The sequence below is a fragment of the Rhodococcus sp. RDE2 genome, from assembly GCF_020885655.1.
GTDB lineage: Bacteria > Actinomycetota > Actinomycetes > Mycobacteriales > Mycobacteriaceae > Rhodococcus > Rhodococcus pyridinivorans.
In genome coordinates this window covers 3266671-3323088 of record NZ_AP025186.1, presented here as the reverse complement: position 1 = coordinate 3323088, position 56418 = coordinate 3266671, and the positions used below count along the sequence as shown (strand labels likewise).

54 protein-coding genes, 3 tRNA genes and 1 other RNA gene (2 of these 58 cut by a window edge) are annotated in these 56418 nt (G+C 68.5%); 25 read left to right on the top strand and 33 right to left on the bottom strand.

The window, feature by feature from the left end; all coding sequences use genetic code 11:
- On the top strand, nucleotides 1–1495 hold the 3' portion of the coding sequence (dnaG, locus tag LPH33_RS15495; protein WP_229565081.1) for a DNA primase. The gene continues 401 nt to the left of window position 1, outside the view; only the last 1495 of its 1896 coding nucleotides appear in the window; its start codon lies beyond the left edge, outside the window; its stop codon occupies nucleotides 1493–1495.
- A 4-nt stretch (nucleotides 1496–1499) separates the two neighbouring features.
- Here the strand turns inward: dnaG and LPH33_RS15490 are convergent, their stop codons facing one another.
- Nucleotides 1500–1745, bottom strand: a complete 246-nt coding sequence (locus tag LPH33_RS15490; RefSeq protein WP_024101344.1) for a hypothetical protein — start codon at nucleotides 1743–1745, stop codon at nucleotides 1500–1502.
- A 148-nt stretch (nucleotides 1746–1893) separates the two neighbouring features.
- Here LPH33_RS15490 and LPH33_RS15485 point away from each other — a divergent pair.
- The 3 genes from LPH33_RS15485 (at nucleotide 1894) to LPH33_RS15475 (ending at nucleotide 2733) form a co-directional block, all read left to right on the top strand.
- Nucleotides 1894–1966, top strand: a tRNA-Asn gene (locus LPH33_RS15485).
- Between the two features lie 190 nt (nucleotides 1967–2156).
- Nucleotides 2157–2230 (top strand) — tRNA-Ile (locus LPH33_RS15480).
- A gap of 59 nt (nucleotides 2231–2289) precedes the next feature.
- Nucleotides 2290–2733, top strand: a complete 444-nt coding sequence (locus LPH33_RS15475; protein WP_202399853.1) for a hypothetical protein — start codon at nucleotides 2290–2292, stop codon at nucleotides 2731–2733.
- Here LPH33_RS15475 and LPH33_RS15470 read toward each other — a convergent pair.
- Nucleotides 2730–3176 (bottom strand): hypothetical protein, encoded by a 447-nt coding sequence (locus LPH33_RS15470; RefSeq protein WP_229565079.1) that lies wholly within the window; start codon nucleotides 3174–3176, stop codon nucleotides 2730–2732. The two genes, LPH33_RS15475 and LPH33_RS15470, sit on opposite strands and share 4 nt — an antisense overlap.
- Nucleotides 3177–3613: 437 nt before the next feature.
- Here LPH33_RS15470 and nhaA point away from each other — a divergent pair, with 437 nt between their 5' ends.
- The gene (gene nhaA / locus LPH33_RS15465; protein ID WP_229565078.1) at nucleotides 3614–5467 is read left to right on the top strand and encodes a Na+/H+ antiporter NhaA; all 1854 of its coding nucleotides are present in this window, start codon (nucleotides 3614–3616) and stop codon (nucleotides 5465–5467) included.
- Nucleotides 5468–5788: 321 nt separating this feature from the next.
- Here nhaA and LPH33_RS15460 read toward each other — a convergent pair whose 3' ends face one another.
- Entirely contained in the window at nucleotides 5789–6535 is a 747-nt protein-coding gene (locus LPH33_RS15460) for a TetR/AcrR family transcriptional regulator (protein WP_229565076.1), read from the bottom strand.
- A 73-nt stretch (nucleotides 6536–6608) separates the two neighbouring features.
- Here LPH33_RS15460 and LPH33_RS15455 point away from each other — a divergent pair, with 73 nt between their 5' ends.
- Nucleotides 6609–6998 (top strand): VOC family protein, encoded by a 390-nt coding sequence (locus tag LPH33_RS15455; RefSeq protein ID WP_229565074.1) that lies wholly within the window; start codon nucleotides 6609–6611, stop codon nucleotides 6996–6998.
- Between the two features lie 12 nt (nucleotides 6999–7010).
- Here LPH33_RS15455 and LPH33_RS15450 read toward each other — a convergent pair whose 3' ends face one another.
- Together LPH33_RS15450 and LPH33_RS15445 are read right to left on the bottom strand one after the other, a co-directional pair.
- On the bottom strand, nucleotides 7011–7448 hold the full coding sequence (locus LPH33_RS15450) for a VOC family protein (protein ID WP_229565073.1): 438 nt from the start codon (nucleotides 7446–7448) through the stop codon (nucleotides 7011–7013).
- A gap of 1 nt (nucleotide 7449) precedes the next feature.
- Nucleotides 7450–8022, bottom strand: a complete 573-nt coding sequence (locus tag LPH33_RS15445; RefSeq protein ID WP_088897235.1) for a DinB family protein — start codon at nucleotides 8020–8022, stop codon at nucleotides 7450–7452.
- 61 nt (nucleotides 8023–8083) lie between these two features.
- Here LPH33_RS15445 and LPH33_RS15440 point away from each other — a divergent pair, with 61 nt between their 5' ends.
- Both LPH33_RS15440 and LPH33_RS15435 read left to right on the top strand, forming a co-directional pair.
- Entirely contained in the window at nucleotides 8084–9049 is a 966-nt protein-coding gene (locus LPH33_RS15440) for a helix-turn-helix transcriptional regulator (RefSeq protein WP_229565072.1), read from the top strand.
- 39 nt (nucleotides 9050–9088) lie between these two features.
- Nucleotides 9089–10054, top strand: coding sequence for an endonuclease/exonuclease/phosphatase family protein (locus LPH33_RS15435; protein ID WP_088897237.1), 966 nt, complete (start codon nucleotides 9089–9091; stop codon nucleotides 10052–10054).
- Nucleotides 10055–10064: 10 nt separating this feature from the next.
- Here LPH33_RS15435 and LPH33_RS15430 read toward each other — a convergent pair whose 3' ends face one another.
- From LPH33_RS15430 to LPH33_RS15415, 4 genes are all read right to left on the bottom strand, one after another.
- Nucleotides 10065–11102, bottom strand: a complete 1038-nt coding sequence (locus tag LPH33_RS15430; RefSeq protein ID WP_229565071.1) for an alpha/beta hydrolase — start codon at nucleotides 11100–11102, stop codon at nucleotides 10065–10067.
- Nucleotides 11103–11302: 200 nt separating this feature from the next.
- Nucleotides 11303–12454, bottom strand: coding sequence for a thiolase family protein (locus tag LPH33_RS15425; RefSeq protein ID WP_229568352.1), 1152 nt, complete (start codon nucleotides 12452–12454; stop codon nucleotides 11303–11305).
- A 31-nt stretch (nucleotides 12455–12485) separates the two neighbouring features.
- Entirely contained in the window at nucleotides 12486–12905 is a 420-nt protein-coding gene (locus tag LPH33_RS15420; protein WP_088897239.1) for a Zn-ribbon domain-containing OB-fold protein, read from the bottom strand.
- A 144-nt stretch (nucleotides 12906–13049) separates the two neighbouring features.
- The gene (locus tag LPH33_RS15415; RefSeq protein WP_229565070.1) at nucleotides 13050–14702 is read right to left on the bottom strand and encodes an MBL fold metallo-hydrolase; all 1653 of its coding nucleotides are present in this window, start codon (nucleotides 14700–14702) and stop codon (nucleotides 13050–13052) included.
- Between the two features lie 168 nt (nucleotides 14703–14870).
- Here LPH33_RS15415 and LPH33_RS15410 point away from each other — a divergent pair, with 168 nt between their 5' ends.
- The 3 genes from LPH33_RS15410 (at nucleotide 14871) to LPH33_RS15400 (ending at nucleotide 17493) form a co-directional block, all read left to right on the top strand.
- The gene (locus LPH33_RS15410) at nucleotides 14871–15998 is read left to right on the top strand and encodes an NDMA-dependent alcohol dehydrogenase (protein WP_229565069.1); all 1128 of its coding nucleotides are present in this window, start codon (nucleotides 14871–14873) and stop codon (nucleotides 15996–15998) included.
- 52 nt (nucleotides 15999–16050) lie between these two features.
- Nucleotides 16051–16863, top strand: coding sequence for a serine hydrolase domain-containing protein (locus LPH33_RS15405; protein WP_229565068.1), 813 nt, complete (start codon nucleotides 16051–16053; stop codon nucleotides 16861–16863).
- Nucleotides 16864–16986: 123 nt separating this feature from the next.
- Entirely contained in the window at nucleotides 16987–17493 is a 507-nt protein-coding gene (locus LPH33_RS15400) for a DUF3145 domain-containing protein (protein WP_088897242.1), read from the top strand.
- Between the two features lie 112 nt (nucleotides 17494–17605).
- Here the strand turns inward: LPH33_RS15400 and LPH33_RS15395 are convergent, their stop codons facing one another.
- The 6 genes from LPH33_RS15395 to aceE all read right to left on the bottom strand — a co-directional run bounded on the left by LPH33_RS15395 (nucleotide 17606) and on the right by aceE (nucleotide 26064).
- Nucleotides 17606–19039 (bottom strand): acyl-CoA carboxylase subunit beta, encoded by a 1434-nt coding sequence (locus tag LPH33_RS15395; RefSeq protein WP_016691371.1) that lies wholly within the window; start codon nucleotides 19037–19039, stop codon nucleotides 17606–17608.
- Between the two features lie 91 nt (nucleotides 19040–19130).
- Nucleotides 19131–20372 carry a KasA/KasB family beta-ketoacyl-ACP synthase gene (locus tag LPH33_RS15390; RefSeq protein WP_229565067.1) on the bottom strand — a complete coding sequence of 414 codons (1242 nt, stop codon included), beginning with the start codon at nucleotides 20370–20372 and terminating at the stop codon, nucleotides 19131–19133.
- Between the two features lie 8 nt (nucleotides 20373–20380).
- On the bottom strand, nucleotides 20381–20659 hold the full coding sequence (gene acpM, locus LPH33_RS15385; RefSeq protein ID WP_229565066.1) for a meromycolate extension acyl carrier protein AcpM: 279 nt from the start codon (nucleotides 20657–20659) through the stop codon (nucleotides 20381–20383).
- Nucleotides 20660–20779: 120 nt separating this feature from the next.
- Nucleotides 20780–21697, bottom strand: coding sequence for an ACP S-malonyltransferase (locus LPH33_RS15380; protein ID WP_088897295.1), 918 nt, complete (start codon nucleotides 21695–21697; stop codon nucleotides 20780–20782).
- 128 nt (nucleotides 21698–21825) lie between these two features.
- Complete coding sequence (locus LPH33_RS15375) at nucleotides 21826–23148, bottom strand: PucR family transcriptional regulator (protein WP_229565065.1); 1323 nt, start codon at nucleotides 23146–23148, stop codon at nucleotides 21826–21828.
- Nucleotides 23149–23214: 66 nt separating this feature from the next.
- Nucleotides 23215–26064, bottom strand: coding sequence for a pyruvate dehydrogenase (acetyl-transferring), homodimeric type (gene aceE / locus LPH33_RS15370; protein WP_088897245.1), 2850 nt, complete (start codon nucleotides 26062–26064; stop codon nucleotides 23215–23217).
- Between the two features lie 325 nt (nucleotides 26065–26389).
- Here aceE and LPH33_RS15365 point away from each other — a divergent pair, with 325 nt between their 5' ends.
- The 3 genes from LPH33_RS15365 (at nucleotide 26390) to LPH33_RS15355 (ending at nucleotide 27412) form a co-directional block, all read left to right on the top strand.
- The gene (locus LPH33_RS15365; RefSeq protein WP_016933310.1) at nucleotides 26390–26812 is read left to right on the top strand and encodes a DUF3052 domain-containing protein; all 423 of its coding nucleotides are present in this window, start codon (nucleotides 26390–26392) and stop codon (nucleotides 26810–26812) included.
- Between the two features lie 31 nt (nucleotides 26813–26843).
- A complete protein-coding gene (locus LPH33_RS15360; protein ID WP_016693279.1) occupies nucleotides 26844–27308 on the top strand; it encodes a peroxiredoxin in 465 nt (154 codons plus the stop codon).
- 32 nt (nucleotides 27309–27340) lie between these two features.
- Nucleotides 27341–27412 (top strand) — tRNA-Val (locus LPH33_RS15355).
- A gap of 61 nt (nucleotides 27413–27473) precedes the next feature.
- Here LPH33_RS15355 and LPH33_RS15350 read toward each other — a convergent pair.
- From LPH33_RS15350 to LPH33_RS15330, 5 genes are read right to left on the bottom strand one after another with little or no spacing between them, the layout of a single operon-like run.
- Entirely contained in the window at nucleotides 27474–28202 is a 729-nt protein-coding gene (locus LPH33_RS15350) for a CBS domain-containing protein (protein WP_229565064.1), read from the bottom strand.
- A 35-nt stretch (nucleotides 28203–28237) separates the two neighbouring features.
- The gene (locus tag LPH33_RS15345; protein WP_016690843.1) at nucleotides 28238–28639 is read right to left on the bottom strand and encodes a DUF5655 domain-containing protein; all 402 of its coding nucleotides are present in this window, start codon (nucleotides 28637–28639) and stop codon (nucleotides 28238–28240) included.
- Nucleotides 28636–29472 carry an SURF1 family protein gene (locus tag LPH33_RS15340; protein ID WP_172414876.1) on the bottom strand — a complete coding sequence of 279 codons (837 nt, stop codon included), beginning with the start codon at nucleotides 29470–29472 and terminating at the stop codon, nucleotides 28636–28638. The genes LPH33_RS15345 and LPH33_RS15340 overlap by 4 nt, the downstream gene beginning before the upstream one ends.
- Before the next feature lie 28 nt (nucleotides 29473–29500).
- Complete coding sequence (locus LPH33_RS15335; RefSeq protein ID WP_016690841.1) at nucleotides 29501–29971, bottom strand: low molecular weight protein-tyrosine-phosphatase; 471 nt, start codon at nucleotides 29969–29971, stop codon at nucleotides 29501–29503.
- On the bottom strand, nucleotides 29961–30659 hold the full coding sequence (locus LPH33_RS15330) for an HAD hydrolase-like protein (protein WP_088897248.1): 699 nt from the start codon (nucleotides 30657–30659) through the stop codon (nucleotides 29961–29963). The genes LPH33_RS15335 and LPH33_RS15330 overlap by 11 nt, the downstream gene beginning before the upstream one ends.
- A gap of 75 nt (nucleotides 30660–30734) precedes the next feature.
- Between LPH33_RS15330 and LPH33_RS15325 the strand changes: the two genes are divergently transcribed.
- The 3 genes from LPH33_RS15325 (at nucleotide 30735) to LPH33_RS15315 (ending at nucleotide 33849) form a co-directional block, all read left to right on the top strand.
- A complete protein-coding gene (locus tag LPH33_RS15325; protein ID WP_088897249.1) occupies nucleotides 30735–31883 on the top strand; it encodes a Nif3-like dinuclear metal center hexameric protein in 1149 nt (382 codons plus the stop codon).
- 74 nt (nucleotides 31884–31957) lie between these two features.
- Nucleotides 31958–32695 (top strand): zinc ribbon domain-containing protein, encoded by a 738-nt coding sequence (locus LPH33_RS15320; protein ID WP_229565063.1) that lies wholly within the window; start codon nucleotides 31958–31960, stop codon nucleotides 32693–32695.
- Nucleotides 32692–33849 carry a bifunctional RNase H/acid phosphatase gene (locus LPH33_RS15315; RefSeq protein ID WP_160875584.1) on the top strand — a complete coding sequence of 386 codons (1158 nt, stop codon included), beginning with the start codon at nucleotides 32692–32694 and terminating at the stop codon, nucleotides 33847–33849. The genes LPH33_RS15320 and LPH33_RS15315 overlap by 4 nt, the downstream gene beginning before the upstream one ends.
- A gap of 136 nt (nucleotides 33850–33985) precedes the next feature.
- Here LPH33_RS15315 and LPH33_RS15310 read toward each other — a convergent pair whose 3' ends face one another.
- Complete coding sequence (locus LPH33_RS15310) at nucleotides 33986–35230, bottom strand: lipase family protein (RefSeq protein WP_229565062.1); 1245 nt, start codon at nucleotides 35228–35230, stop codon at nucleotides 33986–33988.
- Between the two features lie 107 nt (nucleotides 35231–35337).
- Entirely contained in the window at nucleotides 35338–35859 is a 522-nt protein-coding gene (locus LPH33_RS15305) for a DUF1697 domain-containing protein (protein ID WP_088897252.1), read from the bottom strand.
- Nucleotides 35860–35914: 55 nt separating this feature from the next.
- Here LPH33_RS15305 and rnpB point away from each other — a divergent pair.
- The 4 genes from rnpB (at nucleotide 35915) to LPH33_RS15285 (ending at nucleotide 38795) form a co-directional block, all read left to right on the top strand.
- Nucleotides 35915–36322, top strand: an RNA gene (gene rnpB, locus LPH33_RS15300) — RNase P RNA component class A.
- A gap of 245 nt (nucleotides 36323–36567) precedes the next feature.
- Complete coding sequence (locus LPH33_RS15295; protein WP_006554424.1) at nucleotides 36568–36750, top strand: hypothetical protein; 183 nt, start codon at nucleotides 36568–36570, stop codon at nucleotides 36748–36750.
- Nucleotides 36751–36793: 43 nt separating this feature from the next.
- Nucleotides 36794–38203, top strand: coding sequence for an RNB domain-containing ribonuclease (locus tag LPH33_RS15290; protein WP_160875580.1), 1410 nt, complete (start codon nucleotides 36794–36796; stop codon nucleotides 38201–38203).
- The gene (locus LPH33_RS15285) at nucleotides 38193–38795 is read left to right on the top strand and encodes a CHAP domain-containing protein (RefSeq protein ID WP_160875578.1); all 603 of its coding nucleotides are present in this window, start codon (nucleotides 38193–38195) and stop codon (nucleotides 38793–38795) included. The genes LPH33_RS15290 and LPH33_RS15285 overlap by 11 nt, the downstream gene beginning before the upstream one ends.
- Nucleotides 38796–38851: 56 nt before the next feature.
- On the opposite strand, the gene pip is transcribed toward LPH33_RS15285, so the two are convergent.
- From pip to panB, 3 genes are all read right to left on the bottom strand, one after another.
- Entirely contained in the window at nucleotides 38852–39763 is a 912-nt protein-coding gene (pip, locus tag LPH33_RS15280; RefSeq protein WP_420714497.1) for a prolyl aminopeptidase, read from the bottom strand.
- Between the two features lie 51 nt (nucleotides 39764–39814).
- Entirely contained in the window at nucleotides 39815–40282 is a 468-nt protein-coding gene (locus tag LPH33_RS15275; protein WP_088897256.1) for a hypothetical protein, read from the bottom strand.
- A gap of 119 nt (nucleotides 40283–40401) precedes the next feature.
- Entirely contained in the window at nucleotides 40402–41262 is an 861-nt protein-coding gene (gene panB, locus LPH33_RS15270; RefSeq protein WP_016690829.1) for a 3-methyl-2-oxobutanoate hydroxymethyltransferase, read from the bottom strand.
- A gap of 185 nt (nucleotides 41263–41447) precedes the next feature.
- On the opposite strand from panB, the gene LPH33_RS15265 reads away from it, so the two are divergent.
- From LPH33_RS15265 to LPH33_RS15255, 3 genes are all read left to right on the top strand, one after another.
- Nucleotides 41448–42998, top strand: coding sequence for an alpha/beta hydrolase (locus tag LPH33_RS15265; RefSeq protein ID WP_088897258.1), 1551 nt, complete (start codon nucleotides 41448–41450; stop codon nucleotides 42996–42998).
- A gap of 85 nt (nucleotides 42999–43083) precedes the next feature.
- Nucleotides 43084–44421, top strand: coding sequence for a glutamine synthetase family protein (locus tag LPH33_RS15260; RefSeq protein ID WP_016690827.1), 1338 nt, complete (start codon nucleotides 43084–43086; stop codon nucleotides 44419–44421).
- A 14-nt stretch (nucleotides 44422–44435) separates the two neighbouring features.
- Nucleotides 44436–47447: a bifunctional [glutamine synthetase] adenylyltransferase/[glutamine synthetase]-adenylyl-L-tyrosine phosphorylase gene (locus LPH33_RS15255; RefSeq protein ID WP_229565060.1), complete on the top strand. Its 3012-nt coding sequence runs from the start codon at nucleotides 44436–44438 to the stop codon at nucleotides 47445–47447.
- A gap of 7 nt (nucleotides 47448–47454) precedes the next feature.
- Here the strand turns inward: LPH33_RS15255 and LPH33_RS15250 are convergent, their stop codons facing one another.
- The 4 genes from LPH33_RS15250 to glnA form a co-directional block, all read right to left on the bottom strand.
- Nucleotides 47455–47790 (bottom strand): hypothetical protein, encoded by a 336-nt coding sequence (locus tag LPH33_RS15250; RefSeq protein WP_229565059.1) that lies wholly within the window; start codon nucleotides 47788–47790, stop codon nucleotides 47455–47457.
- Between the two features lie 245 nt (nucleotides 47791–48035).
- Complete coding sequence (gene katG, locus LPH33_RS15245) at nucleotides 48036–50219, bottom strand: catalase/peroxidase HPI (protein ID WP_229565058.1); 2184 nt, start codon at nucleotides 50217–50219, stop codon at nucleotides 48036–48038.
- Nucleotides 50220–50256: 37 nt separating this feature from the next.
- Nucleotides 50257–50697 carry a Fur family transcriptional regulator gene (locus LPH33_RS15240; RefSeq protein ID WP_229565057.1) on the bottom strand — a complete coding sequence of 147 codons (441 nt, stop codon included), beginning with the start codon at nucleotides 50695–50697 and terminating at the stop codon, nucleotides 50257–50259.
- A 225-nt stretch (nucleotides 50698–50922) separates the two neighbouring features.
- Nucleotides 50923–52359 carry a type I glutamate--ammonia ligase gene (gene glnA / locus LPH33_RS15235; protein WP_060652766.1) on the bottom strand — a complete coding sequence of 479 codons (1437 nt, stop codon included), beginning with the start codon at nucleotides 52357–52359 and terminating at the stop codon, nucleotides 50923–50925.
- A 210-nt stretch (nucleotides 52360–52569) separates the two neighbouring features.
- Between glnA and LPH33_RS15230 the strand changes: the two genes are divergently transcribed.
- Entirely contained in the window at nucleotides 52570–53046 is a 477-nt protein-coding gene (locus LPH33_RS15230) for an RDD family protein (RefSeq protein WP_229565056.1), read from the top strand.
- Between the two features lie 78 nt (nucleotides 53047–53124).
- Here LPH33_RS15230 and LPH33_RS15225 read toward each other — a convergent pair whose 3' ends face one another.
- The 4 genes from LPH33_RS15225 to sucB form a co-directional block, all read right to left on the bottom strand.
- Nucleotides 53125–53865, bottom strand: a complete 741-nt coding sequence (locus LPH33_RS15225; protein WP_229565055.1) for a DUF4191 domain-containing protein — start codon at nucleotides 53863–53865, stop codon at nucleotides 53125–53127.
- A gap of 83 nt (nucleotides 53866–53948) precedes the next feature.
- Nucleotides 53949–54959: a lipoyl synthase gene (lipA, locus tag LPH33_RS15220; protein ID WP_026061742.1), complete on the bottom strand. Its 1011-nt coding sequence runs from the start codon at nucleotides 54957–54959 to the stop codon at nucleotides 53949–53951.
- 54 nt (nucleotides 54960–55013) lie between these two features.
- Complete coding sequence (gene lipB, locus LPH33_RS15215; RefSeq protein WP_016694975.1) at nucleotides 55014–55793, bottom strand: lipoyl(octanoyl) transferase LipB; 780 nt, start codon at nucleotides 55791–55793, stop codon at nucleotides 55014–55016.
- 127 nt (nucleotides 55794–55920) lie between these two features.
- Nucleotides 55921–56418 carry the final stretch of a 2-oxoglutarate dehydrogenase, E2 component, dihydrolipoamide succinyltransferase gene (gene sucB / locus LPH33_RS15210; RefSeq protein WP_088897260.1) on the bottom strand. 1617 nt of this gene lie beyond the right edge of the window, so 498 of the gene's 2115 nt are visible here — the last part of the coding sequence; its start codon lies off the right edge, out of view; the stop codon is at nucleotides 55921–55923.

The following is a 56418-nucleotide window of genomic DNA, read 5'->3' as shown; positions in this document are numbered from 1 at the left end:
GCCCGACGCCCAGGCCGCCCGCGACTACCTGACCGAACGCAACTTCGACCAGGCGGCCGCCGAGACGTTCGGTTGCGGCTACGCACCCGCCGGCTGGGACGCGCTTACCAAGCACCTCCTCGGCCGGGGATTCGACTTCTCCGAACTCGAGGCCGCCGGACTGTCCCGGCAGGGACGCCGCGGCCCGATCGACCGCTTCCACCGTCGGCTGCTGTGGCCCATCCGCAATCTCGCGGGCGACGTCATCGGCTTCGGTGCCCGCCGTCTGTACGACGACGACCAGATCACCGCCAAGTACATGAACACACCGGAAACGGTGCTGTACAAGAAGTCTCAGGTGTTGTTCGGTCTCGACCTCGCCAAGCGCGAGATCGCCAAGTCGCATCAGGCCGTGATCGTCGAGGGCTACACCGACGTCATGGCCATGCACCTGGCCGGCGTGAAGACCGCGGTGGCTGCGTGCGGCACCGCCTTCGGTGACGAACATCTCGCGCTCCTGCGTCGCCTGCTCATGGACGACAGTTTCTTCCGCGGTGAGGTCATCTACACCTTCGACGGCGACGACGCCGGTCGCGCGGCGGCGATGAAGGCGTTCGAGGGAGATCAGAAGACCGCTGCGAAGACCTACGTCGCGATCGCACCCAAGGGCATGGACCCGTGCGAGTTACGGCAACAGTCGGGCGACGGCGCGGTGCGCGATCTTGTGGCCCGCCGCACCCCGATGTTCGAGTTCGTCGTGAAATCGATTCTCGCCGAACACGACCTCGACACCGTCGAAGGTCGCGTCGAGGCTCTGCGCCGGTGCGTTCCTGTCGTGGGCCGGATCAAGGACCGCACGATCCGCGACAACTACGCGGTGCAACTCGCGCACTGGACGGGATGGGACGACATCCCCACCGTGCGCCGGCGTGTGCAGGAGGAAGCGCGGCGAGGAGTCCGTGCACCGGAAGCGAAGACACGGCCCGCGACGGCCACGGCGGAGCCCGTGTCGGCCCTGCGACGTCCCCGGCCGAACGATCCGACGCTGTGGCCGCAGCGCGACGCGCTCAAGTCGGCGCTGCAGTATCCGGGCATCGCCGGCACCGTCTTCGACTCCCTGCCGCCGGAGACATTCAGCGACCCCGCCTATGCGGCCGTGCGGCAGGCCGTCGCCGACGCCGGCGGAACCGCAGCGGGCCTCGGGGGAGCCGAATGGGTCGACGCCGTCGGCAGGGCCGCGACCGACCCCGTCGCGCATTCGCTCGTGATGGAACTCGCCGTCGAACCCGTCCCCACCGAAGAGGACCGGCTGCCGCGCTACATCGGCGGCGTACTGGCGCGGCTGCAGGAGGTCTGGGTCGGCGAGCAGGTGGCCGAACTGAAGTCCAAACTGCAGCGGATCTCCCCGGCCACGGAGTCCGAGGAGTTCCACGCCCTGCTCGGTGACCTCATGGCGCTCGAACAGTACCGGCGGAGCCTGCTCGACCAGGCCATCGGTGACGGCCTGGCCGGCTGACCGCCTACTTCTTCAACTGGTCCCGCGGGATCATGATCGTGGTCGTCTCGTCGATGGGCTTCATCGGCTCGAGCTTGGGCTGAGGGCTGAGCGAGTCGGCGAGTTTCTGCCGGCCCACCTCGATCGCCTTCTTCGTGACGGGGCTCGCGGCCACCGCCTTGGCCGTCTTGCTGATCTGTTCGTATCTCGCGCGACCCGCTCGGGTGCCGAGCACGTATCCCGCAGCGACCCCGACCAACAAACCCATCAATGTGTTGTCCTTCCACCCGTGACTGCGTCGTCCCCATCCTGCCCGATGACCCCGCAGCATGCCCACAAGCAGGCGATTTGGTGCTGCGGTGGGTGGGACGCTATGGTTTTTCACGCACCGGGGGAAACCGCGGAGCACCGCAGGACAATCCCCTGTAGCTCAATTGGCAGAGCATTCGACTGTTAATCGAACGGTTGCTGGTTCGAGTCCAGCCGGGGGAGCGCCCAAGAATCCTCCCACCCGTCACGGGTGGGAGGATTCTGTGCATCCAGGGGTATGTCGATGCGACAGAGCCTCCCCGATGTGATCTCTGTTACTTCGCACCCGGCAGCGTGTTGCCCGCTGTGTCCGGGTAGCATTCGATCGCGCCGTGCGAGCAGTGCGGCACTGTGCGACGCGTGTCGTCGCGACGGGGCGGTAGCTCAGTCGGTTAGAGCCGCGGACTCATAATCCGCTGGTCGCGGGTTCGAGCCCCGCCCGCCCCACATCCTCCGCTCGTGGCCGCGAGATGTTCCTGCTTCTCGGAACGGTAGCGTTCGACCCCATGAGCACCCTTCGAGAAGTCGGCGAACGCGAGGCGTGGCGTTGCTGGTTGTGCGACGAGCCCGTGGACCCCGACATGTCGGTCAACGACCCGCGCGGTCCCAGCATCGACAGCATCAACACCGCCAAGAAGGGTGGCAAGGGGAAGGGCGGAGTCGAGCGGCTCGCGCACCGCGCCTGCAACACCAAGAAGGGTGCCGTCAAACCCGTCGTGCCGTGGCCCGACCGGCTGTTCGTCGTCGACCCGGCGCCCATCATCGGCGTCGTCGAGCAGCTCACGCGCAAGGGCGGTCGCGTCGCCGTCGCCCGGTGTCCCGAGAAGTCGGACGCGGAGGAGGCCTCCGAGTGGCTCCTCGACCGCTTGTCGCGCCTCGAGCCGAGCGTGCGATTCGACACCAGGATCGAGTCGGCCGGCGGCGGCTACCTCCTCGTGCTGACGGCCTAACCGGGAGCCAGCACCAGTCCGGAGTGATCCGGTGACTCGGCGGACACCTCGACCTCGGTGAGCACCGTACCGTCGTCTCTCAGCAGCGTGTAGCGACCCGGCATGAGACCGGGGAACAGGAACCGACCGTCGTTCGTGGTGACGATGCTGCGGTCGATGTACTGCTCGCACACCTCCAGGCCGATCAGTCGAATCGTGGTGGACGGATGGAAGACGCCTCCGATCCGTCCGTTCGCCACCGCTCCGATCGCAGCCGGTGGATCCGGGTGGTCGCCGAGCTCGTCCGGACGCCAGGCGGGCGCGCCGTCCGGCGGCGCACATGCCGGCACCGAGGAGTGTGACGCGCGGGCATGCGCGACCGTCGGGTCGGTCCCGTCCACAGAGACGGGCTGATGTGTCGTCGCTGCGACGAGCACCCCTGCTCCCACTGCGGTGATCAACATCCATCGGGCTCTTCGGATCGTTCCCCTGTGCAGCAACGGATCCACCTCCTCTCCGTAAGAGAACTTAGGAAAGTTGTTCTCGCCGAGGGTTATTCGGAACCGACGCTTCGGTGGATCGTGACGATACCCGGCGCGGACGCGCAGGGCTATCGTCCGTGGAGGTGACATGTAGTGGCGGAATGTAACGGTCGGGCTGTCGAACCGCCGAAATCGGTTGTTGGCACAACGATTCGGTCTAGTTTCGGATGAGGTCGATAGTCGGAGGGGTGCATTCCGCCTCCCGGATGACGGATCCGGTTGCACTGTTGTGTTCGGACAATGTGGTTCCGAACGGTCGGTACCGGAAATAATCGCCCCGGGGCCGGGCGTTGTGCGGTTTCGTCGGCGTACTCACCGGCACCGAGTTGCTCGAAGCGGACTGCGGAACGAGGGAGCACATGACGGTCGACGAGAAACCGACGACGCTCCGCCGGGCGTCCGATCTCCTGGCAGGGGTCCGCGACGGCACGGACGACGACACGCTCGCGGCTGGCGTCGTACTCGCGGCAACCCTGATCGCTCTGGTCTGGGCCAACCTCGGCGACTCGTACGAGGCGTTCTGGCACACGCCGCTCAGCATCAGCATCGGTGACTACGGCATCGATCTCGACCTCAAACACTGGGTCAACGACGCCGTCATGACGTTGTTCTTCTTCGTCGTCGGCCTCGAGGTCAAACGCGAGCTCACCATGGGAGAGCTCACCGACCGGACGCGCGCCGCGGTCCCGCTCGTGGCCGCGATCGCGGGTCTGGCGCTGCCCGCAGCGCTGTTCCTGCTGCTCAATCCCAGCGGGGAGGCCGCAGGAGCGTGGGGTGTGGTCGTGTCCACCGACACCGCCTTCGTGCTCGGTGCGCTCGCGCTGGTCGGACCCCGCTGCCCGGCCCGCCTGCGCGTGTTCATCCTCACGCTGGCCGTGGCCGACGACATCGGCGCCCTCGCCATCATCGCCTTCGTCTACACCGACGATCTGCAGCCGGTCTACCTGATACCTGCCGCGATCGGACTGTTGCTGATCCTGCAGTTCCGCCGGCTCGAGGTGTGGCGGGGCGTCGTCTACTTCGTCGTCGCGGCAGGGACGTGGGTGGCGTTCTACGAATCCGGTGTGCACCCGACCCTCGCCGGTGTGCTGATCGCGTTGATCCTTCCCGTCTATCCGCCGCGCCGCAGCGAAGTGGAGCGCGCCGGCGAACTCACGCGGGCCTTCCGTCAATCGCCCAATTCCGACTACGCGCGCGCCGCGCAACTCGGGGTGCTCCGCGCGGTGTCCGTCAACGAGCGGCTGTTACGGCTCTACCAGCCGTACACGGCGTTCCTCGTCGTGCCGATCTTCGCCCTCGCCAATGCGGGTGTGGTGATCTCCGCTGAGACCGTCGGCATTGCGATCCGGTCGCCGATCACGTGGGGCGTCGTCCTCGGTCTGGTCGTCGGCAAACTCGTGGGCATCACCGCGGCCACCGCCGTCTTCTCGAGTCTGCGGCCGGGCAGCCTGCCGCCGGGACTCACTCTCTCGCGCATCAGCGGGGGTGCCGCGCTCGCCGGCATCGGGTTCACGATCTCCCTGTTCATCGTGGATCTGGCAATCGAATCTCCCGAAGCGGCCAACGACGCCCGGATCGGCGTACTCCTCGCGGCGGTTCTGGCCACCGCACTGGGCTGGGCGTTGTTCCGGCTGTCCGACCGTCTGCATCCGCCACAGGGACCGGCCGGGTTGGTACTGCTGCGTCCGGTGGACCCGGATCGCGACCACGTGCGGGGACCAGTCGACGCTCCGCTCACACTCGTCGAGTACGGAGACTTCGAGTGCCCGTTCTGCAGCAAGGCCACCGGCAGCATCCGCGACGTACACAAGCACTTCGGCGACGAACTGCGGTACGTCTTCCGGCACCTGCCCCTCGACGAGCACCACCCGCACGCGCGGTTCGCTGCCGAAGCGGCCGAGGCTGCCGCCGCGCAGGGACGGTTCTGGGACATGCACGACCATCTGTTCGCCCACAGCGACGCTCTGTCCCACGACGAGATCTACGAACACGCCCAGCAACTGGGGCTCGACATGGACCTGTTGGACGAGGACCTGCGCCTCGGGCGTCACCGGCACCGCGTCGAGGACGACGATCTCGACGCCGAGACCAGCGACGTCTTCGGAACACCGACTTTCTATCTCGGCGTTACCGGCTCGGACCTCACCCGGCACACCGGCCCGTTCGACGCGGCAACGCTGATCCGCAGGCTCGAAGAGGTGCGGCAGGGGTGATGCGATTCGGGTGGATCCGACCCCGGAAAGCGGGGGCGGATCCACCCAAGTCGTGACGGCTCTTACCGGATGGCGGGTCCGGCCTCCGCGGATCCGGTCGGTAACAGGCCGGCCAAGCTGGCGAGGAGCGTTTCCCAGCGGCATTCCGCGGAGATCGACGCGAAACGGCACCCGGAGTAGTCCTCCGTGGGGAGCGTAGGTGTGCCGGGATCTGCGTACGCCGTGGCCGGCACTGCGAGGGCGATTGCGGCACAACCGAGCACGCCCGCGGCGAATCGCTTCATGAAACCTCGAATCTGTCGTACGGAACCTTCGGGGAAATCATTCCCCGGTGGGCCGCACCCCGCCATTCGAGACGAGCGGTTCGAGCCCGTCGAGGACGCGTTGCAGCCCGAACTCCCATGCGTGGTGCGGGCTGTAGGCGGCGTTCATCTCCGCCCCGGCCGCCGCCCCGACCCGTTGCGCGAGGGGATGGGCGTCGCCGAGATAGTGCGCGAGTCGCTCGTTCCATCGCGACCAGGCCTCGCCCATGTCGGCGGCGTGCGGATCGGGGCGTCGGGCTCGGGCCGCACCCCGCACGAAGTCCGCGACGAACGTGAGCGCGGCGTCGCGATCGATGTCGCCGAGGGGCGTGCCGTCGAAGGCGTGGAGTTCGTGGTCGTACTTCGCGATCGTGCCGGGGCCGAGGGCCGTGCGCTGATCGTCGACGTCTAGCAGCCACCAGTGCGCGGCGTAGTGCTCGAGTTCGGCTTCGGCGACTTGCCGTACCCGATCCCGCCACGACGGGGACTCGTAGGGCAGCCGGGGTTGCCGGGCGTGGACCCGGTCGACCATGAGGACGAGGAGCTCGTCACGCGACCCGACATGGGTGTACAGGGCCATGGCGGAGACACCCAGATCGGTCGCGAGGCGACGGATCGTCACTGCGTCGAGGTCCTCCGCGTCGGCGACGGTGACGGCCGCGTCCACCGCGGATGTGGTGGTGACCTTGGCTTTCGGCCCACGGGAACCGCCAGTCGGCGCATCGGGATGCTCGCGCCACAGAAGGTCGATCAGGTCGCGCGCCACAAATGCCTCCCGAAAACTCGTTCTGGAGGGTACTCTATACGCCGTACAAGGTTTCTGTCCCGGGGGAGGTCCTATGAAAATCAATTCGACAGCGTTGTCGCTCAACGTCGCCGACACGGCCGCATCGGCCGATTTCGCGATCCGGCACTTCGGTTTCACCGAGGAGATGTCCGCGGACGGATTCGTCTCGTTGTCCCACCCGGACGCAGGCTTCAATATCGTGTTCCTGCGTACCGGGCTGTCGACCTTCAAGCCGGAATCCATCGCCGGTCCGGCCGGTCAGGGCATGCTCATCGCCTTCGTCGTCGACGACGTCGACACCGAGTTCGCGCGCGTCGCGGAAGCCGGTGCGACGGTGGTGACCAAGCCGGAGACCGAGCCGTGGGGCGAGCGGTACTGCCAGTTCGCCGATCCCAACGGGATCATCTGGCAACTCGTCCACTGGGTCTCGGAACCGGCCTGACCACGCGAAGTCTCAGTCGAGGCAGAATTCGTTGCCCTCGGGGTCGGCCATCACGATGTGGCCGGCCCCGAACGGCGGCGCCGGGTCGTGACGCTCCAGGCGCGTGGCGCCGCGCGCGACGAGCCGTTCGGCCTCGGCTTCCAGGGCGGCCATGCGCTCGGCGCCGTCGAGTCCGGGCGCGGCACGCACGTCCAGATGCATCCGGTTCTTGGCCTGCTTGCCCTCGGGCACCTTCTGGAAGAACAGCCGGGGCCCTGCCCCGTCCGGGTCGACGATGCCCGACGCGTCGTTGCGTCGTTCGAGTGGCACCCCCATCGCGTCGAGCGCGTCGTCCCACGAGACGAAATTGCCGGGCGGCTTCTGGAGTTCGTAGCCGAGTGCGTCCGCCCAGAAATCCGCGAGAGCCGCGGGATCGGCGCAGTCGAACGTGATCTGGATGTCGCGGGCCATGTCAGCTCGCCTCCTGTCGGGCGCGGGTACGGGTGTGCAGGTAGAGGTCCCTCAGAAGGCAGACCTCGGACAGATGATGGATGAGTTCGCGGTGGATGTGCAGGACCAACATGCCCATCGGGTACTCGGCGTACGGTCCTTCGGCTTCACCGCACGGCCGGGCGAGTCCGTCTTCCCCGAGGGACTCGACGCCCGCGATCCACGTGGCGAGTTCGGCATCGAGCTGGGCGAGGGCCTCGTCCGCGGTCGCTGCGTACTCGAACGACATGTAGTCGGTGGCGGTGCGTCCGAAATGGCTCGCGTTGCGCATCGCCAGTACACCGACGATCACATGACCGAGCCGCCACGCAATGGTCGTGAAGGGCGGCGGATCGGGTTCGGGGAACGCGAAATCGATGGTCATCGCCCCGGCGCCTCCCAGTAGGGGAGCGGTGCCCGTCCCGCGCGGCCGAACACTCCAGCAGTCGAGTGCGGGTTCGAAGAAGTATTCGTCGTCGGTGAGGCCGTCGAGGCGGCGGCGAACCGGATAGTCGAGTTGCTGTCGCAGTAGGTGGTTCCAGTCGAGTTCTGTCATGGCTCCAGGTTGACGCATATTCCGGACAGATTCGGTCCGTGATCCGTGCGACGATCGTCGTGTGACCGTCGAGTCGACCACCGAACGGGTTCTGAGGGTGCTTGCGCTGTTGCAGAGTCGCCCGTCGTGGACCGCTGACGAACTGGCTGCGGAACTCGGCGTGACCGATCGCTCGGTGCGCCGCGACGTCGATCGTCTGCGCGCCCTCGGCTATCCCGTCCGCGCGACCCCCGGTGTCGGCGGTGGGTATCAGCTCGGTGCCGGCACGAGACTGCCGCCGCTGCTCCTGCACGACGACGAAGCGATCGCGACGGCGGTGTCGCTGCGACTGGCGTCGGGCAGCCCCATCGCCGGTGCCGCCGAGGCGGCCCTGCGCGCACTGGCCAAGCTCGACCAGGTGATGCCGCCGCGCCTGCGCGCGGAGGTGCGGGCGATCTACGGCGCCACCGAAACCGTCGTCGGCACGAGCACCGAGATCGATGCCGACACGCTGCTGGGCTTGGCTCGCGCATGCCGCGACGCGATCCGCGTGCGGTTCCGGTACACCACCCGGCAGGAGGTGGACGACGAGCGCACCGTCGAACCGGTGCGGATGGTCGCTGCAGGGCAGCGCTGGTACCTCATGGCATGGGACGTCGATCGCGACGACTGGCGCACCTTCCGGCTCGACCGGATGCGCGACGTGACGCCCACGACGTGGCGGTTCCGGCCGCGGCAGCACCCCGATCCGGTGTCGTACGTCCAGCGGTCCGTGACGGAGTCGCCCTACCGGTACATCGCGCGGATCCGCCTGCGGGCGGACGCCGACCAGGTGCGTGACATGGTGCCACCGCAGGTCGGGCGGGTCGAGGACGACGAGGACGGGTGGTGCGTACTCGTCGTCGGCGCGGACGACCCGGACTGGGTCGTGATGCACGTCGCGCGAATGGGCTTCGAGGCGGTCGTCATCGAGCCACCGGAACTTCGGGAGGCCGCGGACCGGCTCGCGAAGCGCCTCGCCGCGATCGCCTCCCGCTCCGATCGGTGACGGGTCCTCGCGCACGGACCTGCGGCATGGTTGTGTGGCGTGGTGACTGCGAAGTGGCTCCGGCTCGGATCGGACGTTCTCGGGTGGACGTCAACCGCGACAGGCGCGGTCGGGCTCGCGCTCCACTTCGGTACGTGGTCGGCTCAGCCCTTGGTGCTCGCAGGGTCCGGCGCGTCGTATCTGATGGCCGGTGCGGTGATCGGGCTGATCGTCTTCGCCGTCCGTCGACGCCCACTCGGGGCCCTCGTTGCGATTGCGGTTGCTGCGGCGGCGGTCTGGACCCAGGCGCCTCTCCACGTCGCGACGGCCGCGTCCGGTGACGGTCCCGACCTCACGGTGATGCACGCGAACATCCTGTTCGACGGGGGTGCCGATCCCGAGGTCGTCGTGTCCCGGGTCCGGGACCGCGACGTCGACCTGCTCACGGTGAACGAACTCACCTCTGCGGGGGTCGACGGACTCACCCGTGCCGGTCTCGACGAGCTGTTGCCCCATCGGTATCTCGTCCCCGGAGAGTTGGCGTCGGGAACGGGGATCTGGAGCCGGTTTCCGTTGTCGGACACCGTCGAACACGACGGATTCGTCTTCCGCCAGCTCTCGGCCGTCGCGGACGTACCGGGAGCGGGACCGGTCGCGGTCCACGCGTTCCATCCGGTCCCACCGGTGTTCGACGCGCAGGACTGGGCTGCCGAACTGTCACGGTTGCAGGACATCCTCGATCGATCTCCGGCCGACGTCCCCGCAGTCGTGGGCGGCGATTTCAACGCGACCTACGACCATGCGCAGTTCCGCGCGTTGCTCTCGGGGCGTTTCGCCGATGCCGCGGAGCAGGCGGGAGCGGGGACGGTGCGTACCTATCCCACCGACAAACCCGGCCCACCGCTGGTGGCGATCGATCGCATCCTCGTCGGCAACGGGACGGCCGTCGCGTTCGAGTCCGACGACCTTCCCGGGGCGGATCACCGTTCGGTGGTCGCCCGGATCCGGTTGGACCCCGGCGAGTGACGCCTCGCGATCAGGCCTCAGCGCCCATCGACTCGGCGAGGATCGGCCACGCCTTGCGCAGGTCGTCCTCCCAGTAGCCCCACGAATGCGTTCCGTCGGCATCGAGTTCGGCCGTGACCGGGATGTCGAGCGCTTGGAGCCGGTCCACCAGCTGGTGCGTGCAGGCATTCGTGGCGGCCTCGATCGCTCCGCCTGCGACGATCTGCGTGGCGAACGATTCGCCCGCCGCGCGTTCCTGACCGGGGACGTCGTACGGGCCGGGCAGGCCGTTGCGGCTCGACAGGTACAAGGCCTTGCCGCGCAAGCCTTCCGCGTTGAGGTAGACGTCGTGCTCGGCCCAGCGCGGACCGTCGGCCGGACCCCACATGTTCTCGACGTCGCCCTTGCCGCGGCGCTCGACGACGAGCCTCACGTACAGCTGACCGACCGGATCGCTCGTGCGGACGCATCCGCTCAGGGATGCGACGCCGGAGTACAGGTCGCCGCTCTGGATCGCGAGGTCCAGCGCGGAGCCGGCGCTCATGGACATGCCGATGATCGACTGCTTGCCGTCGGTGTCGAGCAGCTCGTCGACGACGGGCGGCAGTTCCTCGAGGAGGAAGGTCTGCCACTGGTTGCGACCGAGAACCGGATCGTCGAGATCCCAGTCGGTGAAGTAGCTGAAGTTGCCGGTGGCGGGGATGACCACGTTGACGTTCTTGTCCGAGAAGAACTCGGCGATGTCGCTGCTCTCCATCCACCCGGTGCCGTCGATCACGCCGACACCCGCGCCGCCGAGGGCGTAGACGACCGGCCGGGGCTCGCTCGGATCGGCCGGACGCAGGACGTCCAGGGGGATCACGGTGTCCATGGCTGGAGAGTAGACGCGGACCGTCCAGTGCTGGTCGGTCACCTCGTCGACGCCCTCGACGTAGGCGGTGGCGGGCTCGGCGTCGGGTTGCTCGGGATCGGCGTGCGCGGTGGCGGTGCCGAACACGAGCGCCGAGAGGCCTGCGAGACCGACCGCAAGGCTGCGAAAGCCACGACGGGACACGACGGATCGACGCACGGATGAACTCCTCGACTCGAATTGATGCTGATGAGTCGTTCCCCCACACTCGACCCGCTGAGCTGGACAGTATCTTCCTCCGGTTGCGAAAAGCGCCCCGGGGTGCTGTGATTCCGGACTCGCGATGGCGCCGAGACGAGTTCGGCCACCGCACTCGGGATCTCGTGCGGTGGCCGGACTTTCGAACGATTACGTGGCACTCAGAGTGACAGGATCGACGCGGCGGCGGTGCCGGGTGCGCCGTAGACCTGGGCGAGGCCCACCTTCGGTTCGCCCGGAACCTGCCGCTCGCCGGCCTGACCGCGCAGCTGCAGCACCAGTTCGTGGACCTGGCGGATACCGGAGGCGCCGATGGGTTCACCGTTGGCGATGAGACCACCGTCGGTGTTCACCGGGAGGGACCCGCCGATCTCGGTGGCTCCCTCGGCGATCAGCTTCTCCTGGTCGCCGTCGGCGCACAGGCCGGTCTCGGCCATGTGGATCACTTCCGCGCCGGCGTCGGTGTCCTGGAGCTGGGCGACATCGACGTCCTCGGGGCCGATGCCGGCGGCCTCGTAGGCGGCCTTGGCGGCGTAGGCGGTGGGGGAGACGTCCTCCTCGACCGACGCCCACGTCGCATGGACCTCGTACGCGCCGTAGGTGCGCGTGCGAATCGCAGTGGATCGCAGGTAGACCGGCTTGTTGGTGGTGTACTTCGACACCAGATCGCCGCGGCATATGATCACCGCTGCGGCACCCTCGTCCGGCGCGCAGAACATCTTCGCCGTGAGTGGGTAGTTGAGCATCGGCGACGACAGGATCTCGTCGATGCCGAACTCCGTGCGGCGGAAGGCCTTCGGGTTGAGGCCGCCGTTGCGGTAGTTCTTCGCTGCGACCCGTGCGAGCGTCTCGTGCGAGATGTTGTGATCGATGGCGTAGCGGTTCGCCTTCATGCCGAAGAACTTGGTGGTGACGAACTGTCCGTTCTCGGCGTACCAGGCGGGCAGACCGAGCATGGCGGGATCGGCGGTGAAGGCGCCGCGGGGGTGCTTGTCGGTGCCGACCGCGATGCCGATGTCGTACTTGCCGGAACGGATCCCGTCGGCGGTCTGCTCGATCGCGCTGGCGGACGTCGCGCACGCGTTGAACACGTTGGTGAAGGGAATGCCGGTCAGGCCGACGAGGCGGGTGACGGCGTCGGTGTTGTCGACCTCGTAGCTGCCGCCGATGCCGAACTGGATGTCCTTCCAGGCGACACCCGAGTCCTCGAGCGCGAGCTGGATTGCGTCTGCGGCCATTTCGATGGCCGACTTGGCGCCGAATCTACCGAACGGGTGAAGGCCCACCCCGATGATGGCAACGTCGTTCATGATGTCGGGAACTCCTCGATGGGATGTGTGCGGATCAGATCGGCGCGAAGGCCCACGTGACGATGTCGGTGCCCTCTTCGTCGGTGTAGAAGGGGACGAAGGTGAGCTCGAGTTCCATGCCCGGGCGCAGTTTCTCGGGGTCGGTCTCCGTGAGGCGGGCCTCGACGCGGACCACGTCACCGAGCTGGACGAGGCCGAACGCGAAGGGAGTGAAGGTCGCCGCCGTCTCGTTGCCCGCGTAGGGCTGCTTCGGCACGAATCCCTGCGTGGTCCATGCCACGAGCGTGCCGCGACGCGGCAGCAGCAGTTCCGAGATGTTCGCCCCGCTGCACCGGGGGCAGCGCGGCTGGGTGGGCCACGTGGTCGCGGAGCAGTCGTCGCAGCGGCTGCCGATGAGCTGCGGGTTCTCTGCCGGCCACGTGGATACGTCGGGCGCGAGCGCCTTCGTCGTCATGGTTCGTCCTCCGTTGTCCGATGCCAATGCGGCGGCCCTCGCCGCGGTCGAACATGAGGATCACGTTAGACGGAAATGCCATTCTCTACAATGAGAGGATGCATATCGCGCGAGACGATTCTCGCGGAAGGTGGAGGGATCGGCTCAGAAACGGCGCCTCCGACGAGGTGGTGGCTTGCGTCGGCCCGGCCTCGAGTGGCGTCGGTGCTCCTCGGGGGGCGGGGCACCCGTGCGGTATTCGTCGAGCACCTTCCGCATCGCGGCGATCGCGCGCTCCCGGGTTCGCGGGTCGTCGATCTCGAGCAGCTGGTCGCGCAGACCGGTCGCGAACTCGGCGTACTCGTTCTGCCAGTCGCGGCCGACGTGCACCGGTGCCGGCGGTGCGACGGTCTCGACGTACTCGGCCGGGCCACCTGCCACGAGCCGGTACCGCGTGCCGATCTCCGGAACGACCACGTTCAGGTCCGCATCGAGTCCGTGCAGCGACGCCGTGAAGGCAGCGAGCGCATCGGGCTCGCCGTGGTCGAGGAAGACCGTGCCGGAGATCGGCGCGCGGTGCCCGACCCAGCGCACCAGTTCGCCGCGGTCGGCGTGCGCGGAGTAGCTGTCGATCCGCCGGATCTGCGCACGGACGTCGATGTCCTCACCCGAGATCCGGACCTTCGGCGCACCCTCGAGAATCACCCTGCCGAGCGTGCCCTGCGCCTGGTAGCCGACGAAGAGCACCGTCGAGTCGGGGCGGGCGAGGTTGTTCCGCAGGTGGTGCCGAACCCGTCCGGCCTCACACATCCCGGAGGCCGCGATGATGATCGCGCGTCGGTAGGTGTCGACCCGCATCGACTCCTCGGCCTCGGCGGTGTACCGGATGCCCGGATGGCGGAAGACGTTCCGGCCGTCGAGGTCCTCGAGTTCTCCGGCATGCGCTGCGAAGACATCGGTGGCGCGGATCGCGAGCGGGGAGTCGACGAAGACCGGCACCCCCGGAATCCGCTCGTCGTCGAGCAGGTGTCCGATGTCGAGCAACAACTCCTGGGTGCGTTCGAGAGCGAACGAGGGCACGATCAGATTGCCGCCTCGCTCCAGTGCCTCGTTCACCTCCCGGGCGAGGAGGTCGCGGCGCTCGGCGATCGTGAGCCGAGGGCGCGAGCGGTCCCCGTAGGTGGATTCGCAGACGACGTGGTCGAGTCCGGTCGGGCCTTCCGGATCGGCATGGAAGGCCTTCTGTTCCGGGCCGAGATCACCCGAGAACAACATGCGCACACCACCGGCCTCGATCTCCGCCGACGCCGATCCCAGGATGTGTCCGGCATTCCACAGGCGGACCCGGAAACCGGGTGCCGGCTCGAACCACTCCTCGAGTGGAACCGGCCGGGCGCGCGAGGCGGCGAGCCGGGCGTCCTCCTCGGTGTAGATCGGGTGGAACTTCGCCCGGTGCGTGCGGTCGCGCCGCCGATTGCGGCGCTGGGCCTCGAACTCCTGGATCCGCGCCGAGTCGGCGAGCATGAACGAGAGCAGCTCGGCCGTCGGGGCAGTGCAGAATATGCGGCCCTCGAAGCCACGTGCGACGAGCTTGGGGAGCAGCCCGCAGTGGTCGATGTGGGCGTGGGTGAGGATCACCGCGTCGATCGACTCCGGGGCGAACGCGAACTCCGCGACGTTGAGCTTCTCGAGGCTGCGCGAACCCTGGAACATCCCGCAGTCGACCAGGATGCGAGCCTCGCCGAGTTCGATCATCGAGCACGAGCCGGTGACGGTTCTCGCCGCGCCGTGGAAGGTGAGTTCCGGATTGTCGGGCACGGCATCTCCTCGGACGGTCGGGCGGTGGGGACCCGCGGTGCTCGGCTCCCACGGTATCCGCGGTCGCAGGTCGACCGGACCGGGACGAGGGCTAGAACCTGTTTCAATTTTGTGCGATTGTGTCTATCGTCACGTGCACAACCGGCAATGCGATGGAGGGCGAGCCAGATGAAGACCAAGGGTGCAGTGCTGTGGGGCATCGACGAACCGTGGTCGGTCGAGGAAATCGAACTCGGTGATCCCGTCGCGGGCGAAGTGCAAATCCGCATGGAAGCCGCCGGCATGTGCCATTCCGACCACCACATCGTCACGGGCGCAACCCCGATGCCGTCCTTCCCCGCCATGGGCGGTCACGAGGGCTCGGGCGTGATCACCAAGGTCGGTGAGGGAGTGGTGGGCCTCGAGGTGGGCGACCACGTCGTGCTGTCCTTCATCCCCGCGTGCGGACGGTGTCCGTCCTGTGCCTCGGGGCACTCGAACTTGTGCGATCTGGGCGCCGGACTGCTCAGCGGCCAGGCGATCTCCGACGGTACCTACCGCATCCAGGCGCGCGGCCAGAACGTGATCGCGATGTGCCTGCTCGGCACCTTCTCGCCGTACATGACGGTCAACCAGAGTCAGGTCGTCAAGATCGACAAGGACGTACCGTTCGAGCTCGCCGCGCTGGTCGGCTGCGGTGTGCCCACCGGCTGGGGTTCGGCGACGAACATCGCCGAGGTCAAGGCCGGCGACTCGGTCGCCATCATCGGCGTCGGCGGCGTCGGGATGAGCGCGCTGCAGGGCGCCGTGGCTTCCGGTGCGCGCCACGTCTTCGCGATCGACCCGGAACCGTTCAAGCGCGAGCAGGCGCTCAAGTTCGGTGCCACGCACACCTACGCCTCCATCGAGGAGGCCATCGTGCCGATCATGGAGATCACGTGGGGCCGCATGTGCCACTCGACGATCATCACCGTCGGCGAGATGAAGGGGGAGCTGGTCGATCCCGCGCTGACGCTCACGGCCAAGGGCGGCCGGTGCGTCGTCACGGCGATGGGCTACATGTCCGACATGGACGTCAAGCTCAACTCGTTCCTGTTCTCGATGCTGCAGAAGGATCTCAAGGGCAACATCTTCGGGGGGTGCAACGCCCGCGTCGACATCCCGAATCTGCTCGACCTGTACAGGTCCGGTCAGCTGAACCTGGCCGACATGGTCACGCGCACCTACACCCTCGAGCAGATCAACGACGGATACCGGGACATGCTCGAGGGCAGGAACATCCGCGGCGTGATCCGCTACACCGAAGCCGACTGGTGACCGGTACCGACCGGTGACCCCGCGCCGCCGGGTCGTCTCGTAGGCTGATCGCGTGCACAGCCTCGATCTGCTCAGCGACTGGCCTGTCGACCGTTCCGCCGCCGCGGTGGTGACCCGCGACGGCGGAACGGCCGCGTCCAGGGGAGACCTCGACGAGGTCTTTCCCCTCGCGTCCGTGACGAAACCGCTCGTGGCGTACGCCGCGCTGGTGGCCGTCGAGGAGGGCGCGATCGAGCTCGATCAGCCCGCGGGCCCCGAGGGGTCGACGGTGCGGCATCTGCTCGCTCACGCCTCGGGTCTGGCGTTCGGTGAGCGCACCGTGCAGACCGAACCCGAACGGAAGCGGATCTACTCGAGCGCGGGCTTCGAAGTGCTCGCCGAACTCGTCGAGACGGAAACCGGTATCGAGTTCCCGGAATACCTCCGGCAGGCGGTCTTCGAGCCGCTGGGCATGCCGTCCTCGTCCCTGCCGGGGCCGGCCGGGCACGGGGCGCAGTCCTCGGTCGCCGATCTCACACTGTTCGCGCGCGAACTGCTCGACCCCGTTCTGGTCTCGCACGAAACCCTCACCGAGGCGACCAGCGTGCAGTTCCCCGGTCTGAACGGACTCGTGCCCGGATACGGGATGTTCAAGCCCAACGACTGGGGTCTCGGATTCGAGATCCGGGGCGAAAAGAATCCGCATTGGACCGCCACCGGTAATTCACCGCGTACTTTCGGTCATTTCGGTCAATCGGGCACCTTCATTTGGGTAGATCCCGAAATTTCCGTCGCCGCTGTGGTACTTACTGATCGTGCGTTCGGAGACTGGGCGAAACCGCTCTGGCCTGCCCTCGGAGACGCGATCATCACCGAATTCACATAAACCTCTCTGGTTCGCTGGCGAAACACACGCCACACGGGCACACTTGTACGCAGCCTGCATGGAGAAGCCTTGATCGACGAAGGTCGTTGGGGAAGACGTCCTGGTCGAATCGGAGGTGAATGTATGCGCGCATCCAACCAATTCGCGGATGCCACGGCGGGGGTGATCTATGTCCATTCCTCACCGGCGGCCGTGTGCCCGCACATCGAGTGGGCACTGGCCGACATCCTCGACTGCCGGCCCGATCTCTCGTGGACGGGCCAGCCCGCCGCACCGGGGCTGCTGCGCACCTGCGTCGACTGGGTCGGGCCCGTGGGCACGGCCGCGCGACTCGCGGACGTGCTGCGGTCGTGGCCGATGCTCCGCTTCGAGATCACCGAGAACCCCAGCGAGGGCGTCGACGGCGAACGCTTCAGCTACGTCCCCCGACTGGGTCTGTGGCGCGGGTGCACCAGCGCCAACGGCGACATCGTCGTCGGAGAGATGCGTCTACGCGCCATGCTGTCCTCCGCCGATGTCACGAGCGAACTGCACCGCGCCCTCGGAACGGCATGGGACGAAGAGCTCGAGCCGTACCGCAGCGGCGACGAAGGCGCGCAGGTGACATGGCTCCGCCGGGACGTCGGCTGACCGCGGTCCGCCGCCCCGGTGACGCGACCGGAACGCACCCCACATCTTCCTGATACGAGAACACCGGCACCGCTCCGAGGAGCGATGCCGGTGTTCTCGTGCTGTGTCCGGATCAGAGCGGAATGTTCTTGTGCCCACCGCGAACCGCGGGTGCGGCAGCGAGCGCGGCGGCCAGCGTGCTGCGCGTGGTGGCGGGATCGATCATCTCGTCGACCACACCGATCGCCATCGCGCGCCCGACGCCACCGGCGATCGCCTCGTGTTCGGCGGCGAGACGGTCGTGCAGCGCCTCACGCTCCTCCTCGGGAGCCGCAGCGAGGGCCTTCTTGTGGAGGATGCCCACAGCGGCCTTCGCGCCCATCACGGCCACCTCGGACTCCGGCCACGCGTAGACGGCGGTGGCCCCGAGCGCCCGGGAGTTCATCGCGATGTACGCGCCGCCGTAGATCTTGCGCGTCACCAGCGTGACGCGGGGAACCTTCGCCTCGGCGAACGCGTGGAGCAACTTGGCGCCGCGTCGCACGACACCCTCCCACTCCTGGCTCACACCGGGAAGGTAACCGGGGACGTCGACGATGACGACGAGCGGAACACCGAAGGCATTGCACATCCGCACGAAACGCGCTGCCTTCTCGGCGCTCTCGGAATTGAGGCAGCCGCCGAGGCGGAGCGGGTTGTTGGCGATGACACCGACGGTGCGGCCGCCGAGACGGCCGAAGCCGGTGACGATGCTGCGGGCCCAGCCGGCCTGCAGTTCTTCGAAGGCGGATTCGCCGTCGACGTTGTCGAGCAGCTGGTGGACGATCGGCCGGACGTCGTATGCGCGTCGCGGCGAGGCGGGCATCAGCGCCCGCAGGTCGGTGTCGCCGAGCGCCGCTGCGGCGACGTCGAATTCGCCCTGCTCGGCCAGCATCGACACCAGGCGGCGCGCCCGGTGCAGAGCGTCGGCCTCGTCGTGCGCGGCGATGTGGGCGACACCGGACTTCTTGGTGTGCGTCTCGGGGCCGCCGAGCGACTCCATGTCGACCTGCTCACCGGTGACGCTGCGAACCACGTCCGGTCCGGTGACGAAGACGCGGCCCTCGGGAGCCATGATGACGATGTCGGTCAGGGCCGGGCCGTAGGCGGCACCACCGGCCGCGAAGCCGAGAACGACGGAGATCTGGGGGATCAGACCGGACGCGCGGACCATGGCCTCGAAGACCAGGCCGACGGCGTGGAGGGCCTCGACGCCCTCGGCCAGACGCGCACCACCGGAGTGGAAGATGCCGACCACGGGGATCTCGTGGTCGATGGCGTGGTCGATGGCGGAGACGATGTGCTTGCATCCCTCGACGCCCATGGCTCCGCCCATGACGGTGGCGTCGGAGCAGTATGCGACGGTGCGGATGCCGTCGACGTCGCCGACGGCGGCGAGGACGCCCGACTTGTCGCGGGTGTGCAGCAGTTCCAGGCTGCCCGGGTCGAACAGTTTCTCGAGACGGGCCAACGGATCTCTCGGGTCCACCGTCGTCTCACGCGGGGTGGCTGGATCCAGGATGGTCATCGGGTACTCCTCGGGCAGACGCGGTGGTGGTGGGCTGCGGTGGAGGCTCCGGGCGGAGCCTCCACCGCATGGGGCGGACTGGCGTCGACGGTCAGGCGCGACCGAATGCGAGCGCCACGTTGTGCCCACCGAAACCGAACGAGTTGTTCAGCGCGAAATCGATCCGGCCGGAACGCGGTTCGCCCTTGACCACGTCGAGATCGATCTCTGGATCCTGATTCTCGAGATTCAGCGTGGGCGGGATGACCCCGTCACGCAGAGACAGGACCGTGAGTACTGCTTCGAGTGCACCCACCGCACCGATCGAATGACCGAGCGCGGACTTGGGGGCGTAGATCGCGGCGTGGTTGCCCACGGCCGCGTTGATGGCCTTGGCTTCGGCCACGTCGCCGATCGGGGTGGCCGTCGCGTGCGCGTTGACGTGCCCGATGTCGGCCTTGGTGAGCCCGGCGGTCTCGATCGCCCGCCGCATGGCCCGTGCCGCTCCCGTACCTTCCGGATCGGGGGCGACGATGTGGTAACCGTCGGAGGTGATACCGGCGCCGAGGATGCGACCGTGGATGGTCGCTCCGCGTGCCTTGGCATGCTCCTCGCTCTCGAGGACCATCAGTGCGCCGGCCTCGCCGAAGACGAAACCGTCGCGATCCTTGTCGAAGGGCCGAGAGGCACCTTTGGGGTCGTCGTTGCGAGTGCTCAGCGCCCGCATCATCGAAAATCCGGCCGTGGCCACTGCGTCGAGCTGGCCTTCGACACCTCCGGTGACGACGATGTCGGCGTCACCGAAAGCGATCATGCGGAACGCGTTCGCGATCGCCTCGGACCCGGACGAGCACGCCGAGACCGGGGTGATCACCCCGGCACGGGCACCGAGTTCGAGTCCCACCGTGGCCGACGGCCCATTCGGCATGATCATCTGCACTGCGAACGGCGAGACCTTGCGGTAGCCGCCCTCACGGAGCTTGTCGACGGCCTCGATGAGCGACTCCCCGCCGCCGAGACCCGTACCGATGACCACGCCGAGACGATCGTTGTCGACCTCCGGGCTACCGGCGTTCTGCCAGACCGTGCGGCCCAGCGTGAGTGCGAGTCGCTCGACGAAGCTCATCCGGCGGATCTCGACGCGGGACAACCCTTCGTCGGGACCGACCTTCAGAGTGCCGCCGATGCGTACGGGTAGGTCGAACTCGTCGACGAACCCGCCGAGGGTGCCGATCCCGCTCTCACCGGCCAGGAGTGCTTTCCAGGTGCCGTCCACGTCGCCGGCGAGCGACGTCGTCGCCGCGAGGCTGGTGACGACGACGTTGCGCATTGTCCGAGGGGAGGGGGAAGTCACGGCAGAGCTCACTCGCCGTCGTTCGTGACCTGAACGCCCTCAGCCTCGAGCTTCTGGATGTAGGCGACGATGTCGCCCACGGTGCGCAGAGCTGCGAGGTCCTCATCGGGAACCTTGACGCCGTACTTGTCCTCGGTCTGCACGGCGATCTCCACCATGGACAGCGAGTCGATGTCGAGGTCGTCGACGAAGGACTTGTCGATGGTCACCTCGGAGGGCTCGATACCGGTGACCTCCTCGATGATCTCGGCGAGACCGGCGATGATTTCTTCCTGGGTGGCGGCCACGATGTGGCTCCCTTCTCGATGTATCGACTATGTCGTTCGAAACCGGCCGGATGTTTCCGGTCGGGGGTCCGGGGATATCCCGGTGAGGTGCCCGTGCTGTGCGACGGCGCGCGCAGCAACCTAACCGAGTTGAAGACTTTCGGCCAGAGCGGAGATCTCCGCGGGGGTCTTGAGGGCGACGGTGGGCGTGCCGCGCATCTCGCGCTTGGCGATGCCCACCAGCGTGCCGGCGGGGGGAAGCTCGACGATCCGGCTCACCTGCGCTTCACGCAGGGAGGCGGTGCACAGGTCCCACCGGACGGGCCGGGTGACCTGGGCTGCGAGACGTTCGAGGGCGTCGGCTCCGGAGGTGACGGGCTTGCCGTCGTAGTTCGACAGCAACGTGTGCGTCGGATCCGAAGGTGTGATCTTCGCCGCGGCGGCAGCCACGGCGTCCTGGGCGGGTGCCATGAATCGGGTGTGGAAGGCACCGGCGACCGGCAGAGCGCGGACGCGGGCCTTCTCGGGCGGGTTCGCAGCGAGCTCCTCGAGCGCGCTCAGGCGCCCGGCTGCGACGATCTGACCGGCCGCGTTCATGTTCGCGGGGGTCAGATCCAACTCGGCGAGGCGCGCAAGCACCTCGTCCTCGGCACCGCCGAGCACGGCGGACATTCCGGTGGGTTCGAGCGCGCAGGCGCGGGCCATCTCGGCTCCGCGGATGGCGGCGAGGGCGACGGCATCGTCGGCGCTGATGACACCCGCGATGGCGGCCGCGGCGAGTTCACCGACGGAGTGGCCGGCCACGATCGTGTCGGCGGGCACGAGGCCGCGACGGTCGAGATCCTCGAAGGCGAGCAGGGCGGAGGCCACCACGAGCGGCTGGGTCACCGCGGTGTCGGTGATCTCCTCGGCGGTGGCAGTGGTGCCCAGACGCGCGAGATCGAGTCCCGCCGTCTGCGACCACTGGTCGATGCGGTCGCGCGCTCCGGACTGCTCGAGCCACGGGGCGAGCATTCCGGGTGTTTGAGACCCCTGACCGGGGGCAAGCAGCGAAATCACGATCACCAGGGAACACCGCGAGCGGGTGCCTGCGAGATGTCGGTAGCGATGAAAGGTTGCCCCTCGATTTGTAGGGTTCCCACAAATCTGCACGTCGATGCTCGCTATCGGACGAAAGGTCGGAGACGTTACGTGTCCGATTCGCGAATTGTGAATCGAGTGGCAGGTGGTGCAGGCGATCTCAATTCGTTATGGCTTCGTGCCAGGCGACCTACCGTGGCAGCGATTCGGAGCACGTACGCATCGCGGGGATTTGTGGGATCCCGACCCGTTATTTCTGTGATCCGCTTCAATCGATACCGCACGGTATTTGGATGAACAAACAGCTTTCGGGCGCAAGTCTCGACAGCGCCCCCACTGTCGAGGTATGCGTCGAGCGTGTCCGCGAGGGACGGCCCGGCAGCCGCCAGCGGAGCGACGACGAAGTCCTCGAGCGCGGCGATCGCGCCGGGATCACCGAGCAACGCACGCTCGGGCAGCAGCTCCGCGGCGTGCACCGGCCTGGGAGCTCCCGGCCATCCGACGACCGCCTCCATGCCGGCGAGCGCTTCGACCGCGGAGACGTGTGCGGTCGCCAGCGTCGGTGTCGTCGGACCGATCACGACGGGATCGTCGGAGAACGCGCGCATCAACTCGGTGCGGAAGTTCGCTGCGTCGACCGTCCCGTGCAGTTCCCCGCTGACCACCATCACCAGGCGTTCGCCCTGCACCACCGCGAGGGCGGCGCGACCGTGCTCCTGGGCGACGGTGTGCACGGTGGTGATCACCGAGACGCCCTGGTCGGGTGGGGGAGTGCCGACGATCACCGTCGCCGGGGCGGTCGCGTCCCAGTTGAGGGTCGCGGCCCGCGACTGCATGTCGGGCCCGGTGTCCCCGCGTACCACGGCGTCGACGACGAGGGCTTCGAGGCGCGTGTCCCATGCGCCCCGCGACTCGGCCGCCCCCGCGTACACCGCCGCGGCGGCGAACCCGAGCTCGCGCCCGTACCGCAGGATCGCCTCGGTGAGTGCCACGAGTTGTTCCTCGTTGCGGGCGAGGGCCGGCAGCCACTGCTCGAAGAACTCCATCGCCGCGCGGACCATGTCCACCGTCTGACGCAGTGTCAGGCGCCGGGCGAGATCCTGCGGGATCATCTGGAAGGCGTCGAGGCTGAACCGCAGGTCGCTGTCGGGACTGTCGGGATTGCGCACCCACTCGAGGAAGTCGACCACCGACGTCTGGATGACCAGCTGCACGGTCGACCGTTGCGATGCGTCGAGATCGGCGAAGAAGGGCAACTGCTCCTGCATGACGTGCACTGCTTCGGTGGACAGTCGCCCCGAGAACTGTTTGACCCGACGGAGCAGCGCGTCGGGCAGCGGTGCCCGCTGAGGACGGGACGGCGGTACCGGGCGTTCCCTGTGAACGCCCGGTACCTGCCCGGTCCGGCGGGGCTGCGGCTCGTCGACCATGGGACGAAAGTACCCGGCGGCCGCGAGCCGGCCGGTCACGCCACTCGGACGTGACCGGCGGACGGATCAGGCGACGCCCGGGTCCGCCATCGAGACCGGAGCGGCCGTCACGTCGTCGATCTTGTAGGTGCGGGCCGCCTCGACGGCCTTCTCACGATCGATCGCGCCTTCGCGGCCCAGCGCCGAGAGCACCGCGACGACCGTGGACTCGGCGTCGATGTTGAACACGCGGCGAGCGGCGCCACGGGTGTCGGAGAAGCCGAAGCCGTCGGCGCCGAGCACCGTGTAGTCGCCCGGAACCCACTTGCGGATCTGATCGGGCACCGCGCGCATCCAGTCGGACACCGCGACGAACGGACCCGCAGCGTCGTTGAGCACCGACGCGACATAGGGCACCGGAGCTTCCTCACCTGGGTTCAGCAGCGCCTGCCGGTCGCACTCGACACCGTCGCGACGCAGCTCGCCCCACGAGGTGACGGACCAGACGTCCGCGGACACACCCCACTCGTCGGCGAGGATCTCCTGCGCACGCAGCGCCTCGGGCATCATCACGCCCGAGACCAGGATCTGCGCCTTCGGACCCGACTCCTGGCCCCGCTTGTACAGGTAGATGCCCTTGAGCAGACCCTCGACGTCGAGGTCCTCCGGCTCGGCCGGCTGCGAGTACGGCTCGTTGTAGACGGTGATGTAGTAGAAGACGTCCTCGCCACCGAAGCCGTCGACACCGTCCGTGCCGCCGTACATCCGCCGCAGACCGTCGCGGAAGATGTGGGCGATCTCGTAGGAGAAGGCCGGGTCGTAGGTGACCGCGGCCGGGTTGGTCGACGCGAGCAGCAGTGAATGCCCGTCGGCGTGCTGCAGGCCCTCACCGGTCAGCGTGGTGCGACCGGCGGTCGCGCCGAGGACGAACCCGCGTGCCATCTGGTCGGCCGCCGCCCACAGGCCGTCGCCCGTGCGCTGGAAACCGAACATCGAGTAGAAGATGTACACGGGGATCATCGGCTCGCCGTGCGTCGAGTAGGACGTACCGACCGCCGTGAACGACGCCGTCGAACCGGCCTCGTTGATGCCCTCGTGCAGGATCTGCCCGACCTCGCTCTCCTTGTAGGCGAGCATCAGATCGGCGTCCACCGAGGTGTACAGCTGACCGTTGCGGTTGTAGATCTTCAGCGACGGGAACCACGAGTCCATACCGAAGGTACGGGCCTCGTCCGGGATGATCGGCACGATACGCTTGCCGATCTCCTTGTCGCGCAACAGTTCCTTGAGCACACGGACCGTCGCCATGGTGGTGGCGACCTCCTGCTTGCCCGAACCCTTGCGGACGACGTCGTAGGTCTTCTCCGCGGGCAGCGCCAACGGCTTCGCGGTGGTGCGGCGCTCCGGAAGGAAGCCGCCGAGGGCCCGGCGACGCTCGAGCATGTACTGGATCTCGGGCGACTCGAAGCCGGGGTGGTAGTACGGCGGCATCTTCGGATCCTTCTCGAGCTCTTCGTCCGAGATCGGGATCCGCTGGAGGTCGCGGAAGTACTTCAGGTCCTCGAGGGTGAGCTTCTTCATCTGGTGGGTCGCGTTACGGCCCTCGAAGTGCTTACCGAGCGTGTAGCCCTTGATGGTGTGCGCGAGGATCACCGTCGGCTGACCCTTGTGCTCCATCGCGGCCTTGTACGCCGCGTAGATCTTGCGGTAGTCGTGGCCGCCGCGCTTGAGATTCCAGATGTCCTGGTCGGACAGATCCTTGACCAGTTCCTTCGTCCGCGGGTCGCGGCCGAAGAAGTGCTCGCGCACGAACGCGCCGTCGTTGGCCTTGTACGTCTGGTAGTCGCCGTCGGGCGTGACGTTCATGAGATTGACCAGCGCGCCGTCCTTGTCGGCGTGCAGCAGGGCGTCCCACTCGCGGCCCCACACGACCTTGATGACGTTCCAGCCGGCGCCGCGGAAGAACGACTCCAGCTCCTGGATGATCTTGCCGTTGCCGCGCACCGGGCCGTCGAGACGCTGCAGGTTGCAGTTGACGACGAAGGTCAGGTTGTCGAGACCCTCGGTGGCCGCGACGTGCGCCAGGCCGCGCGACTCCGGCTCGTCCATCTCACCGTCACCGAGGAAGGCCCAGACGTGCTGGTCGGAGGTGTCCTTGATGCCGCGGTCGTGCAGGTAGTGGTTGAACCGTGCCTGGTAGATCGCGTTCATCGGGCCCAGGCCCATGGACACCGTCGGGAACTCCCAGAAGTTCGGGAGCAGGCGCGGGTGCGGGTACGACGGCAGGCCGCCGCCGAGCGAGGCGTGGCTGTGCTCCTGACGGAAGCCGTCGAGCTGCTCGGTGCCGATACGGCCCTCGAGGAAGGCGCGGGCATAGATACCGGGGGAGGCGTGGCCCTGGATGAAGACCTGGTCGCCGCCGCCGGGATGGTCCTTGCCGCGGAAGAAGTGGTTGAAGCCGACCTCGTACAGGGCGGCGGACGACGCGTAGGTGGAGATGTGACCACCGACGCCGACACCCGGACGCTGCGCGCGGGTGACCATGATCGCCGCGTTCCACCGGATGTACGCGCGGAAGCGACGCTCGACCTCCTCGTCACCGGGGAACCACGGTTCGCTCTCGGTGGGGATGGTGTTGACGTAGTCGGTGGAGGTCAGGGCGGGAAGGGAGACCTTGCGCTCGTTGGCACGCTCGAGCATGCGCAGCAGCAGGTAGCGCGCGCGGGTGGGACCCGCGGCCTCGAGCATCCCGTCGAACGACTCGAGCCACTCGTCGGTCTCCGCCGGATCGATATCCGGCAGGTAGGAGGCCACGCCCTCGCGGATCACCCGGACACGATTGTCCTTGGTCGATGCCGGCTTGGCCGAGGAACCCGGTCCCGACGCGCCCGGTGCGGCGCCTTGTCGGGAGTCGGATCCGTGGATCAGGTCTGTCAACGTCTGCTCCTCATCGTGGTGGGCGCGTAGGTGGAGCGCCCTCTCCGTCGGCCGGCTCTTGTGGGAGCCGACGCAATCGACATCTGAACATGATGCACCCCTCATCTTCCCCCATCCGCGACGAAGGATCACGCCGTGGCCCGGCCAACAGGACGGATCGGACACGGTGCGGGGTGGTGCAATGGGTCCCTCTCCAAAGATTCTCCCGCTTTTCCCAGCGATTCGGGTTGCGTTGAGGCTTCCGACGATGTTCGCTTTGACCAATTGATCGTCACGCCGGTACGCGGATCCGATTCGCGCACCACAACCCTTAGGAGGAGCCACCGTGGTCGCCGCGGCGGATGCCAAGAACTATGTCTCCAAGCTCGGTATCACTCACGACCACGTGGTGCAGGAACTCGGTTGGGACGAGGACACCGACGACGAGTTGAGAGCTGCGATCGAAGAGGTCACCGGTACCGAGCTGCTCGACGAGGACTCCGACGAGGTCGTCGACGTCGTGCTGCTGTGGTGGCGCGACAGCGACGGCGACCTGGTGGACACCCTCATGGACGCGATCGGTCCCCTCGCCGACGAGGGCGTCGTGTGGGTTCTCACCCCCAAGACCGGTCGCCCCGATCACGTCGAGCCCAGCGAGATCGCCGAGTCGGCCACCACGGCCGGCCTCACCCAGACCACGGCCACCAACCTCGGTGACTGGATCGGCAGCCGCCTCGTCCAGCCCAAGGCCGGCCGTCCCCGCCGCTGAACCGGCTCCCAGAACGTAAGGATCCACACGCATGCCGATCGCCGTGGGCACCGAAGCCCCCGATTTCACCCTCAAGGACCAGAACAACCAGGAAGTGACGCTGTCGAGCTTCCGGGGCAGCAAGAACGTGCTCCTGGTCTTCTACCCGCTCGCCTTCACCGGCGTCTGCCAGGGCGAGCTGTGCGCCGTCCGCGACGACCTACCCACCTTCGAGAACGACGACACTGCGATTCTCGCGGTGTCGGTCGGCCCGTCGCCGAGCCACAAGATCTGGGCGGCCGAGCAGGGCTACACCTTCCCGCTGCTGTCCGACTTCTGGCCGCACGGCGAGGTCGCGCAGGCCTACGGTGTGTTCAACGAGAAGTTCGGTTTCGCCAACCGCGGCACGTTCGTCATCGACAAGGACGGCATCGTGCAGTTCGCGGAGGAGAACCAGCCCGGAGAGGCCCGTGACCAGGGAGCTTGGGCCAGAGCGCTCGCCGCGCTAAAGTCCTGATGCGAAGTCGGCGGCACCTGCCGCCGTCTTTCGGGCGTGTAGCTCAGTGGTAGAGCTCTGGTTTTACACACCAGCGGTCGGGGGTTCGAAACCCTCCGCGCCCACAATCCTCTGTGCGATTCCGGTGGATCGAGCCCCGCTCAGCGGGGTCGGATCCACCCAGATCTAATGTCCCGCATTCACCGCCGCGACGAGCGTCGGCAGGTCGTCGGCGACGACGATCATGAGCGGCCGTTCCTTCGCGCTGCCACTGTGCGTGACGATCAACGCCGTCGGCGGCAGTTGCCCGCCCGCGGGCGGCGATAGCTTCTTGATCGCCTGCGGCACGGTGATGGTGCGGGGCAGGTGCGCGGCCCGCTCGTGTGGTTCGGCGAACTCCAGGGCCGCTCCGACGGTCTCGCCCTCGACGATCTCGTCCGTCGCGAGACGATGCGCGAGCCACCGGGCGATGCAGTTCGTCGTCAGCAACCCGAGATAGGTGTCGTCCTCGTAGATCGGGAACTGCGAGTAGTCGTGGCGTCGGATCTCGTCGAGCACCTCATTCAGCGGTGTGCCCGTCTCGAACACGGCGGGTGCCCGTCTCGGCAGGACCTGCAGCACCTTCGACGGATCGATGATCCTGTCGCGCAGTCTCTCGATCGCCTCGACGACCTCCGGGACCGGATCGGCGACCGGCTTGCCCCCGTAGTAGTCCTGGTGCACGAGCGCGTTGCGCAGGTCCGCGAAGGCCCGGAGGGCGGGCAGATCGACCTGGGTGCGGTGACGCCGGGCGTACTCCTTGGCCATCCGGACGAAGCTCATGTGCTCCTCGTCCGTCTGCAACTGCCACTTGAAGTGGTTCTCGATGGCCGTGAACGCCGACAGGAACCGGATCGCTCCGCTGACCTCGTCCATCTCGTCTCCTTCGTGCGGAAGGGAGCCGTGGGGCGTCAGTCGCGCGGTTCCGCCGCGGTGCGGTAGGCGACGTCGAGCAACTCCACGAAGTGGTCGTCGAGTTCGTCGACCGACGAGACGCTCAGGCGGTGCGTCGTGACCGTCCCCTTCTTCGGGAACGCCTCACGCAGCGTCGCGTGGTGGATGCGCCGCGGCAGGTCCAGGGCCACCTCGAGACGCGAGGCGTAGACGAACGCCGCCGCGAACGGGCGACCCCGCGACCAGGAGATCTCCGACGCGTGGACGTGCTCGGTGACGTCGTCGCCGAGGTCGAGGATCATGGCGCGCACGTGCCGGAACACATCGACGGCGGCCGGATCCTTGTCGGCCAGGTAGTCGTCGACGGTCGCGTACATCGGGAGCTCCTCGAATCGGGGCAGGGTGGTCGGCTCGGTCACCGCGGCCGGCCGTATCGATCGGCGAGCTTCTCGCTCGCGGTGCGCGGTGCCGCTTCCGCCGGGGCCCCGGCTGCGTCACCACCGTCTTGCTGACCCTTGGTCTTCCTGCGCTCCCGCAGCTCGGCCCACACGAAGTAGCCCAGACCCAGCGGAGCCATGATCCCGAATGCCAGCCACTGCAGGCCGTACGACAAATACGGGCCGGAGTCGAGCTGGGGGAGCGGGATCACGCCGAGACCACCGGGCTGATCGGCGTCGAGCTGCAGGTAGACGTCCTCGAGGTCGAGACCCGTGATGGACGCGACCTGCGGGGCGTCGATGAAGTACACCTGCTGGTAGCCGGCGTCCACGAAGGGGGCCTTGTCCTCGACCGTTCCCTCGGACATCCGGATGCGGGCGTCGAGGGTGACGGTGCCGGACGGCGCGACCGGGATCTCCGGGATCTCGGTGCCGCGCACGGGACGCACGTACCCGCGGTTGACCAGGATCGTGCCACCGGAATCGAGGACGAACGGGGTCAGCACCTCGTAGGCCGGCCGCGACTCGACGTTGCGCAACCGCACGAGCACGTCCGACTCGGGCAGATAAGAGCCCTGCGCGAGCACGCGGCGCCACTCGTCCTCGATCGTCGGACCGTCGCCGCCCAGCAGTTCGCCGACGGGAACCGGGTCCTGTGCCATCGACGCAGAGATGCGGCCGTTGCGGTCCTCGGTGCTCGTGTTCTTACCGAGCTGCCACGGCGCGAGGACCGTGAAGCACGCGTAGGCGAAGCCGACGACCACCAGTGCCAGGACCAACCAGCCGGGGCGTAGGAGAAATGTCAATCGGCGCACAGATCCACGGTAGCCGGTGAGGTGCGTCTCACTGCTGCCGCACCCGCTCGAGCAGGCCCGGAACAGCGGCTTCGATCTGCTCGCGGACCTGCTCGAACTCGTCGAGGGAGCCGTAGTACGGATCGGGCACCGAATCGTCGTCGGCGTCGGGATCGAACGAACGCAGCAGCACACGGCGATCGGACGGGACACCGAGCTGCGCCAGTGCCCGCTCGTGGGTGGTGGTCATGGCGACGACGAGGTCGGCCGACAGGTGCTCGGCACCGAGCTTCGCGGCGCGGTGACCGGTCGGATAGCCGTGCCGCTGCAGCACCGCGTCGGTGCGCGGATCCGCCTCCGACCCGACGTGCCAGCCGTGCGTGCCGGCGCTGCTCACCCGGACCCGGTCGTCGAGTCCCTCCCGCCGCAGGTGCTCCGCGAAGATCTTCTCGGCCATCGGCGACCGGCAGATGTTGCCGGTGCACACGAAGGTCACGTGGAAGCGGTCGTCAGCGTCCACCCGTGAGCACCTCCCGCAGTTCCTGGACCGAGGCGGTCGTCCGCGCCGCCGCACGACCTTCGGTCTCGGTGCCGTAGCCCCACTCGACGAAGACCGTGGGGATGCCGAACCGGCCCGCACCGTGGATGTCGTGCTCGCGGTCGCCCACCATCACCACACCGGTCGTGCCACCGGCCTCGGCATCCTGCGGCTCGATCCCGAGAGCGGTGAGGCTGTGCGCGACGACCTCCCACTTGTGCCGCCGGGCGCCGTCGTCGCTCGCACCCCCGATGAACTCGAAGTATCCGGTCAGACCGAAGTGGTCGAGGATCCGCTCGGCGAACGTCTGGGACTTCGACGTCGCCACCGCCAGGCGGCTCCCGGCCCCGCGCACGGCCTCGAGCACCGCGTCGATGCCGTCGAAGACGGCGTTCTCCGCCCAGCCGGTCGCGGAGTAGTAGTCCCGGTAGGCCGCGAGTCCCGCAGCGACCTGCTCCTCGTCGAGTCCGAGATTCTGCAGGGTGTCGCGCATGGGCGGTCCGAGCAGCCACTGCAGGTCGCCGTCGGGTGCCTCGAAACCGGTCGTCTCGGCGGCGTGGAGGAACCCGTTGATCACCCCGGTCGCGGAATCGGTGAGCGTGCCGTCCAGATCGAACAGGACGACGGGAGCGGGGAGCACGAGCGGCTGGGTGGCAGCGAGAACGGTCACCGGGCCATTCTCCCCGTTCGTCCGGTCTTCCGCCGCGTAGGGTCGTGCGCGTAGGAGAGAGCGGACCAGCTGGAGGTGGACGTGACGGCGGCGACGCTGCGTGAGGTGATCGACGTTCTGGAGACGGCCTACCCGCCGTCGCTGGCGGAGAGCTGGGACTCGGTGGGACTCGTCGCCGGCGACCCCGACGAGCCGGTGCGCAAGGTGCTGCTCGCCGTCGACGCGACCGCGGCCGTCGTCGACGAGGCACTCGAATGGGGCGCGCAACTGCTGCTCGTGCACCACCCGCTGCTGCTGCGCGGAGTCGACACCGTGGGCGCGCACACCCCCAAGGGCGCGCTGATCCACCGCCTCATCCGCGGCGGCTGCGCCCTGTTCACCGCGCACACCAACGCCGACCGCGCGAACCCCGGCGTCTCGGACGCGCTCGCCGGGGCGCTGGGCCTGACCGGGCTGCGACCGCTCGAGGCCAAGCCCGAACCGGCGACCGACAAGTGGGTCGTCATGGTGCCGTCCGACGCCGCCGACGCGGTGCGCGCGGGACTGTTCGCGGCGGGCGCGGGTGCCCTCGGCAACTACCGCGAATGCTGCTGGTCCACCACGGGCACCGGCCAGTTCCGCCCGGTCGACGGCGCGGATCCGGCCATCGGCTCGGTCGGTGACCTCGAACGCGTCCCCGAGGACCGGATCGAGGTCATCGCGCCGCGCCGGTCGCGCGCGGCGGTGCTCGCGGCCCTGCGCGATGCGCACCCCTATGAGGAACCGGCCTTCGACATCATCGAACTCGCCGACCTGCCGAGCGATCGCGGTCTGGGCCGGGTGGGGGAGCTGCCGCACACCCGCACGTTGCGCGAGTTCACTGCCGACGTCGCCGCCGCACTGCCGGCCACCGAATGGGGTGTGCGCGGTGCGGGCGACCCCGAGCGGCCGGTGCGGACCGTGGCGGTGTGCGGCGGATCCGGTGATTCCTTCCTCGGACTCGCCACCGCGCAGGGTGCCGACGTCTACGTCACCGCCGATCTGAGGCACCATCCCGCCGACGAGCATCTGCGCGCCGGAGGTCCCGCGCTGGTGGATGTCGCGCACTGGGCGAGCGAGTACCCGTGGTGCGCGCAGGCCCGCGACGTCCTCGACGGGGCGTTCGCCGATCGGGACGGCTGGCAGGCGCGGGTCAGCGAGTTGCGCACCGATCCCTGGACGACCGCGGCGGGCGCGGTACGGTAATCAGCTACGACACGTCCCGCGTGGCCGCCGACTCCCGGCCCACCGACACACCATCGAAAGCAGGAACCACCCGAGTGAACGTCGAACCCACCGTGCAGGCCAAGCTGCTGTCCCTCGCCGCCGTGGACGCAGAGCTGAACCGCCTCGCGCATCGCCGTCGGACACTGCCCGAACAGCAGGAGGTGGACCGCCTGCAGACCGAGCGCAACGCGCGCAAGGACGCCGCGGTGGCCGTCGAGATCATCCTCGACGACCTCGACCGGGACATCCGGAAGCTCGAGGGCGAGATCGAGGCCGTGCGCATGCGCGCCGACCGCGACCGGTCGATGCTCCAGAGCGGCTCGGTGGGATCGAAGCAGCTCACCGAACTGCAGCACGAGCTCACCAGCCTCGAGCGTCGTCAGGCGGCACTCGAGGACGACCTGCTCGAGGTCATGGAGCGTCGTGAGGCGTCGAAGGCCGACTACGACCACGCCGGCGCGCAGGTTTCGCAGGTCGACGACCAGCTCGGCGACGCCGTCCGCGCCCGCGACGAGGCGCTCGCCGACATCGAGGTGGCCGAGCAGCGGTGCCGCAGCGACCGCGAGGCACTGCTCGCCGTCTTCCCCGCGGAACTGGTGACCCTCTACGAGAAGCAGCGCGAGAAGTCCGGCATCGGCGCCGCACTGTTGCAGGCCCGTCGTTGCGGCGCGTGCCGTATCGAGCTCGACCGCGGTGTGATCGCCCGGATCGCCGCCGCACCCGCCGACCTGCTGGTCCGGTGCCCGGAGTGCGACGCGATCCTGGTCCGCACCAAGGAATCCGGGCTGTGACGACGGTCGTCGTCGAAGCGGACGGCGGTTCCCGCGGGAATCCCGGACCGGCCGGCTACGGTGCCGTGGTCTTCGATGCCGACCATCGCACCGTCCTCGCCGAACGTCAGGCGAGCATCGGGCGCGCGACGAACAACGTCGCCGAGTACAAGGGCCTGATCGCCGGTCTCACCGCCGCCGCCGAACTGGGCGCCGACGAAGTGCACGTCCGCATGGATTCCAAGCTCGTCGTCGAACAGATGAGCGGCCGGTGGCAGGTCAAGCATGCCGACATGATCCCGCTGGCCGCGCGGGCACGTGAGCTGGCCGGCCGGTTCCGCAGTGTCGACTACACGTGGATCCCGCGTGCTGAGAACGCCCACGCCGACCGGTTGGCCAACGCCGCGATGGACGCGGCGGCCGAAGCGATGCTGGACGTCGCGTCCGACACCGTGGCGCGCCCGGTGCAGGTGGGCGCGCGGACCGAGAACGTCACGACCCCGCCGGTCGTGCCGGTGCCGGATCCGGCCGTTCCCGCCTCGCCCGGCTGGACCGGTGCGGTCGGGACACCGACCCGTCTGCTGCTGCTGCGTCACGGGCAGACCTCGCTGTCGGTCGAGCGTCGCTACTCGGGGCGGGGCAACCCGGAGCTCACCGAACTCGGTCGCGACCAGGCGGTCGCCGCGGCCCGGCGGCTCGGTGCCCGTGGGGGGATCACCGCGGTGCTGTCGTCTCCACTGGGGCGCGCGCGGGAGACCGCCGCTGCGGCCGCGGACGCCCTCGATCTCCCGGTGACGGTGCACGACGGACTCATCGAGACGGATTTCGGCGACTGGGAGGGTCTCACCTTCGCCGAGGCCGCTCGTCGCGACCCCGAACTGCACCGGCGCTGGCTCGGCGACACCTCCGTGCGACCCCCGAACGGCGAGAGCTTCGACGAGGTGGCCAAGCGGATCGCGTCGGTGCGCGACGACCTGTTGACCGACTACGCCGGCACGACCGTGCTCGTCGTCTCGCACGTCACGCCCATCAAGACGTTCCTGCAGATGGCGCTCGAATCGGGGCCGTCGCTGCTGTACCGCCTGCACCTGGATCTCGCGTCGCTCAGCATCACCGAGTTCTACGCGGACGGTGGCTCGTCGGTGCGGCTCGTCAACGACACCTCGCACCTGTGAACGGGTCGCGGTCGCGAAACGAAAAGTGGCCGCGCAGACATGTCGGGGGGTTGCCTGCGCGGCCACTCATCAGGCTTATCTGTCGGCCGCCCGACCGTGTTACACGGTTGCCGGAAATTTTTTTCCGGCGGGGATGTCAGGTGGTGCAACCGGACCGGGATTCCTGGCGGGCGAATCGCTGAGCGAGCCAGTCGAGGCCTTCGACGACGGCCGGGAACATGCCGATCAGGTGGCCCGTCCCGGTCTTCGTCAGGACGGGTCCGACGTCGTAGCGGCGGTAGGTGACGTCGGCGCCGGCCGAGCACCACTTGTCGACCATCGTGTCGACACCCTGCACGAGCACGAAGTCGTCGCCGGTGCTCTGCGCCACGAAGACCGGCATCGACGGGGCGCGGTTGCCGAGTTGTTGCTCGGCGACCAGCGACGCCCACGGCTCGTCACCGAGGTGCTGGGCGATGGGCCGTCCGTCGACCGTGTACGACGAGGTCTGCCCGAACGGATTCAGGGTGAACGCGTCGAAGACGCAGGACGTCTCGGCACGACGCAGGACGTCGAGTCCGGCAGGATTGAACGCCGCCAGCAGCGACGGGGCGTGCTCGGGGTAGGCCGAGATGAAACCGTCGACGACCCAGCCGATCCCGCCGGAGAGCAGGGATCCGTCGCCGGCCACGGCGAGATCGCCCAGGTCGGCGGGCGGTGAGCCCGCCACGGCGCCGACCACCGACAGTTCGGGGGCGTACGCCGAGGCGAGTTCGGCAGCCGATGCGGATGCCATGCCGCCCTGCGAGTATCCCCAGAACGCGATCGGGCCGTCGGGGTCGAGACCGAGATCGCCGAGCGACCGGGTGGCGCGCGCGAGGTCGAGCATCGCCCGTCCCTGCGACTCGCGGTTGAGATAGGGGTGCACGCCGGGTGTGCCGAGTCCTTCGTAGTCGGTGACCGCGACGGCGTAACCGGCCGCGAGCATCGGACCGATGTGGATGTACTCGTACTCCTGGCCGAAGGTCATGAGCTTCGACGGTGCGCACTGGTCGCCCATGCCCTGCGTGCCGGGACCGAGCACGACGGTGGGCCGGGGTCCGGGGCCGGACCACGGTTGCGACGGGACGAGCACGGTGCCGACGGTGGCGACCGGACCCCCGGTGGCGTTCGTGCTGCGGTACATCACGCGGGTGACGGCCGCGTCGAGGACGGCCGGGGTGTTCGGGACGACGGCGGCGACCGACGGTGCGGTGCGCAGGACGTCGCCGAGCGGCGCCGTCTCGAAGGCCGGAGGGGGCGTGTAGAAGTCGGTGTCCGACTCCGCGTTCGCCACTGTCGGTGTGGTCGCGAGGAGCGCGGCCGCGGCGATCGAGGCGAATACTCCGGTGCGTCTGCGCATCCTGGACCTTCCGAACGGAACGAACGTCGAGGAGGGACGCTACCTGCAGTCTGTACGCAGGTGCAATGGATCCTCCCGATGAAGCGGCAGGCCGGTGACCTGCTCGGTCAGACGAGTCGCCGCAGCGTGTTGAGATTCCGGACGGTCGTCGTCGCCTTGTTCCGGGCCGAACCCGACTGCTTCCCCACGGCACTGTCGAGCGTCGCCCCCTTCACGACCTGCCAGTAGAGGACACCCTCGCCCGCTTCGATGCATTCGAGGTCCGGATCGAGATCGTCCGCGAGGGCGGCCAGCGGTTCGAGCGCGGCGGGATCGGAGGCGAACACGACGTACGAATGCCGGTCGGTGCGTGCGGCGTCGAAGGGATACGCCTCGACGACCCGCGCGAGATACGACTGCTCGACGACGAAGGTGTAGGCCTCGTAACCGAACCGCTCGGTGAGCGCGGCCTCGATCGCGGCCTTCGCGGTGGCGGGGTCGTCCGCGGCGTCGAAGAGCACGTTGCCGGAGGCGAGGACGGTGCGGACGTTCTCGAAGCCGAGGCCGACGAAGACCTCCTTCAGATCGGCCATCCGGATTCGGATGCCGCCGACGTTGATTCCGCGCAGCAGGGCCACGAGTCGCGTCATGAGTGCACCGTAGTTGGCGGCGCCGACACACCGCGGGCTAGTCTGGTCGAGCGAACGAGTCGGCCGGGCGGCCGCGGAGCAGGGAACCGGTACCGCATGGTGCCAGGCCCTGAATCGAGGAAAGTCCGGACTCCACAGAGCAGGGCGGTTGCTAACGGCAACCCGAGGTGACTCGCGGGACAGTGCCACAGAAAGCAAACCGCCTGCCGTACGGCAGGTAAGGGTGAAAGGGTGCGGTAAGAGCGCACCAGCGCCCCGGGTGACCGGGGCGGCTAGGTAAACCCCGCCCGGAGCAAGGTTGAAGGTCGCACCGCGTGCGGTGCGGCTGCGCAGGTGTTCGAGGGCTGCTCGCCCGAGCCTGCGGGTGAACCGCTCGAGGTACCCGGCGACGGTGTGCCCAGATGGATGGTCGCCACCCCGTTTCGGCGGGGGACAGGATCCGGCTTACAGGCCGGCTCGTTCGCCCGGCGTCTCCCGATCCCACCGCGTTGCTACCGGTCGGGTCAGATCGGATCGATGACCAGCAGGTGCGCCCAGTACGAGGCCGCATCCGGACCCAGCCAGGGCAGCAACGCGTCGTAGAGGATGTAGGACATTGCTTGCTCCTTCGTTCGGACATCGAGCACGGGTGTGCGGCCCGACAGTACCGCGCCACGCCTGCCGACGGGTTGTCCGTACAGACAGGCGCGATTCGGGCACACTGAGACCATGAGCGACGACGGCTGGTACTACGACGTGCGCACCGGGAAGGTCTCCCAGGGCAAGGATCCGCACGCCCTCAACCGCATGGGTCCCTACCCGGACAGGGAGACCGCTCAGCGGGCGCTGGAGATCGCGGCAGAACGGAACAAGGCGGCCGACGCCGCCGACGACGACTGGAAGAACGGCTGAGTTCGACGACGAGCATCCGGACCACCAGGAGTTCACGAGCATCGTGGTGACCACTCCCATCGTCGTCGCGCCTGCGATCGACTTCGCCGACGTGCGCGCCGAATTCGACCTTGTCGACGAGTTCTCGCCGGACGCACTCGCCGAGGCGCGACACGCGACCGACCGCTACGCGGACGTCCGTGAGGACCGCACCGATCTTCCTCTCGTGACCATCGACCCACCCGGATCGATGGACCTCGACCAGGCACTGCACCTCGAACGCACCGACGACGGCTTCGTACTGCACTACGCGATCGCCGACGTGTACGCACTCGTCGAACCGGGTGGCGCGCTGGACGCCGAGACACACCGCCGTGGGCAGACCTTCTACCTGCCCGACGGCTCCGTGCCGCTGCATCCGCGCGAGCTGTCCGAGGGCACCGCGAGCCTGCTGCCGGACGCCGGCCGTCCGGCGGCGCTGTGGCGGATCGAGACCGACCACCGCGCCGAGCCCGTCGCGGTGAGTGTGCGGCGCGCCCTCGTCCGGTCGGTCGCACGCATGGACTACGCCGGAGTGCAGCGCGACGCCGACGCGGGCCGGCTGCATCCGTCCGTCGAGGCGTTGCCCGACTTCGGGCGGTTGCGGGCGGCCGCGGCGCTCGCTCGTGGAGCGATCGAACTGCGCCTGCCCGCGCAGGACGTCGTGCAGCACGGCGACGGCTGGACGCTGCAGATCGAGCCGCGCACCGAGGCCGACGAGTGGAACTCGGAGATCTCGCTGCTCACCGGGATGTGCGCCGCGCAGATGATGATCGACGCGCGGGTCGGCCTGCTGCGCACGCTCCCGCCCGCCGATCCCGCCGCGGTCGATGCTCTGCGCCGCACCGCGCGGTCGCTGGACGTGCCGTGGCCGTCGGGGCTCGGTGTCGGTGCCTTCCTCGCCTCGCTCGACGCCAACGACCCGAAGACGCTCGTGCTGATGAGCGAAGCGCCGACGCTGCTGCGCGGGGCGTCGTATGCGGCGTTCGACGGTGAACTGCCCGAGACGATCCTGCACGGCGCGATCGGTGCGCCCTACGCGCACGTCACCGCGCCGCTGCGCCGGTTGTCCGACCGCTACGCCACCGAGGTGTGTCTCGCGGTGTCGTCGGGCCGGGACGTCCCGGAGGCGGTCCGCGCCGAACTGTCCGCGATGCCGAAGATCATGTCGTCGACCGATTCGCTCGCCGGGAAGGTGAACCGGGCATGCATCGACCTGACCGAGGCGGTCGTGCTCGCGCCGCGGGTGGGGGAGACCTTCGAGGCGACGGTCCTGAAGGAGGCCACCGAGCGGCGCGACGCGGAGGTGTTCGTCGCCTCCGAGACCGTCATCGGCCCGTGCGGCGGTGCGCCGGAGGAGGGCGGCACGGTGCGGGTGCGGCTCACCCTCGCCGACCCGCAGGCACGCAAGATCCGCTTCGACCATGACCGGTGAGACGACGCGGCGGCGACGGCCGGTCGCTGCCGTCCTCGCCGTTGTGCTCGCACTGTGTGCGGTGCTCGCGCTGCTCGTGTGGTGGATCCTGCCGAACCGGCTGTTCCCGTGGGACAGTGCGGCATTCCCGGAGATCGACACCTCGGCGTTGTCGCCGACGCAGGTGCGGATCGTCGAACTGCTCGAGGAACAACACGAGGCGCAACATCCCGGCACGTTCTACTCGGAGGGTGTCCGCGAACCGTGGTGTGCCGACTTCGTCAGCTGGATCATGCGGGAAGCCGGTGTGCCACTGTCCAATCCGCATTCGGGGCACTGGCGGATCCCCGGTGTGTTCACGCTCCAGGAGTTCTACGAACAGGCCGGCCGCTACGAACCGGCGGGCACGGGCCACCGGCCGGAGGTCGGCGATGTGGTGCTGTACCACAACGGGATCGGCGTCGGTCAGCGCGAGCACACGAACATCGTCGTCGCCGTCGACGGTGATTCCGCGATCACCGTCGGCGGCAACGAGATGGGCCGCATCCGCGTCCACGAACTCGACGTGACCGGGGACGACGCCGTGGTCGGCTTCGGGCGGCTGCCGGACTGATCCGCCCCGGCGGCTGCCCGCCTGATCCGCGCCGGCGGATGCCCGACCGATCCGGGTCAGCGGAAGCCGTCGGTGGCCTCGACGAGCCGGTGCACGATCCCCGGTTCGGTCGCCGCGTGTCCCGCATCGTCGACGATGTGCAGACGGGAGGACGGCCATGCCTCGTGCAGGTCGTGCGCGCTGCGCGCCGGGCACACCACGTCGTAGCGGCCCTGCACGATCACGCCCGGGATGTCGCGCAGCAGATGCGCGTCGCGCAGGAGTGCGCCCTCGTCGAAGAAGCCGCGGTGGTGGAAGTAGTGGTTCTCGATGCGCGCGAAGGCCAGCGCGAACCGGGGTTCGGCCGTCTCCGCGACGCGATCCGGGTTCGGAAGCAGTGAGCTCGTGGCGCCCTCCCAGGTGGACCACGCGATCGCCGCGTCCAGGGCGACGTCCGGATCGTTCGAGTGCAGCAGGCGGTGGTAGACGTCCACGGGATGCTCGCCCGGCTCTGCGGCCGCGAGCGGGGCACAGAAGCCTTCCCACGCCTCGGGGAACAGCTGCCCGGCGCCGCCGTTGTAGTACCAGTCGATCTCGCTGCGGCGCAGCAGGAAGATCCCGCGCAGGACGAGTTCGGTGACGCGCTCCGGGTGCCGCTGGGCGTAGGCGAGGGCGAGCGTCGAGCCCCACGACCCGCCGAAGACCATCCACCGGTCCACGCCGAGGAAGGTGCGCAGCCGCTCGATGTCGGCGACCAGATGGTCGGTGGTGTTGACCGACAGGTCGGCGCCGTCGGCCACGTGGGGTTGCGACCGGCCGCAGCCACGCTGGTCGAACAACACGATCCGGTAGGCGGCGGGGTCGAAGAAGCGCCGGTGCTGCGGCGCGGTGCCGCCGCCCGGACCGCCGTGGAGGAAGACCACGGGCTTGCCCTGCGGATTACCGCTGACCTCCCAGTACAGCTGCTGGCCGTCACCGACGTCGAGCATGCCCGTCTCGTGCGGCTCGACCGGCGGATACAGTTCGCGTCGCTCCACGGATCAGAACCCGACGAGGCCCGACGCGAGATCGGGGATCTCGAGTGCCTGCACGGCCTCCTCGCGCACCTCCGGGCACTGCGCGGAGGTCGCCGCATCGATGCGGCCCCGGTCGCCCGCGAGCGCGACGAGGTCGACACCGTTCGCCGCCCCCCATTCGCCGACCAGGATGTTGAGGCCACCGCGGCCCACCGACGGGGTGTAGGTGCGCCAGTTCGACAGCTGGCCTTCGAGGCGTGCGCACAGATCTGCGGCCTGCGCCTCGGTGAAGCCACCCGCTCCGGCCTCGGACGACGACCCCGTCGTCGGCGCCGAGCGCGTCGACTCGGCCGGACTCGACGTCTCGACCGCGGAATCTGTCGACGTTCCGGTGGGCGCCGGATCCTGTGCGGTCCCGCATGCGGCGAGGGTGCCCGTCAGGGCGATCGCTGCGAGCACAGCCGGAACGAGTCGGAGTCGGGTCTGGGTCATCGGCACCTCGGTGATCGTGGGGTCGGGTCGTCGTCGAGTCTGCCCACCGATCGCGGGGCTGTCGAGAAAACGAGACGGGCACCACCGACCGCGTCGATGGTGCCCGTCCCCGGAGATCGTCAGAAGGAGTGCTCGGGCCCCGGGAAGGTGCCCTGCGCAACCTCTGCTGCGTACTGTGTTGCGGCGCGGCGCAGTTCGTCGCCGACCTGCCCGAACTTCTTGACGAACTTCGCGGTCTTGCCGCTGGTGTAGCCGGCCATGTCCTGCCAGACGAGCACCTGGGCGTCGCACTCGTTGCCGGCACCGATGCCGACCGTGGGGATGCTCAGCTTGCGGGTGACCTGCCCGGCCAGCTCGGCCGGCACCATCTCCATCACGACGGAGAAGGCACCCGCCTCCTGGACGGCGATCGCGTCGGCGACGAGCTGCTCGGCGCCGTCGCCGCGGCCCTGCACCCGGAAGCCGCCGAGCGTGTTCACGGACTGCGGGGTGAAGCCGATGTGTGCCTGCACGGGGATGCCGGCGGCGGTGATCGCGGCGATCTGCGGAGCCATCCGCTCGCCGCCCTCGAGCTTCACCGCGTGGGCGCCGCCCTCCTTCATGAACCGCACAGCCGTGGCGAGGGCCTGTTCGGGCGAGGCCTCGTACGAGCCGAACGGCAGGTCGGCGACGACGAGCGCGTGCGGGGCACCGCGCACGACACCGCGGACGAGGGGGAGGAGTTCGTCGACGGTCACGGGCACCGTGGTGTCGTAGCCGTAGACGACGTTGGCTGCGGAATCGCCCACGAGCAGGACGGGGATACCGGCCTCCTCGAAGATGCGGGCGGAGGAGTAGTCGTAGGCCGTCAACTCTGCCCAGCGGCGGCCTTCGGCCTTCATCGCCTGCAGGTGATGGACTCGCGTCTTGCGCTTGGGGGTGTCGGCAGGGGCTGCGGCGGAGGCCGCGCCACCGTATACGGACGTCACGTTGTCGGACATCACTGTCCCTTTCTTCCTCGAGGCCCTCGGGGTCCCCGGGTCGGGTGATGACTGTCTCAGTCTGCCACTCGGGTCCGGGCGCACGAAGACCGCGCAGCGGTGCGATTCGTCACACCGCACGACCGTTCGGGAGGGAGTGCAGGTCGTGCCGCTGCAGGCAGGCCGGAGCGTGGCACGATCGGATCGTGCCCCACCCTGCTCGCGCGCGCATCCGTCGTCTGTCCGTCCTGGCGTTCGTGGCCGCTGCCGCGGCGACCGCGTGCGGTGACACCGCGCAGGAGGAGCGGCAACCGTCGGCGGTCGGAGTGGTTCCGGGACTCGAGCGGTTCTACGAGCAGGACGTCGACTGGGAGTCGTGCAGCTCGTACGGCGCCGACGGGCCGATGATGGTGCGTCAGGGTGTCGAGTGCGCACGCATCGAGGTTCCCCTCGACTACGAGGACCCGAACGGTGAGGTGATCACCCTCGCGGTGTCGCGACTGCCCGCCGGTGGCGACCGGATCGGTTCCCTGCTCGTCAACCCCGGCGGCCCGGGCGCCTCGGGACTGTCCACCGCGCTCGCGGCCGACGGCACCGTCCTCGCCGACCGCTTCGACGTGGTCGGCTTCGACCCCCGCGGTGTCGGCTCGTCCGAACCGGCGGTCCGCTGTCTCACCGACGCCGAGTTCGACGCCGACCGCGCTGTGGACGACGGGGACACGAGCCCCGAGGGCATCGCCGCGACGGAGAAGCGCAATCGCGAGTACGCGGAGTTGTGCGCCGAACGCAACGGCACCGATCTGCTCGCGCACCTGGGCACCCGGGAGGTCGTGCAGGACATGGACGTCCTCCGCGGCGTCCTCGGGGACGACGCGCTGACCTATCTCGGCTACTCCTACGGAACCCGCCTCGGCACCCTCTACGCCGAGGCATTCCCGGGCCGGGTGCGGGCGATGGTGCTCGACGGCGCGATCGATCCGGAACAGGACCCGGTCGAGGAGATCGTGTTGCAGGCCGAGGGCTTCCAGAAGGCCTTCGACGAATTCGCGGCGTACTGCGCGCAGTACGCCGGGTGCCCGCTCGGCACCGATCCGGCCCGGGCCGCCGAGCGGTTTCGCAGCCTCGTCGACCCGCTGCTCGACGCTCCGGCACCCACCACCGACCCTCGCGGACTGAGCCACCGCGACGCCATCACCGGTGTGCAGCAGGGCCTGTACTCGCCGACCCTGTGGGGTTCGCTGCGCGGCGGGCTGGAGTCGCTCGCGACCACCGGCACGGGCGACACCCTGCTGCGACTCGCCGACCTCTACGAGGGCCGCGCCGAGGACGGCACCTACAGCAACATCACCGACGCCTTCAACGCCGTCCGGTGCGTCGACGACCCGCCGGTGACCGACCGGGCCCTGGCCGGCGAACTCGACATGCGGTTCCGCGCGGCTGCCCCCTTCCTCGACGACGGCCGCGGCACCGGATCGGCGGCCCTGGACGTGTGTGCCTTCTGGCCCGTTCCGGCGACGGGGGAGCCGCACACCCCCGACGTCCGCGATCTGCCGCCCGTGCTCGTGGTCTCGACAACCGGCGATCCGGCGACGCCCTACGGCGCAGGAGTCGAACTCGCCGCCAGGCTCGGCGGTGTCCTGGTGACCTTCGAGGGAACTCAGCACACCGTCGCCCTGGACGGCAACGCGTGCGTCGACACCGCCGTGACCAGCTATCTTGTGGATTCGACGGTGCCGGAAAGTGATCCTCACTGCTGAGCGTCGACGGGCGTGAGCGACACGCCATCCGCAAGTGTCACCTGATGTAACACGGAATTAACGGATTGTGCCTAGTCTCGCGAGTATGGATCGCCAGAAGGAGTTCGTGCTCCGCACCCTCGAAGAGCGCGACATTCGGTTCGTGCGCCTGTGGTTCACCGACGTCGTCGGCACCCTCAAGTCGGTGGCGATCGCGCCGGCCGAACTCGAAGGCGCCTTCGAGGAGGGCATCGGATTCGACGGCTCGGCCATCGAAGGCTTCTCCCGGATCTCCGAAGCCGACATGGTCGCGCGTCCCGACGCCACCACTTTCCAGGTGCTGCCCTGGGTCGACGATCGGGGTCACCAGTACTCGGCCCGGATGTTCTGCGACATCACCATGCCCGGCGGCACCCCCAGCTGGGCCGACCCCCGCCACGTGCTGCGCCGCCAGCTCAACAAGGCCTCCGATCTCGGCTTCAGCTGCTACGTGCACCCCGAGATCGAGTTCTTCCTCGTCGAGGACGGCCCCGAGGGCGGCGCCCCCGTCCCGGCCGACATCGGCGGCTACTTCGACCAGTCCGTGCACCGCTCGGCCCCGCACTTCCGGCGTCACGCCATCGACGCTCTCGAGTCCATGGGCATCTCGGTGGAGTTCAGCCACCACGAGACCGCGCCCGGCCAGCAGGAGATCGACCTGCGCTACGCCGACGCGCTGTCCATGGCCGACAACGTCATGACCTTCCGCTACGTGGTCAAGGAGATCGCGATGCAGGAGGGCGTGCGGGCCACCTTCATGCCCAAGCCCTTCCGCGACCACGCCGGCTCCGCGATGCACACCCACATGTCGCTGTTCGAGGGCGAGACCAACGCCTTCCACGACCCCGACGACCCGCTGCAGCTCTCGGCGACCGGCAAGGCGTTCATCGCCGGTGTCCTCGAGCACTCCAACGAGATCAGCGCCGTCACCAACCAGTGGGTCAACTCCTACAAGCGTCTCGTGCACGGGGGAGAGGCACCCACGGCCGCGTGCTGGGGCCCGTCGAACCGGTCCGCGCTCGTGCGCGTCCCGATGTACACGCCGAACAAGGCATCGTCGCGTCGCGTGGAGATCCGCACCCCCGACTCGGCGTGCAACCCCTACCTGACCTTCGCAGTACTGCTCGCGGCAGGTCTGCGCGGCATCGAGAAGGGCTACGAGCTCGCCCCCGAAGCAGAGGACGACGTGTGGTCGCTGACCTCCGCCGAGCGTCGCGCCATGGGCTACCGCGAACTGCCTACCGATCTCGACATCGCGCTGCGCGAGATGGAGAAGTCCGAACTCGTCGCCGAAACCCTCGGTGAGCACGTCTTCGACTACTTCCTGCGCAACAAGTGGCGGGAGTGGGAGAACTACCGCAGCCAGGTCACCCCCTTCGAACTCGAGCAGTACCTGGGGTTGTAAGCGACGATGGAAGCGTGGTGAGACCGCCCAGCGCGCGTTCGGTAGTTCCCGGCCCCGGTCGGCTCGGCCTCGTCGAGCCGACCGCCCCCGCCGAGCTCGCTCGACTCGGATGGAACGACGCCGACAGCGTCGAACTGCTGTGGGCGCTGTCCCGTGCCCCCAACGCCGACCTGGCCCTGCGCACCCTCGCGCGCCTGGCCGACGCGCTCGGTGACGACTGGGCCGAACTCGACTCGGCGCTGCGCTCCGACACGCGCCTGCGCGGCCGGTTGTTCGGGCTGTTCGGGGCGTCGTCGGCGCTCGGCGACCACATCGTCGCCAACCCGGATCGCTGGAAGATGCTCGCGGGCAGCGCGGCGCTGCCCGACAAGCACACCTTCACGGCGCGGATGCTCGACAGCGTCGACGCCGAACCCGAGCCCGACGGACGTCCCGGCCGGCTGATCCACCGGGCCGGGCTCATCGGCCCGCACGCGGTCGCGGCGCTGCGCACCACCTACCGCGACCAACTGATGCTGATCGCCGCCGCCGATCTCGCGGCGGTCGTCGAGAACGAACCGGTGCTGCCCTATCTCGAGGTCGGGGCGTTGCTCGCCGACCTCGCCGACGCGGCGCTGACCGCGGCCCTCGCGGTGGCCGTGTCCACGGTGATCCCGGAGGGTCCGTGCCCGATCGACCTCGCCGTCATCGCGATGGGCAAGTGCGGTGCGCGCGAGCTGAACTACGTCAGCGACGTCGACGTCGTCTTCGTCGCCGAACCCGCCGATGCCCGTGCGAGCCGGATCGCCGGGGAGATGATGCGTATCGGGACGTCGGCCTTCTTCGAGGTCGATGCCGCGCTGCGGCCGGAGGGCAAGCGCGGTGAGCTCGTCCGCACCCTCGAATCCCACGTCGCCTACTACAACCGGTGGGCGAAGACCTGGGAGTTCCAGGCGCTGCTCAAGGCACGGCCGATGACCGGGAATCTCGACCTCGGCCGCCGGTACATCGACGCCCTGAGCCCGATGGTGTGGACCGCCTCCGAACGTGAGGACTTCGTGCCCGACGTGCAGGCGATGCGCCGCCGGGTCGAGGAAATGGTGCCCCCAGAACTACGCGAACGCGAACTCAAGCTCGGACGCGGCAGCCTCCGCGACGTCGAGTTCGCCGTGCAATTGCTCCAACTCGTGCACGGCCGCGTCGACGAATCGTTGCGCGTGCCCAACACCGTCGAAGCGCTGGGCGCACTCGCCGACGGGGGTTATGTCGGGCGCGACGACGCCGCGAACATGCGGGCGTCCTACGAGTTCCTCCGCCTGCTCGAACACCGGCTCCAGCTCCAGCGGCTCAAGCGGACCCACACCCTGCCACCGCCCGAGGACCGGGAGGCACTGCGGTGGCTCGCGCGCGCCGCGCACATGCGGCCGGACGGACGCAAGGACGCGCTCGGCGTCCTCGAATCGGAGATCAAGCGCAACTCGTCGCGGATCCGGAAACTGCACGCGCGCCTGTTCTACCGGCCGCTGCTGGACTCCGTGAGCAAGCTCGACAAGGAAGCCCTACGGCTGTCGCCCGATGCGGCCGTCCGCCAGCTCGCGGCGCTGGGCTACCGCGCTCCGCAGCATGCGATGGAACACCTGGCGGCGTTGTCCGGGGGAGCCTCCCGGAAGGCACGCATCCAGGCGTTGCTGCTCCCGCAGTTGCTCGAATATCTCGGTGAGACAACCGATCCCGACGCCGGCCTGCTCGCCTACCGACGGCTGTCCGACGCGCTCTACGACACCGTCTGGTTCCTGCGGGTGCTGCGCGACGAACCGGCCGTCGCCGAACGTCTCATGACGGTGCTCGGCTCGTCGGCCTACGTCGCCGACCTGCTGGTGAAGTCTCCCGACGTCATCCGCCTGTACGCCGACGCGTCGACCGGGCCGCGACTGCTCGAGGCGAACCCGCCCGAGGTGGCGCGCGCCCTCGTTGCATCGTCGTCGCGCTACTCCGATCCCGCTCGGGCCATCGCCGCCGCGCGCTCGCTGCGACGGGCCGAACTCGCGCGCGTCGCGAGCGCCGACATCCTCGGCATGCTCGACGTGCCGCAGGTGTGCCGGGCGCTGTCCACGGTGTGGGCGGGTGTCCTCGAAGCCGCGCTCGACGCGGTGATCCGGGCGTCGGAACAGTCCCGGGGACCGGCGCCGGCGCGTATCGCGGTGATCGGGATGGGCCGGCTCGGAGGCGGCGAACTCGGCTACGGGTCCGACGCGGACGTGCTGTTCGTGTGCGACCCGCTGCCGGACGCCGACGAGACCGATGCGGTCAAGTGGGCGACGAGCATCGCCGAGCAGGTACGGCGACTGCTCGGCGCGCCGAGCACCGACCCGCCGCTCGAGGTCGACCTGGATCTGCGCCCGGAAGGTCGCAGCGGCCCGATCGTCCGGACGTTCGCGTCCTACCGGGCCTACTACACGCAGTGGGCCGAGGTGTGGGAGGTGCAGGCGCTGCTGCGTGCGCACGCCGTCGCGGGCGACCGTGAACTCGGCACCCGCTTCCTGCACATGATCGACGAGGTGCGCTATCCCGAGGGCGGGGTCTCCCCGGAGGCCGTCCGCGAGATCCGGCGCATCAAGGCACGCGTGGACTCCGAGCGGCTGCCGCGCGGGGCCGACCCGGCCACCCACACCAAACTCGGACGAGGCGGCCTCGCCGACATCGAATGGACCGTGCAGCTGCTGCAACTCCAGCACGCCTACCGGCTCCCGGCGCTCCGCACGACCTCGACGCTCGAGGCGCTCGACGGCATCGGTGCCGCCGAACTGCTCAGCGCGACCGACGTCGAACTCCTGCGCACGGCATGGATCACTGCGACGGATGCGCGGAACTGTCTCGTGCTCGTCCGCGGCAAACCGACCGACCAGCTCCCGGGGCCGGGGCGGCTGCTCGAAGCCGTTGCCCGCGTGACGGGTTGGAGTGGTGAGGACGCGTCGGAGTTCCTCGACCACTACCTGCGAGTCACGCGTCGTGCGCGGGCGGTCGTCGAGCGGGTGTTCTGGGACTGACGGACGGTCAGTCGCAGAGGACGACGAGTGCGAGTCCTCGCCAGACCTCGACCTCGGTCTTGTCCCACTCCTCGTCCTCGTGGTCCCAGTCGTACTCGACCTCGACGTCGTAGCCGCGGTCGCGTTGCTCGGTCACCCTGCAGTTCTGCATGGTGCTGCCGGACCGGTTGAGGATGATATAGGGGACTCCCGCATCGGAGAGCACCTGCTGTGCCTGCTCCTGCGACATGCCGACGACGGAGATGTCGGTCTGCGCCGCTGCGGTGCCCGCGAGTGCGACGGACAGAGGGACGGGGGACAGCATGACGGCGGCGCATGCTGCCGAAACGAGGGATCTACGCATGGTGGCCTCCTGAGGAGACGTGTCGTTCGGATACGGACCATGTCGCATCCACTCCCCCGCGAGCAGGTGTGACGAACATCACCAAAGCTGTGTCCTCACGGTACACCCGTGTGCAGTACGGCTGTCCAGTCGGTTTCGGCTCGGTCGACCTGCGCACGCCCCCTGCACACGACGGAGCCACCCGCCGAACACGACGGGTGGCTCCGGGACGGTGCGTCAGGCGCGGTCGTGGACCGCCGGCGCGGTCACTTCTTCAGATCGAAACGATCCAGGTTCATCACCTTCGTCCAGGCCGCGACGAAATCGCGGACGAACTTCGGGCCGGCATCGTCGGTCGCGTAGACCTCGGCGAGCGCCCGCAGCTGCGAGTTGTGCCCGAAGACGAGGTCGACGGCGGTCGCGGTGTACTTGACCTGATCCGAGCCCCGAGCGCGTCCTTCGTAGACGCCCTCCTGGTTCTGCGAGACCTTCCACTCGGTCCCCATGTCGAGCAGATTGACGAAGAAGTCGTTCGTCAGGGTCTGCGGGCGGTCGGTGAAGACCCCGTGCTTGCTGCCGCCGTGGTTCGCGCCGAGCGCACGCAGACCGCCGACGAGCACCGTCGTCTCGGGAGCGGTCAGCGTCAGCAGGTTGGCGCGCTCGAGGAACAGCTTCTCGGGCGGAAGCTTCTCGCCACCGCGCAGGTAGTTGCGGAAACCGTCGTGCTTCGGCTCGAGTACCTCGAACGACTCGACGTCGGTCCACTCCTGGCTCGCATCGGTGCGGCCGGGGAAGAACGGAACCGTGATGTCGTGTCCCGCATCCTTGGCGGCCTTCTCCACCGCGGCGTTACCGGCGAGGACGATCAGATCCGCCAGGGAGACCTTCTTGTTGCCGGCGGAGCCGTTGAAGTCCTGCTGGATACCCTCGAGGATCTGCAGCACCTGTGCGAGTTGCTCGGGTTCGTTGGCCTCCCAGTTCTTCTGCGGTTCGAGCCGCACGCGCGCGCCGTTCGCGCCGCCGCGCTTGTCGGTGCCGCGGAAGCTCGCGGCCGACGCCCACGCGGCGGCGATGAGCTGCGGGATCGTCGCTCCCGAGTCGAGGACCTTCGCCTCGAGCGAGGCGATGTCGCTCTCGTCGATCAGCTCGTGGTCGACGTCCGGCACCGGGTCCTGCCAGATCTGCGGTTCCGGGATCCACGGTCCGCGGTACCGCGAGAGCGGACCCATGTCGCGGTGCAGCAGCTTGAACCACGCCTTGGCGAACTCCTGCTCGAGTTCCTCGGGATGGTCGAGCCAGCGCCGGGTGATCTCGCCGTAGACGGGGTCGTAGCGCAGCGCGAGGTCGCTGGTGAGCATGCCCGGCGCGTGCTTCTTCGTCGGGTCGTGGGCGTCGGGTACGGTGTCCGCGCCGGCACCGCCCTTCGGCGTCCACTGCCACGCACCTGCGGGGCTCTTGGTCTTCTCCCACTCGTAGGCGTACAGCGTCTCGAGGAAGGTGTTGTCCCACTTGGTCGGAGTGGGCGTCCAGGTGACCTCGAGACCGCTGGTGATCGTGTCGCCGCCGGCACCGGTGCCGTGCGAGTTCTTCCAGCCGAGACCCTGCTGTTCGAGCGGGGCACCCTCGGGTTCGGGACCGAGATTGTCGGCGGGAGCGGCACCGTGCGTCTTGCCGACGGTGTGACCGCCGACGATGAGCGCAGCCGTCTCGACGTCGTTCATCGCCATCCGGGCGAACGTCTCGCGGATGTCGCGTCCGGACGCGAGGATCTCCGGGTTGCCGTTGGGGCCTTCGGGATTGACGTAGATCAGACCCATCTGGACGGCGCCCAGCGGGCCCTGGAGTTCGCGCTCGCCAGCGTAGCGTTCGTCGCCGAGCCAGGTGTCCTCCGGGCCCCAGAAGACCTCGTCGGGCTCCCAGATGTCCTCGCGGCCGAACGCGAAGCCGAACGTCTTGAAACCCATCGACTCGTAGGCGCAGTTGCCGGCGAAGACCAGCAGGTCGGCCCAGGAGAGCTTGCGGCCGTACTTCTGCTTGATCGGCCACAGGAGGCGACGCGCCTTGTCGAGGCTGACGTTGTCGGGCCAGCTGTTGAGCGGCGCGAACCGCTGCGCGCCCTTGCCGCCGCCACCGCGACCGTCGGCGATGCGGTAGGTGCCGGCCGAGTGCCAGCTCATGCGAATGAACAGGCCCCCGTAGTGACCGAAGTCGGCCGGCCACCAGTCCTGGGAATCCGTCATCAGGTCGATCAGGTCCTGACGGAGCGCCTCGACGTCGAGGGATTCGACTTCCTTCGAGTAGTCGAAGTCGGTTTCCATCGGATTGGACAGCGGTGAATGCTGGTGCAGGACCGTCAGATCCAGCTGGTCCGGCCACCAGTCCTGATTGGTCCTCGGCCGGTGCGGTGACGGCTCGGGGGAGGGGACTGCCGGGTTTTCGCTTTCGGACACTGCGGTTTCCTTCCGGATCAGGGTCGATCGGACCGATTCAGGGCTGTTGTCGTGGATCGTCTGTCGAACAGTCGCGGCACAGGCCCCAGAAGACGACGTCCGCCTCGTCGACGTCGAAACCTGCGTCGTCCACCGGTGACAGGCAACGCGAGTCGCCGATGGTGTGGTCGACATCCGAGATCGCGGCGCAGGACCGGCAGACGAGATGGTGATGGCTGTCGCCGACGCGCACCTCGTACCGCGCGTGGAAACCTGCGGGCTGGATTCGCCGGAGCAGGCCGTGTGCCGAGAGCGCGTGGAGGATGTCGTACACGGTGTGCCGGCCGATGCCGGGAACGACGGCGCCGACCGCGTCGAAGATGCGATCGGCATCGGCGTGCGGGTGCCCGTGCGCCGCATCGAGCACCGCCAGACGCTGTCGGGTCACGCGAAGACCGGCTGCGCGTAACCGCTCGGAGAAATCCCGCGTCGAGGGCACGTGCCCACTATGGACCACTTTTCTGGAACCGGTCGCGATTTCGCCGGATTCGGTGACGAACGAACGCATCTCGCGCGCCGAACCGGGGCTTTCTACTGCTGCAGCAGGGGCGAACCCCGGTTCGGCGCGCGAGGATGCCGGAGCGGAAGGGGCGCAGACAAAGCGAGAGGCCGCCCGTCCCGGAAGGGACGGACGGCCTCTCGAAGAGTGCTTACCGGACTCGACTCAGCAGTCGAAGTACAGCTGGAACTCGTAGGGGTGCGGACGCAGGTTGACCGGAGCGATCTCCTGCTCGCGCTTGAGCGAGATCCAGGTCTCGATGAGGTCGGTGGTGAAGACGCCGCCCTCGGTGAGGTACTCGTGGTCGCGCTCGAGGTTGTCGATCACGGCCGACAGGCTCGTGGGGGCCTGCGGGATGTTCTTGGCCTCCTCCGGCGGGAGCTCGTAGAGGTCCTTGTCGACCGGAGCGAGCGGCTCGATCTTGTTCTTGATGCCGTCGAGGCCGGCCATCATCTGCGCCGCGAAGTTCAGGTAGGGGTTACCCGAGGAGTCGGGGGCGCGGAACTCGAGGCGCTTGGCCTTCGGGTTGTTGCCCGTGATCGGGATACGCACGGCGGCCGAACGGTTGCGCTGGCTGTACACGAGGTTGATCGGGGCCTCGTAACCCGGCACCAGGCGGTGGTACGAGTTGATCGTCGGGTTCGTGAAGGCGAGCAGCGACGGGGCGTGGTGCAGGATGCCACCGATGTACCAGCGGGCCACATCCGACAGGCCCGCGTAGCCGGCCTCGTCGTGGAACAGCGGCTTGCCGTCCTTCCACAGCGACTGGTGCACGTGCATCCCCGAGCCGTTGTCGCCGAAGAGCGGCTTCGGCATGAAGGTGACGGTCTTGCCGGCCTGCCACGCGGTGTTCTTGACGATGTACTTGAACAGCTGCAGGTCGTCGGCCGCGGCGAGCAGCGTGTTGAACTTGTAGTTGATCTCGGCCTGACCGCCGGTGCCCACCTCGTGGTGGCCGCGCTCGAGTTCGAAGCCGGCGTTGGACAGGTTGGTGGCGATCTGATCGCGCAGGTCGACGTAGTGGTCGTACGGCGCGACGGGGAAGTAGCCGCCCTTCGCCCGGACCTTGTAGCCGCGGTTGGGGGTGCCGTCGGCGTTGTACTCGGCGCCGGTGTTCCAGGAACCGGAGATCGCGTCGATCTCGTAGAAGGCACCGTTCATCTTCGAGTCGTAGGCGATCGAGTCGAAGATGTAGAACTCGGCCTCGGCGCCGAAGAAGGCGGTGTCGGCGATGCCGGTGCTGATCAGATATTCCTCGGCCTTACGCGCGACGTTGCGGGGGTCGCGGCTGTAGGACTCGCGGGTGAAGGGGTCGTGGACGAAGAAGCTGATGTTGAGCGTCTTGGCGGCACGGAACGGATCCAGACGCGCGGTCGTCACGTCGGGGAGCAGCAGCATGTCGGACTCGTGGATCGACTGGAACCCACGGACCGAGGAACCGTCGAATGCCAGACCGTCCTCGAGCACGTCCTCGTTGAAGGCCTTGGCGGGGATGGAGAAGTGCTGCTCGATGCCGGGCAGGTCGGTGAAGCGGACGTCGACGTATTCGACGTTCTCTTCCGCGATGAACTTGAAGACCTCTTCGGCCGTGGTGAACGCCACGCTTGTGCTCCTTCAGTCGGTGCGCGCCATGGGTGCTGGGCGCCTGCGTCGGATCAGACGTTATGGATCTGGTGTTGCCCGTCCATCAAGCCTATGTTTCGCGGGTGTTACACATGCTTTCGTCCTGCTGTGAGGTCGAAAAGGTGGTATAAGTCACCGCGGCCAACACGGGTCGACGCCGGTCCGCCCATGAGAGCTTATCCTGGTGCCATGGCACGCATGACGGGCAGTTGGCTTTCCGGGCCTGCTGCGGCGCTTCCCAAAGGTCTCCAGCAGGAGCAGGACTATCCCGGGCAGCTGCTCGGCCTCCCCGAATACGGCCCCGGCTCCATGGTGCCCACCGTCCGCCGGGTCCTCGCCCTCGCGGTCGACTGGTTCATGTCCATGGCGATCGCCGCCGGCCTCGTCGGCGGCAACCCGCTCGAGAGTCCGTTGCTGTCGTCGTACACCCTCATCATCTGGTTCGTGGTAGGCGTGGGATGCGTGAGCCTGTTCTCGTTCACCCCCGGCCAGTTCGTCGCCGGGCTGCAGGTCGTGCGGGTGGACGCCCCCGTGCGGGTCGGCATCGTGCGCGCGCTCGCACGTCAGGTGCTGCTGGTGTTCATCGCGCCGGCGCTCGTCACCGACATCGACGGTCGCGGTCTCCAGGATCGCGCCACGGGCACCGCGGTCGTGCGTTCGCGCTGACCTCCGGAAACCTCCGACTACATCGAAGGCCGCCTTCGTCCCCGGGACGAGAGGCGGCCTTCGGTGTAGTTCGGCAGATCAGCGGCGACGCATGGTGCGCTGCACGCTGCGCATCTTCGCGCCGGCGGGAAGCGGGCCCTTGGGCATGGCCGGCCCGGACTTCTTCGTGCTCAGCGCCGACAGACGACCCTCGATGGTGTCCATCCGCTTGGTGTCGATGTTGCGGGGCAGCTTGTTCAGACGCTTCTGCAGCTGGGAGAGCTGGATCTGGCCCTCCTCGTTGCCGACGACGAACTCGTAGATCGGGGTGTCGCCGACGAGACGCGCGACCCGCTTCTTCTCCTGGGCCATCAGGCCCTTCACGCGACCGGCATTGCCCTCACCGACGAGGATGATGCCGGGACGTCCGATGACGCGGTGCACGGCGTCGAGCTGGGTGGTGCCCGCGACCGCCTGGCTCACGCGCCACGCGCCCTGCAGGTTGTCGAGCGCCCACGCGGCCGCACCGGCCTGGCCGTCGGCCTTCGCATACACGCTCTTCTGCACGCGGCGCCCGAAGATGATGAAGGCCAGCAGGACGCCGACGAGGATGCCGACCGGCAGCAGGAACCACTGGATGCCGAAGATCAGGCCGACGAGGAAGAACACCACGATCGAACCGACGAGGGCACCGATCATCCACGGCAGGAGTGCCTTGTCCTCCTTGCGCTGGATCTGGAACGCCTGCCACAGCTGGGTTCGACGCTCCTTCGACGCCTGCTTGCGTGCGGCCTTCGCCGCAGCCTTCGCTTCCTTGTCGGTCTTGCTGCCCTTCGCCATGTACTCAAGGATACGGCCCCGGTGATGGCACGTTTACCACCACCGGGGCCGCCCGAGGACCTACCGCGACGCGCGGCGCGAGGTCAGTTGCCGAAGCGTGCGAGAACGGCACCGGCTTCCTGGGACGCCGTGCCCTCCTCGGCGAGATGCGCCTGGTCGGCGGGAAGTTCGCGGCCGTGGTGGGCCATCGCCTGCGCGTACAGGCGACCGGCGCGGTACGACGAACGCACCAGCGGCCCGGCCATCACACCGGCGAACCCGATCTCGCGGGCGGTCTCGGAGTGATCGACGAACTCCTGCGGCTTGACCCAGCGCTCGACCGGATGGTGGAGCGGGGAGGGCCGCAGGTACTGGGTGATCGTGATGATGTCGCAGCCGGCGTCGTGCAGGTCGTGCAGCGCTTCGGTGACCTCCTCCGGGGTCTCGCCCATGCCGAGGATGAGGTTGGACTTGGTGACCAGTCCGAAATCGCGCGCCTGCCGGATCACGTCGAGCGACCGCTCGTAGCGGAAGGCCGGACGGATGCGCTTGAAGATCCGCGGCACGGTCTCGACGTTGTGCGCGAGCACCTCGGGGCGCGACTCGAAGACCTCCTGCAGCAGGTCGGGCTTGCCGTTGAAGTCGGGGATCAGGTTCTCGACGCCGGTGCCCGGGTTGAGCGCATGGATCTGCTTCACCGTCTCGGCGTACAGCCATGCACCGCCGTCGGGCAGATCGTCGCGGGCGACGCCGGTGATCGTGGAGTAGCGCAGACCCATCGAGCGGACCGACTCGGCGACACGGCGCGGCTCGTCGCGGTCGAGCGCGGTGGGCTTACCGGTGTCGATCTGGCAGAAGTCGCAGCGACGGGTGCACTGCTCGCCACCGATGAGGAAGGTTGCCTCGCGGTCTTCCCAGCACTCGTAGATGTTGGGACAACCGGCTTCCTCGCAGACCGTGTGCAGACCTTCGCGTCGCACCAGGCCCTTGAGGTCGGTGTACTCCGGGCCCATCTTCGCCCGGGTCTTGATCCAGTTGGGTTTGCGTTCGATCGGCGTCTGCGCGTTTCGGGTCTCGATCCGCAGCAGCTTGCGTCCTTCTGGGGCCACAGTCACGCACTCGATCGTACGCCGCCGGTCCCGCCCGGACCCGGCGGGTGCGACCGCCCCTCAGAACCGGTGCGTCGTGAATTCCGGGGTGGTGGTGGGAATTCCGGACGTCCCGACCGCCTGCTCGAAGGTGACCCGCTCGATGTCGCACTCGGTCACGGGGATTCGGCCGTCGAGAGCAGCGATGACGGCCTCGGTGACGGCGGGGATCACGTCGTCGACGGTGACCTCCCGGCCGAGTTCGCCGGTGAGCGACGCGACTCCGGCGTCGCGGATGCCGCACGGGACGATCGAGTCGAACGCGTCGAGAGCCGAATTGCAGTTGAGTGCGAAGCCGTGCATGGCGACACCACGCTGCACCCGGATGCCGATCGCGGCGATCTTGCGTTCGGGGAGCCAGTGCCCGTCGCGCAACTCGGCGGGGAGCCAGACGCCGGAGCGTCCCTCGACGCGGCCGCAGGTCAGGCCCATGTCGGTACAGACGCGGATCAGACCCTGCTCGATGCGACGCACGTAGCCGACCACGTCGATCGGCTCGGCGAGCTTGACGATGGGGTAGCCGACGAGCTGTCCGGGGCCGTGCCAGGTGATCTTGCCGCCGCGGTCGACATCGATGACGGGCGTGCCGTCGGTGGGGCGGTCGCCGTCCTCGGTGCGGCGCCCGGCCGTGTAGACGGGCGGGTGTTCGAGCAACAGCAGGGTGTCGGCGCCGATGCCGTCGGCGCGCTCGTTCGCGAGTTCGCGCTGCCTCTCCCAGGCCTCGAGATAACCGATGGTTCCGAGACGTGCGACGGCGACGGGAGCCGAATCGGAACGGGCGGAAGACGAGGGATCACTCATGTTCCTGAACTCTACGCCGCACCGCAGGGGGAGGGCACCCGCTGTGGCGCGGACGCCGACGGGGGCATCACCGCAGCGGTGATGCCCCCGTCGGAGGTCGTCCGGACGGACAGTCCGGATCCGGAACCTACAGTCCCAGATCGGCCTCGAACGCGCCCTCCTCGAGACGATGCTTGATCGTCTTGAGGAAGCGGCCCGCGTCGGCACCGTCGATCAGGCGGTGATCGTAGGTCAGCGGCAGGTAGCACATCGAGCGGACGCCGATGGACTCGTTGCCGGTCTCGTCGATCACCACGACCGGACGCTTGACGATCGCGCCGGTTCCGAGCATCGCGGCCTGCGGCGGCACGAGGATCGGGGTGTCGAACAACGCGCCCTGGCTACCGATGTTGGTGATGGTGAAGGTGCCACCGGCCAGCTCGTCGGGCTTGAGACCACCCTTGCGGGCACGCTCGGCGATGTCGGCGATCGCGCGGGCGAGCTCGGCCAGCGACAGGTCGCCGGCGTTGTGGATCACCGGGGAGAGCAGGCCCTGCTCGGTGTCCACCGCGATGCCGAGGTGCTCGGCCGCGTGGTAGGTGATCTCCTTCTTGCCGTCGTCGAAGGAGGCGTTGACGTTCGGGTG

Bases quoted from the DNA above. Each gene is read 5' to 3' on its own strand.
- LPH33_RS15475 (WP_202399853.1), top strand. From the start codon at position 2,290: ATGAGCACCCTTCGAGAAGTCGGCGAACGCGAGGCGTGGCGTTGCTGG.
- LPH33_RS15470 (WP_229565079.1), bottom strand. From the start codon at position 3,176: ATGTTGATCACCGCAGTGGGAGCAGGGGTGCTCGTCGCAGCGACGACA.
- nhaA (WP_229565078.1), top strand. From the start codon at position 3,614: ATGACGGTCGACGAGAAACCGACGACGCTCCGCCGGGCGTCCGATCTC.
- LPH33_RS15455 (WP_229565074.1), top strand. From the start codon at position 6,609: ATGAAAATCAATTCGACAGCGTTGTCGCTCAACGTCGCCGACACGGCC.
- LPH33_RS15450 (WP_229565073.1), bottom strand. From the start codon at position 7,448: ATGGCCCGCGACATCCAGATCACGTTCGACTGCGCCGATCCCGCGGCT.
- LPH33_RS15445 (WP_088897235.1), bottom strand. From the start codon at position 8,022: ATGACAGAACTCGACTGGAACCACCTACTGCGACAGCAACTCGACTAT.
- LPH33_RS15420 (WP_088897239.1), bottom strand. From the start codon at position 12,905: ATGACGACGAAGGCGCTCGCGCCCGACGTATCCACGTGGCCGGCAGAG.
- LPH33_RS15410 (WP_229565069.1), top strand. From the start codon at position 14,871: ATGAAGACCAAGGGTGCAGTGCTGTGGGGCATCGACGAACCGTGGTCG.
- LPH33_RS15400 (WP_088897242.1), top strand. From the start codon at position 16,987: ATGCGCGCATCCAACCAATTCGCGGATGCCACGGCGGGGGTGATCTAT.
- LPH33_RS15395 (WP_016691371.1), bottom strand. From the start codon at position 19,039: ATGACCATCCTGGATCCAGCCACCCCGCGTGAGACGACGGTGGACCCG.
- LPH33_RS15375 (WP_229565065.1), bottom strand. From the start codon at position 23,148: ATGGTCGACGAGCCGCAGCCCCGCCGGACCGGGCAGGTACCGGGCGTT.
- LPH33_RS15360 (WP_016693279.1), top strand. From the start codon at position 26,844: ATGCCGATCGCCGTGGGCACCGAAGCCCCCGATTTCACCCTCAAGGAC.
- LPH33_RS15350 (WP_229565064.1), bottom strand. From the start codon at position 28,202: ATGGACGAGGTCAGCGGAGCGATCCGGTTCCTGTCGGCGTTCACGGCC.
- LPH33_RS15310 (WP_229565062.1), bottom strand. From the start codon at position 35,230: ATGCGCAGACGCACCGGAGTATTCGCCTCGATCGCCGCGGCCGCGCTC.
- LPH33_RS15305 (WP_088897252.1), bottom strand. From the start codon at position 35,859: ATGACGCGACTCGTGGCCCTGCTGCGCGGAATCAACGTCGGCGGCATC.
- LPH33_RS15295 (WP_006554424.1), top strand. From the start codon at position 36,568: ATGAGCGACGACGGCTGGTACTACGACGTGCGCACCGGGAAGGTCTCC.
- LPH33_RS15285 (WP_160875578.1), top strand. From the start codon at position 38,193: ATGACCGGTGAGACGACGCGGCGGCGACGGCCGGTCGCTGCCGTCCTC.
- pip (WP_420714497.1), bottom strand. From the start codon at position 39,763: ATGCTCGACGTCGGTGACGGCCAGCAGCTGTACTGGGAGGTCAGCGGT.
- LPH33_RS15275 (WP_088897256.1), bottom strand. From the start codon at position 40,282: ATGACCCAGACCCGACTCCGACTCGTTCCGGCTGTGCTCGCAGCGATC.
- panB (WP_016690829.1), bottom strand. From the start codon at position 41,262: ATGTCCGACAACGTGACGTCCGTATACGGTGGCGCGGCCTCCGCCGCA.
- LPH33_RS15260 (WP_016690827.1), top strand. From the start codon at position 43,084: ATGGATCGCCAGAAGGAGTTCGTGCTCCGCACCCTCGAAGAGCGCGAC.
- LPH33_RS15250 (WP_229565059.1), bottom strand. From the start codon at position 47,790: ATGCGTAGATCCCTCGTTTCGGCAGCATGCGCCGCCGTCATGCTGTCC.
- LPH33_RS15230 (WP_229565056.1), top strand. From the start codon at position 52,570: ATGGCACGCATGACGGGCAGTTGGCTTTCCGGGCCTGCTGCGGCGCTT.
- LPH33_RS15225 (WP_229565055.1), bottom strand. From the start codon at position 53,865: ATGGCGAAGGGCAGCAAGACCGACAAGGAAGCGAAGGCTGCGGCGAAG.
- lipB (WP_016694975.1), bottom strand. From the start codon at position 55,793: ATGAGTGATCCCTCGTCTTCCGCCCGTTCCGATTCGGCTCCCGTCGCC.